Origin of the sequence: Psychrobacter sp. Pi2-51 (assembly GCF_904846665.1) — a bacterium.
In the GTDB taxonomy this organism is placed as follows: domain Bacteria; phylum Pseudomonadota; class Gammaproteobacteria; order Pseudomonadales; family Moraxellaceae; genus Psychrobacter; species Psychrobacter glaciei.
Window position 1 is genome coordinate 1 of record NZ_CAJHBP010000013.1, and the last position, 57,671, is coordinate 57,671.

At 43.7% G+C, this 57,671-nt stretch carries 44 protein-coding genes (1 of these 44 running past the window's edge); 20 read left to right on the forward strand and 24 right to left on the reverse strand.

Going from position 1 to position 57,671, the window contains the following annotated elements; all coding sequences use genetic code 11:
- Positions 1-220 precede the first annotated feature (220 nt).
- Positions 221-1,069: a ribonuclease HII gene (locus JMY08_RS08375; RefSeq protein WP_201592840.1), complete on the reverse strand. Its 849-nt coding sequence runs from the start codon at positions 1,067-1,069 to the stop codon at positions 221-223.
- Between the two features lie 212 nt (positions 1,070-1,281).
- Complete coding sequence (gene lpxB, locus JMY08_RS08380) at positions 1,282-2,601, reverse strand: lipid-A-disaccharide synthase (RefSeq protein ID WP_201592841.1); 1,320 nt, start codon at positions 2,599-2,601, stop codon at positions 1,282-1,284.
- A 420-nt stretch (positions 2,602-3,021) separates the two neighbouring features.
- Here lpxB and JMY08_RS08385 point away from each other — a divergent pair, with 420 nt between their 5' ends.
- On the forward strand, positions 3,022-4,104 hold the full coding sequence (locus JMY08_RS08385) for a 3-deoxy-7-phosphoheptulonate synthase (RefSeq protein ID WP_010201135.1): 1,083 nt from the start codon (positions 3,022-3,024) through the stop codon (positions 4,102-4,104).
- A gap of 174 nt (positions 4,105-4,278) precedes the next feature.
- On the opposite strand, the gene pepN is transcribed toward JMY08_RS08385, so the two are convergent.
- Positions 4,279-6,879: an aminopeptidase N gene (pepN, locus tag JMY08_RS08390; protein WP_201592903.1), complete on the reverse strand. Its 2,601-nt coding sequence runs from the start codon at positions 6,877-6,879 to the stop codon at positions 4,279-4,281.
- Between the two features lie 480 nt (positions 6,880-7,359).
- Between pepN and JMY08_RS08395 the strand changes: the two genes are divergently transcribed.
- From JMY08_RS08395 to JMY08_RS08405, 3 genes are all read left to right on the forward strand, one after another.
- Positions 7,360-8,001, forward strand: a complete 642-nt coding sequence (locus JMY08_RS08395) for a DUF6231 family protein (RefSeq protein ID WP_201592842.1) — start codon at positions 7,360-7,362, stop codon at positions 7,999-8,001.
- A gap of 170 nt (positions 8,002-8,171) precedes the next feature.
- Positions 8,172-8,690: a peptidoglycan-associated lipoprotein Pal gene (gene pal, locus JMY08_RS08400; protein WP_201592843.1), complete on the forward strand. Its 519-nt coding sequence runs from the start codon at positions 8,172-8,174 to the stop codon at positions 8,688-8,690.
- 172 nt (positions 8,691-8,862) lie between these two features.
- Positions 8,863-9,657, forward strand: a complete 795-nt coding sequence (locus JMY08_RS08405; protein ID WP_201592844.1) for a 4'-phosphopantetheinyl transferase family protein — start codon at positions 8,863-8,865, stop codon at positions 9,655-9,657.
- A gap of 120 nt (positions 9,658-9,777) precedes the next feature.
- On the opposite strand, the gene JMY08_RS08410 is transcribed toward JMY08_RS08405, so the two are convergent.
- Positions 9,778-10,659: a hypothetical protein gene (locus tag JMY08_RS08410; protein ID WP_201592845.1), complete on the reverse strand. Its 882-nt coding sequence runs from the start codon at positions 10,657-10,659 to the stop codon at positions 9,778-9,780.
- 590 nt (positions 10,660-11,249) lie between these two features.
- Between JMY08_RS08410 and JMY08_RS08415 the strand changes: the two genes are divergently transcribed.
- Positions 11,250-12,008, forward strand: a complete 759-nt coding sequence (locus JMY08_RS08415; protein WP_194619914.1) for an IclR family transcriptional regulator — start codon at positions 11,250-11,252, stop codon at positions 12,006-12,008.
- Between the two features lie 88 nt (positions 12,009-12,096).
- Here the strand turns inward: JMY08_RS08415 and mmsB are convergent, their stop codons facing one another.
- The 9 genes from mmsB to JMY08_RS08460 all read right to left on the reverse strand — a co-directional run bounded on the left by mmsB (position 12,097) and on the right by JMY08_RS08460 (position 25,832).
- Positions 12,097-13,032 (reverse strand): 3-hydroxyisobutyrate dehydrogenase, encoded by a 936-nt coding sequence (gene mmsB / locus JMY08_RS08420; protein ID WP_201592846.1) that lies wholly within the window; start codon positions 13,030-13,032, stop codon positions 12,097-12,099.
- A 128-nt stretch (positions 13,033-13,160) separates the two neighbouring features.
- Positions 13,161-14,393, reverse strand: a complete 1,233-nt coding sequence (locus tag JMY08_RS08425) for an enoyl-CoA hydratase/isomerase family protein (protein WP_201592847.1) — start codon at positions 14,391-14,393, stop codon at positions 13,161-13,163.
- A 57-nt stretch (positions 14,394-14,450) separates the two neighbouring features.
- Positions 14,451-15,233, reverse strand: coding sequence for an enoyl-CoA hydratase (locus JMY08_RS08430; protein ID WP_201592849.1), 783 nt, complete (start codon positions 15,231-15,233; stop codon positions 14,451-14,453).
- Between the two features lie 277 nt (positions 15,234-15,510).
- Positions 15,511-16,671 carry an acyl-CoA dehydrogenase family protein gene (locus tag JMY08_RS08435; RefSeq protein WP_010201119.1) on the reverse strand — a complete coding sequence of 387 codons (1,161 nt, stop codon included), beginning with the start codon at positions 16,669-16,671 and terminating at the stop codon, positions 15,511-15,513.
- 162 nt (positions 16,672-16,833) lie between these two features.
- Complete coding sequence (locus JMY08_RS08440) at positions 16,834-18,318, reverse strand: CoA-acylating methylmalonate-semialdehyde dehydrogenase (protein WP_189584786.1); 1,485 nt, start codon at positions 18,316-18,318, stop codon at positions 16,834-16,836.
- Between the two features lie 638 nt (positions 18,319-18,956).
- Positions 18,957-20,345: a GntP family permease gene (locus JMY08_RS08445; RefSeq protein ID WP_201592850.1), complete on the reverse strand. Its 1,389-nt coding sequence runs from the start codon at positions 20,343-20,345 to the stop codon at positions 18,957-18,959.
- 161 nt (positions 20,346-20,506) lie between these two features.
- Positions 20,507-22,552 carry a propionate--CoA ligase gene (locus tag JMY08_RS08450; RefSeq protein ID WP_201592851.1) on the reverse strand — a complete coding sequence of 682 codons (2,046 nt, stop codon included), beginning with the start codon at positions 22,550-22,552 and terminating at the stop codon, positions 20,507-20,509.
- A 245-nt stretch (positions 22,553-22,797) separates the two neighbouring features.
- Positions 22,798-24,468: a fatty acid--CoA ligase gene (locus JMY08_RS08455; protein ID WP_194619924.1), complete on the reverse strand. Its 1,671-nt coding sequence runs from the start codon at positions 24,466-24,468 to the stop codon at positions 22,798-22,800.
- Positions 24,469-24,677: 209 nt separating this feature from the next.
- Positions 24,678-25,832: an MFS transporter gene (locus JMY08_RS08460; protein ID WP_201574497.1), complete on the reverse strand. Its 1,155-nt coding sequence runs from the start codon at positions 25,830-25,832 to the stop codon at positions 24,678-24,680.
- A 580-nt stretch (positions 25,833-26,412) separates the two neighbouring features.
- Here JMY08_RS08460 and JMY08_RS08465 point away from each other — a divergent pair.
- The 3 genes from JMY08_RS08465 (at position 26,413) to JMY08_RS08475 (ending at position 29,349) form a co-directional block, all read left to right on the forward strand.
- Entirely contained in the window at positions 26,413-27,354 is a 942-nt protein-coding gene (locus JMY08_RS08465; protein ID WP_201592852.1) for a dienelactone hydrolase family protein, read from the forward strand.
- A 146-nt stretch (positions 27,355-27,500) separates the two neighbouring features.
- Positions 27,501-28,247 carry a hypothetical protein gene (locus JMY08_RS08470; RefSeq protein WP_201592853.1) on the forward strand — a complete coding sequence of 249 codons (747 nt, stop codon included), beginning with the start codon at positions 27,501-27,503 and terminating at the stop codon, positions 28,245-28,247.
- Between the two features lie 355 nt (positions 28,248-28,602).
- On the forward strand, positions 28,603-29,349 hold the full coding sequence (locus JMY08_RS08475) for a hypothetical protein (protein WP_201592854.1): 747 nt from the start codon (positions 28,603-28,605) through the stop codon (positions 29,347-29,349).
- A gap of 88 nt (positions 29,350-29,437) precedes the next feature.
- Here the strand turns inward: JMY08_RS08475 and JMY08_RS08480 are convergent, their stop codons facing one another.
- From JMY08_RS08480 to JMY08_RS08495, 4 genes are all read right to left on the reverse strand, one after another.
- Complete coding sequence (locus JMY08_RS08480) at positions 29,438-29,950, reverse strand: Rrf2 family transcriptional regulator (RefSeq protein WP_201592855.1); 513 nt, start codon at positions 29,948-29,950, stop codon at positions 29,438-29,440.
- 69 nt (positions 29,951-30,019) lie between these two features.
- Positions 30,020-31,261, reverse strand: a complete 1,242-nt coding sequence (locus JMY08_RS08485; RefSeq protein WP_201592856.1) for an NnrS family protein — start codon at positions 31,259-31,261, stop codon at positions 30,020-30,022.
- A gap of 305 nt (positions 31,262-31,566) precedes the next feature.
- Entirely contained in the window at positions 31,567-31,860 is a 294-nt protein-coding gene (locus JMY08_RS08490) for a DUF3429 domain-containing protein (RefSeq protein ID WP_201592857.1), read from the reverse strand.
- Complete coding sequence (locus JMY08_RS08495) at positions 31,860-33,242, reverse strand: DASH family cryptochrome (protein ID WP_201592859.1); 1,383 nt, start codon at positions 33,240-33,242, stop codon at positions 31,860-31,862. The genes JMY08_RS08490 and JMY08_RS08495 overlap by 1 nt, the downstream gene beginning before the upstream one ends.
- A 480-nt stretch (positions 33,243-33,722) precedes the next feature.
- Here JMY08_RS08495 and JMY08_RS08500 point away from each other — a divergent pair, with 480 nt between their 5' ends.
- Entirely contained in the window at positions 33,723-33,971 is a 249-nt protein-coding gene (locus JMY08_RS08500) for a hypothetical protein (RefSeq protein ID WP_010201084.1), read from the forward strand.
- 124 nt (positions 33,972-34,095) lie between these two features.
- Here JMY08_RS08500 and JMY08_RS08505 read toward each other — a convergent pair whose 3' ends face one another.
- Positions 34,096-35,580 (reverse strand): aldehyde dehydrogenase family protein, encoded by a 1,485-nt coding sequence (locus JMY08_RS08505; protein ID WP_201592861.1) that lies wholly within the window; start codon positions 35,578-35,580, stop codon positions 34,096-34,098.
- 377 nt (positions 35,581-35,957) lie between these two features.
- Between JMY08_RS08505 and JMY08_RS08510 the strand changes: the two genes are divergently transcribed.
- From JMY08_RS08510 to JMY08_RS08540, 7 genes are all read left to right on the forward strand, one after another.
- Positions 35,958-36,560, forward strand: coding sequence for a TetR/AcrR family transcriptional regulator (locus JMY08_RS08510; protein ID WP_201592863.1), 603 nt, complete (start codon positions 35,958-35,960; stop codon positions 36,558-36,560).
- Positions 36,561-36,816: 256 nt separating this feature from the next.
- Positions 36,817-38,028 carry an iron-containing alcohol dehydrogenase gene (locus JMY08_RS08515; RefSeq protein WP_189584749.1) on the forward strand — a complete coding sequence of 404 codons (1,212 nt, stop codon included), beginning with the start codon at positions 36,817-36,819 and terminating at the stop codon, positions 38,026-38,028.
- 309 nt (positions 38,029-38,337) lie between these two features.
- Entirely contained in the window at positions 38,338-39,387 is a 1,050-nt protein-coding gene (locus JMY08_RS08520) for an NADP-dependent oxidoreductase (RefSeq protein WP_201592865.1), read from the forward strand.
- Positions 39,388-39,561: 174 nt separating this feature from the next.
- Positions 39,562-40,239, forward strand: a complete 678-nt coding sequence (locus JMY08_RS08525) for a type 1 glutamine amidotransferase domain-containing protein (protein WP_010201076.1) — start codon at positions 39,562-39,564, stop codon at positions 40,237-40,239.
- Between the two features lie 30 nt (positions 40,240-40,269).
- Positions 40,270-40,905 carry a glutathione S-transferase family protein gene (locus JMY08_RS08530; protein ID WP_201592867.1) on the forward strand — a complete coding sequence of 212 codons (636 nt, stop codon included), beginning with the start codon at positions 40,270-40,272 and terminating at the stop codon, positions 40,903-40,905.
- A gap of 193 nt (positions 40,906-41,098) precedes the next feature.
- Positions 41,099-42,787 (forward strand): MFS transporter, encoded by a 1,689-nt coding sequence (locus JMY08_RS08535; RefSeq protein WP_201592869.1) that lies wholly within the window; start codon positions 41,099-41,101, stop codon positions 42,785-42,787.
- Positions 42,788-42,876: 89 nt separating this feature from the next.
- Positions 42,877-44,145 carry an HlyD family secretion protein gene (locus JMY08_RS08540; RefSeq protein ID WP_201592871.1) on the forward strand — a complete coding sequence of 423 codons (1,269 nt, stop codon included), beginning with the start codon at positions 42,877-42,879 and terminating at the stop codon, positions 44,143-44,145.
- Between the two features lie 114 nt (positions 44,146-44,259).
- Here JMY08_RS08540 and pdxH read toward each other — a convergent pair whose 3' ends face one another.
- From pdxH to cysS, 5 genes are all read right to left on the reverse strand, one after another.
- Entirely contained in the window at positions 44,260-44,931 is a 672-nt protein-coding gene (gene pdxH, locus JMY08_RS08545) for a pyridoxamine 5'-phosphate oxidase (protein ID WP_201592905.1), read from the reverse strand.
- 239 nt (positions 44,932-45,170) lie between these two features.
- Complete coding sequence (glmM, locus tag JMY08_RS08550; protein ID WP_201592873.1) at positions 45,171-46,538, reverse strand: phosphoglucosamine mutase; 1,368 nt, start codon at positions 46,536-46,538, stop codon at positions 45,171-45,173.
- A gap of 230 nt (positions 46,539-46,768) precedes the next feature.
- Positions 46,769-48,241, reverse strand: coding sequence for an IMP dehydrogenase (gene guaB, locus JMY08_RS08555; protein WP_189584734.1), 1,473 nt, complete (start codon positions 48,239-48,241; stop codon positions 46,769-46,771).
- Between the two features lie 407 nt (positions 48,242-48,648).
- Positions 48,649-50,643 carry a mechanosensitive ion channel family protein gene (locus JMY08_RS08560; RefSeq protein WP_201592875.1) on the reverse strand — a complete coding sequence of 665 codons (1,995 nt, stop codon included), beginning with the start codon at positions 50,641-50,643 and terminating at the stop codon, positions 48,649-48,651.
- 313 nt (positions 50,644-50,956) lie between these two features.
- Positions 50,957-52,417 carry a cysteine--tRNA ligase gene (gene cysS, locus JMY08_RS08565; RefSeq protein ID WP_201592877.1) on the reverse strand — a complete coding sequence of 487 codons (1,461 nt, stop codon included), beginning with the start codon at positions 52,415-52,417 and terminating at the stop codon, positions 50,957-50,959.
- A gap of 239 nt (positions 52,418-52,656) precedes the next feature.
- Here cysS and JMY08_RS08570 point away from each other — a divergent pair, with 239 nt between their 5' ends.
- Complete coding sequence (locus JMY08_RS08570; RefSeq protein ID WP_201592879.1) at positions 52,657-53,298, forward strand: cob(I)yrinic acid a,c-diamide adenosyltransferase; 642 nt, start codon at positions 52,657-52,659, stop codon at positions 53,296-53,298.
- A gap of 137 nt (positions 53,299-53,435) precedes the next feature.
- On the opposite strand, the gene JMY08_RS08575 is transcribed toward JMY08_RS08570, so the two are convergent.
- The gene (locus JMY08_RS08575) at positions 53,436-54,416 is read right to left on the reverse strand and encodes a hypothetical protein (RefSeq protein WP_201592881.1); all 981 of its coding nucleotides are present in this window, start codon (positions 54,414-54,416) and stop codon (positions 53,436-53,438) included.
- A gap of 424 nt (positions 54,417-54,840) precedes the next feature.
- Here JMY08_RS08575 and JMY08_RS08580 point away from each other — a divergent pair, with 424 nt between their 5' ends.
- The 3 genes from JMY08_RS08580 to JMY08_RS08590 form a co-directional block, all read left to right on the forward strand.
- Positions 54,841-55,569 carry a glycerophosphodiester phosphodiesterase gene (locus JMY08_RS08580; RefSeq protein ID WP_201592883.1) on the forward strand — a complete coding sequence of 243 codons (729 nt, stop codon included), beginning with the start codon at positions 54,841-54,843 and terminating at the stop codon, positions 55,567-55,569.
- 450 nt (positions 55,570-56,019) lie between these two features.
- Positions 56,020-57,198: an acyl-CoA desaturase gene (locus JMY08_RS08585; protein ID WP_201592907.1), complete on the forward strand. Its 1,179-nt coding sequence runs from the start codon at positions 56,020-56,022 to the stop codon at positions 57,196-57,198.
- Positions 57,199-57,478: 280 nt separating this feature from the next.
- On the forward strand, positions 57,479-57,671 hold the 5' portion of the coding sequence (locus JMY08_RS08590; RefSeq protein ID WP_201592885.1) for a protein adenylyltransferase SelO. The gene runs 1,274 nt beyond the window's last position; only the first 193 of its 1,467 coding nucleotides appear in the window; it begins with the start codon at positions 57,479-57,481; its stop codon lies beyond the right edge, outside the window.

Sequence of the window (57,671 nt, forward strand, 5' to 3'; positions counted from 1 at the left end):
TAACTTACTAGCAAAAATAAAACCCAGAATTAAATATTAGTTATTGATTTAAAAGGATTTTATATTAAAAAAGATATATTGTATTACAATTTATAAACTTTCGCTCGTTATTTTATCAAAAACCCGCCTACTTACTAGCACAGTAAGCAGTTTCTATTTTTATATTCCATTAGTCTTTTACACTTAGACTATTTTAATAACTTGCTATTCTTGATTAATATCAATTGTCTATCGCTTTTCGCACTGGTGCAAAGCTACGTCTATGAGCTGGCAACACACCATATTTTTCAATCGCTTCTATATGCGCTTTGGTCGGATAGCCTTTATGTTTGGCAATACCATATTCTGGGTACTCAGTATCAAGCATATACATGGCAGTATCACGGCTAACTTTTGCCAATATACTGGCTGCAGCAATGCTGGTATGACGTGCGTCTCCTTTTACCCATGCTTGACAGTCAATTGCAGAAGTTTCTATACCTAACTTGGCCAGCATCACATAGTCTATATTAGGGCAGCGATTACCATCAAACAAAACCTCGAATTGCATCATAGAGGTAGCTATATGTTTGGCAACAATTTCCAACAACACTTCCGTGCATAAGCGCATACCGAGCATCGTCGCTTGTAAAATATTAACCTGATCGATGACTGCTGCTGGTATTTCAGCGATGATGAAACCTATGGCATGCTGCTGCACCAACGGATAAAGAATATCGCGTTTTTTTTCGCTTAGCTGCTTAGAATCCGTCAATATAGATAAAGGCGTGTCTTTTAACGGTTGTGCCTCAATCAGTCCTGCCCAAGTCATAGGCAGTATTGCCGCCGCAACATTGACACTACTCAGCAGTGGACCACGCCCTGCTTCATCCACACCAATTTGCAACACTGATTGTTCTATGGGCTGTTGGGTATTTATTGCATATTCGGTCAGCAGATTAGCAATATTGACTTGGCCAGATAAGTGGATGGGCGCGGCTAAATCAATGTACTGAGATTTTATATCAATCTGTTGAATTTTTCTGTCAATCAGGATAATAAAATCTTTAACTTCGTTCTGAATGCTCATGATTTTTTGCTGTCTTATTGATTAGGGCGTGTCTTCATTTCAAAAATGGTGATAAAAATGAGATAAATTGCCGTCAAACAAGAAAAATAGCGCAGATAATATCGGGATATTAACCAGCTATTTGACGGTGTTTGGCAAGATTTAGCCCATTTAGATGACTATCGAGTTAATTGAAGACACGCACTAGAGTAGTGAAGATAGATGATGAACAATTATCCCTTACTGCTTATGCTGGTCTTTTCTCGCACAAACCATTGCTCAATTACGCTATCAGCAGGGTAATGATTGCTTTGCTGCTGTAATAGCTGTTTGGTTGCGACAAGCGCTTTCAATTGCTCTGCGTAAGCACGCGGTTGCAAGAGACGCATGACGGTACGACAGATATTATCGCCACTCGCCTGCTCTTGTATCAGCTCAGGTACGATGGCGGTGTCGGCTAGGATATTGGGTAGCGCCACATAAGGAACTTTGACCAGACGCTTGGCGATCTGATAGGTCAGCTGATTTAATTGATACACCACCACCATTGGACGCTCAAGCAGCATCGCCTCTAACGTTGCCGTACCTGACGCCAGCATCACGATATCCGATGCAGCCATGGCCTGCTGACTGAATGCTGGTTGACTGTCATCATAGACCACAACGATCGCGGCACGCAGCTGCTCTGAGCGCTGGTCAATGACGTCTTGGACAATATATTGATGATTTTGATCGACCGTCGGAATGATAAAGCACAGCTTTGGATCTAACAATATGAGCTTTTGAATACCATCCAGCATGAGAGGCAAAATAGCCGTTATCTCGCCGCGCCGAGAGCCTGGCATCACACAAATAAGCTGGCTAACGTCATCAAACCGTTCAATAAAAAACTGCTGCAAACCATCGTTGTGCCAGACCAACTCACTGCGCCTCTGATTGATGGGCGTCTCTATCAATGCCTTATCAATAGTACGTAATAAAGGATGACCCACACATATCGCTGGATGATTATGGCGCTCATATACTGGCAGCTCAAACGGAAATAGGCAGAGCACAAGGTCGGTCGCTGCTTTAATATTATGAATACGTGACTCGCGCCACGCCCAAATAGAAGGGCTCACATACTGTACACAGAAGACGCCTTTTGGTTTTAGCTTTTTAGAGACTCGTAGATTAAAATCAGGCGCATCAATGCCGATAAACCAGTCAATATTGGCCGTCTTAAATGCGCTCAATAGCTCGCGACGCGCTTTCAGCAAATCTGGCAGCTGTGCTATGACTTCCACCAAGCCCATCACTGCTAGACGTTCTAATGGAAAAATACTTTGCAATCCTTGCGCTTGCATTTTTGTACCACCTACACCTACCCAGACGATATCATCACGCAGGTTGTTCATCTGCTGCATAAAATCTGCACCCAAACTGTCACCAGATACCTCACCTGCAACGATGGCTATCACCAGCGGTGCAGCATTTATATTAGGTACCTGAGAATCCGTCTCTGTTTGATGAATAAGGTCAGTCTGGTGATGAGACGTAGCAGAATCTGTCATGACAAGCTCTCAATATTAGAAATATACAAATAAAATAAATGAACCGTTATTATAAAATATAACGTAGCAAATCAGCGATAGTGCCTTATGACCGATACACATTATTAGCCTGCATGGCTTTAAGCTTCTATCGTTGATGTTGCTATCATACGTGACGATGATACAAATAGCTAAATTCACGCATAAAAGCTGAGCGTTAAGCTTCCAAAAATCTAACTGACCGTTATTAATAGACGGAAAAACGAAAGGCTAAACGTGCATTTGGAAATTCAAATATAACGCTAAGTGTATACAAGTATAACTAAGTTTTGGTTTGGACATTCCAGTTATCAGTCAATTAACTGCACGACTGCCCTTGTCAACCAGCACTTTTGTCCTCATAATGATTATTCCTATAAATCAGCTAGACGATATATAATCATGACAACTACAGCTACCCATAATGCAGATATTGACGACGTGAATATTGAAAAATTTATTCCCTTGATCACTCCCGACGAGCTAAAAACTGAGCTGCCTTTATCAGAAGAAGCCTACAAAACCGTTTTAAAAGGTCGTAACACTATCCAAGATATTTTGGACGGTAAAGACAAGCGTCTGTTTGTGGTCATTGGTCCTTGCTCTATCCACGATATCAAAGCCGCTCACGAATATGCCGATCGCTTAGCTATATTGGCAAAAGAGATCGAAGACAGCATATTTGTTGTGATGCGCGTGTATTTTGAAAAACCACGTACCACGGTCGGCTGGAAGGGTATGATCAACGACCCTGACATGAATGACAGCTTTGATATCGAAAAGGGTCTGCGTACCGCTCGTAAGTTACTGCTTGATTTGAATGAAAAAGGCTTACCTTGCGCGACTGAAGCATTGGATCCAAACACCCCGCAGTACATGCAAGATTTGATCAGCTGGTCAGCAATTGGCGCTCGTACCACTGAAAGCCAAACGCATCGCGAAATGAGCTCTGGCTTGTCGTGCCCAGTTGGCTTCAAAAACGGTACAGACGGCGGTATGACAGTCGCAGTTAACGCCATGCAAGCGGTTAAAGAAGGCCATAGCTTCTTAGGGCTATCATCAGATGGCAAAGTCTCTATCATCAAATCTAAAGGCAACCCTTACGCTCACGTGGTACTTCGCGGTGGTAATGGCAAGCCCAACTATGATGAGACAGCCGTTGCGCAAGTTGAAAACGAGCTGGCAAAAGGCAAAACCAATAGCAAGATTATGATTGATTCAAGCCATGCCAACTCGGGTAAAGACCCGTACTTGCAGCCGATGGTTATTAATAACGTCGCCGAGCAAATTCAAAATGGCAACAAATCCATTATCGGTATGATGATTGAGAGTCACCTAAAAGGCGGCAGTCAAAAGCTTACTGCTGATTTGAGCCAGCTTGAGTATGGTAAATCTATCACCGATGGTTGCTTAGATTGGGATAGCACAGTCACTGCGTTATACAGTCTACGTGACATGGTAAAAGATGTATTGCCTAACCGTTAATGGCGATTGGCCATAATGAATCATTATTAAGCCACTCAGCAAAAAGCCCGTTTGACATAATTAGTGTCAAACGGGCTTTTTTTATGCTTTAACTTATAAAATCATGTGCTTTTTTAGGGCGTGTCCTCACTTTGAAAACGAGATAAATTGAGGATATGCCCTAAGCTAGCCACCCTACTTATTCGCGGCACCTAGTACGCTCGTTAAGCTTTCAAGCACATGTTTAGAAGACACGGCTTGCTGTAAATCTAACAGCTTATCATGCGCCATCTGACGACGTGGCTCAGCCAAGGTATTCCAGCGTGCCAGCACTTGCAACAAACGCGATGCTAAGACCGGGTTGGCATCATCCAACTTTTTAATCACAGCAATATAGATATCTAAACCCTCTGCCGTCCATAAGACGGTCGGCTGCGAGGTAAAGGCACTGATGACTGAGCGCACACGATTAGGCGTATTCCAATCAAAATCAGTATGAGTGAGCAGCGATTGGATAGCTTCAGTAGTGACCGTATCAGCTGATGCTTGCACGCTAAACCATAAATCGATGACCAAATCATTATTTTGGAAGCGATTATAAAAGTCTGCCAAATAGGCATTTGCATCTGCCAATTGATGATTGACCATCACCTTTAACGCGCCGAAACGCTCTGTCATACAGCTGGCATTATCATACTGCTGCTGTGCCCATTCATTGGCACCATCAACGTTAGCCGTCAATGCCATGTCTAATACCACATTGCGCAAGGCACGGGTGCCACGAGCCTCGGCACTATCTTCATAAGACTGCATGGGCAGCTGTTTATAAAGTGTTGCCCATTGATTTTTTAAAGCATCTGCTAGCTGTTGATATAAGCCTTCGCGCTGTTGTTTAACCAATTCTGGGTCGTAATCTGTATGAATAGCAGATGCCAGCTCTTGCGCGGATGGGATATCGAGCAAACGCGCTGCCAACATTGCATCGTCAGTAGCCAATGTAGGTAATGTCTTGGCGACTGCTTGTAGATAGACGTCAGGACTGCTTTTCGAGCCTCGTCCCTGTAGTAAAATGCGATTTACCAGCATTTGTGTCACTTGCCAGCGGTTAAAACCATTGGTTTCATGCTTAAGCAAAAATGCCAAATCTTCATCTTGATAATCATAATTAAGCTGGACTGGCGCACTGAAATCACGTAGCAGCGATACGACCGGCTCACTAGCCACATTTTCAAAGACAAAGGTTTGCTTTGCTTGATCGAGCAGCAGCATACGCTCGGTAATGATGTCACCAGAATCTTTGTCAAATAACGCGGTCGCTACGGGAATAGGTAAAGGTTTAGGCGCATCAAAACCACTAACATGACGGGTTTGCTGACTTAAAGTAATGGTTAACGTTTGCGTGGTGCTATCGTAATCTTGATGACCAGACACCACTGGTGTACCGGGCTGACGATACCAATCAATAAAGTCTTCAATTTTATCATCAGTAATACTGAGCGCAGACAAGAAGTCCTCAACGGTAACCGCTTGCCCATCGTAACGACGGAAATACTCATCCGTACCTTTACGGAAGTTATCTGCCCCCAAGGTATTGGCAATCATACGGACGATTTCAGCGCCTTTTTCATAGACGGTCGTCGTATAAAAGTTATTAATCTCGACGAAACTTTCAGGGCGTACAGGATGTGCAAGCGGCCCTGCGTCCTCAGCAAACTGATGCGCACGCAAAGTCGCGACATCATCAATACGCTGTACGGCACTTGACTGTTGATCGGCTGAAAAAGATTGATCACGGTAGACGGTAAGGCCTTCCTTCAAGCACAACTGGAACCAATCACGGCATGTGATGCGATTGCCCGTCCAGTTATGAAAGTACTCATGCGCGATGATGGCTTTCACACTAAAGCTACGCGAGTCCGTCGTGGTCTCAGGGCTAGACAACACACAAGCGGTGTTAAAAATATTGAGACCCTTGTTTTCCATCGCGCCCATATTAAACTGACTAACGGCGACAATCATATAGCGGTCTAAATCATAGGCTCGACCATAATTGACCTCATCCCATTTCATAGAATCTTTTAGGGCTTGCATACCGACATCACACTTATCGATATCGGCAGACTTGGCGTATATTTCCAGCAAAACTTCTCGACCTTCGCTGGTAGTATAAGAATCCGTCAATACATCCAAATCAGCGACGACACAGGCAAACAGGTAGCTTGGTTTATTGGTCGGATCGTGCCAGATCGCATAATGACGATCTGGTGCATCGGCCACCTCACCTGCTTCAACTAAGTTCCCATTGGCTAGTAGTGTCGGATAGCGCTTATCCGCCTCAAGACGGGTGGTGAATATCGCGAGCACATCAGGGCGATCTGGATAAAAAGTAATCTTGCGAAAGCCTTCTGGCTCGCATTGAGTCACAAACATGGTGTCGTCGCCGCTACCCGCCATATAAAGTCCTTCTAGGGCGGTATTGGTCTGCGGGCAGATGCGTACTTGAATCTCTAAAACAAGCTCATCAGGTACATTCGCAATCGTCAACGTGCCTGCTTGCTGTTGATAATCTTCAACCGTTAATGGCTTACCATTCATCGTAACGGCGATTAGATCCAACTCCTCACCGAATAATACGAGATCTCCTGCTGTTTGACGTACCATCTTTAGGGTGCTGTCTACCTGCGCATGATCTTCGAACAGCTTAATATCTAAATCAACCGTTTCCACATCAAAGCTTGGTTTTTTATAATCTTTTAAGTTGATTTTACTTGGTGCATGCGGCGGCACATCTGGCATGTCAGGATTGATAATTTGAGCATTAGTTTCAGCAGTAGACATAGGGATTCCTATTATTATTTATGGTAAAAAGCATGATAAATTACGTTGTAACGGGTAATCAATTAGCACAATTTTTATGATTGTTAGAATGATAGCGACATTTAGGGCCTATCATCAATTAGCACATTGATACATTTAGTGGTCTTAAAATGGCTAAATTTTGCCAAACATCGTCAACAATCTTGTCAATATATTCATATTTACGGCAATTCCTGTCTTGTTTGACTGCAATTTTCCTCATTTTAAGCCTCACAATCTAAATGATGACATGCCCTAGCTACATTGACCTAAACAGCCAAATTTCAAGAGCCACCCTTCAGGTTATTACGCCTATCATCCAAAACAAAGATCAAAAACGTCAATCATCAATTGGATAGTATCAATGAAAATGATTTAATAGAGGCACTGATCACCAACAATCGATAAACGGCCTATTTTATGACAACGCAACCTACTAGTCGCGCAACCATTACCTTACCACTTTTAATGGATTACATTGATGTACTATTGCCATCGTTAGCAATACAGGTAGGCACACCAGAAACACCTGAGCAAACTGCTATTAGACAGACTAGTGATAGCTCTGATGGTAGCTCCAATGACAGCTCCGAGCTGTTATGGGTTGTGCAAGATAAAACTGAACGTTTGGCACTACAAACATCCCTAAAAAATCTCGATAATAAAAAAGGGAAAACACATTTATCAACGTTGTCAGAACTCACCCAGCAGCAACTCCCTGAACGTTATGAGCTCGCTTGCTTTTGGCTACCAACCTTATCAGCAGAGCTACTGCCCCAATATATCCCATTGCTCATGCGCTATCGTGATCTTTATGCCGCGCACCTACTGATTGCACTCGATAGCACCCTAGACTTAAAAGCTTATGGTTTTACACCATTTGATATTTTAAGCGAACCTTCTTTGAAAGACGCTGGTAGCCATGCTATTCATGCCTCTTCGTCAACTGACTCATTACCAACACTATGGCAGTTTAATTTGTACGACTATAAGCAATTACCCAACTGGCTGAACGCTGACTACTGGGCCAATCCTGAAAACTGGGGCAAGCATCGCTGGTAGAAGTCGAAAGGTTATTTGAATACTGTAGAGCCGGTTATGTAATTTATAGATTGTTTACAGTAATACTACTTACATAAAGTAACATTTAGTATATGATAGATGATAATTGCCTAATTTTTATCATTAGCAGTTCAGAACAACAAATTTTATTAAAATTTCAGGAGCTCATCATGTCAATCAGTTTTTCTAAGATCGCTGTCCTCGCTGTACTATCAAGCGCCGTTGCAATAACCACTGGTTGTGCGACTAAACGTACTACCTCTGAAGTCGTGGTTGCGCCATTAGGCATCCCAGGTGGTCAAGTCGGCTACAACGGTGCCGTGATTGTAGACAATTCAAGCGCGGTTATTACTGGTGCTGAGAATCTGCAAGCGGTTGTTTACTTTGGCTTTGACAGCAGTGAAATCACCTCACAAGCGGCAAGCGTCTTGAACCAACACGCAGGCTTGTTGAGCTCAAACCCAGCCGCTGGTGTTGTTATCGCTGGTCATACCGATGAGCGCGGTAGCCGTGAATACAATATCGCCCTTGGTGAACGTCGTGCCCAAGCAGCACGTAACTACCTTGCTGCTCAAGGTGTTGCTGTTAACAATATCCGTGTCATCAGTTATGGTGAAGAGCGTCCTGCTGCTACCGGCAATACTGAAGACGCCTATGCACAGAATCGCCGTGCTGAATTGTCTTACTAAAACCGGTACAACTGATAACAATCAATAAAGCGTCATTCGCTTTATAAAAGCCCAGTAATATTAATATTGCTGGGCTTTTGAGTTTTTATTGCGCTAAGATAACGGAATCCCTCATTTCCAAGCTTTTTATGCTAAAAATAGCTAACCCATTAATGATTATTAAATATAAACAATGCCAACCTTACCGTTAACTCATATTCAGTACACCCAGCTCGATCCGATGACATGGTGCGCAACCGCACAGGTGAGCGAACCGCTGTATGTAAACACTAAAGCTATATGGGGTAAATCGACACGCTTATCAGTTTCCCATACCTTAGATACGGATTTTCATAAGATACCTCGTATTAACTGGTATTACTATCCCTTGCAAAGCCAGTTATCCGTAAAAGAAGTTGCTCACAACCAACGTCAACGGCAGCGTAAAGGCGTTCGGTTACTGCTAAAAGGCTTACTCAATAAGTTAGAAATCACTGATATCTTAAATGAATCAAGCTTCCCCTATCGACTGGTTGAGAGTCAACATTATGTATGTTTCAGTCATACAGATATGGGTCATCGAAGTGATATCGGTAAAGATTCTGAGCATAACAATAATATAACCCCAAGCAATTATATCGCAGTAGTCATCAGTCGTCGTCATGCCGTGGGGATCGATATAGAGACCAATGAGGTTGCATGGCATGTGGCGCAGCGTTTTTATCATCCTCATGAAACTGCTGCCTTACAAGCATTACCCACAAGTGAGCGTAATGCTCTCACTAAACTGCTATGGCAAATAAAAGAAAGTTTTATCAAGGTTTATCAGTATAAGTTGGCACAAGGCTTAGGAATAGATTATTCCTACTTAATACCTAGCCTGATCAACATCATCAATGAAAATACTGCTTTATCTGTCATCAGCGATAATAAGGCTAACTATCACATTGTCGTTTTGCCCTCTCAGCAAACTGTTATTGTTTTTTAAATAATATTTGCAACAATCTCCACAGATAAGACTTCCTCTTTATTTTAAACGAAAAAAAGCGACCCGAAGGTCGCCTTTTTTTACGCTTAATCTAAATACAGTGCTTAGACTGTGATTAGATTAGAAACGGTAAGTTGCACCAAGTTTAACAATTGGTAACCACTCTAGGTAGTTTTCTTCTTCAAGTTCTTGCTCTGCTGATGCTGCTAAATCTTTACCAGTAAGTCCTACAATAGGAGTACCGTTAGAATCTTCTGCAAGAAGAGCTTGATTAGGATTTAAGCTAGTGATAGTAGCATCAGTTTTACCCATATATGCTGCACCGATCTCACCGAACACACCCCAGTTCTTGCTAATGTTAGGGCGGAAGCCGATAGTAGCATAAGGTGCCAACTTGTTACGGTGCTCTAGTGTACCTTCAAGGGTGACATTGTTTGCATCATATTTAATGTCATCCACTTCATAAAAACCGCTTATGCCACCATCCGCATTAGCAGTCACGTCGATATCGTTGTCAGGTACGATGATACCAGCACCCATAGTAAACCAGTTAGCAGCAGGACGTAGTTGTACGCCTAGGTATGGGTTGCTGAAATCAGAATCAACGTCGTAGTTTACGCCGTTAGCATCGAAGTCACCGCCGAAAAGGTCAGCTACATCACCACCTGCCCAACCGGCTTGTAGTTCAGTTTTGTCATTCATTGCCCAAGCAACGTTAGCACCATAACCTAGTGTACCAACTTCAGCGCTAACAGCGGCTGGATTAACAGCTGTTTGAAAGAAAGTTTTAGTACCACCAACAACTGCACCAGTCGTGTTACGTACCATACCAGCATCAGCATTGTATGCATAAGCAGGCTCAGCTTGGTAAGCAACAGCTACAGGCTCAGCTTCGTATACGACGGCATCAGCACTGTCAACAACGATAACAGGTTGAGCAGCTAAAGCTGCAGTTGATGCTAAGATAGCAGCAGAGATTGCAGATAATTTAATAAGTTTCATAATTACTCTCCTAAAGTGTGAAATAACTCGCCCGTAAAAAATGATAATTTAGCTTTTTTTAAACCACCATTTTGTTGAGCAGATTAAAACAATTTTGACTCAAAAAGTCACCCCTATTGACGCGCTTTTTATTTGCCATTATGTAAAGATTGCATAGAAATTGTAATAATTACTACACTAACCCGCAAAACTTCATGTTCCTGTTACACAACGCTCTCAAAGTAACTCAAGAGCACAGACATGAATATCAGCTGGCTTAATATTCATGTGATGGTATTACAAAATATGTCATTATGATGAATGAGCCGCTGAACCAACTCAATAGTAGTTAGTTAGCTTATTACTACCATTTGTTGTGATTTGTGAGTTGACGTATCTTTTATTACTTATATAAAAATTCACGCTAACAAATAAAACGATATAAATGATCTCATATAACGAGACTAACGCTTGCCTCAACCGAATATTATGCTAAATTAGTTGTTATGATAGATTTGTTATAGAACGTCAGTAATGTCACTATTTATCTTATTTATGAAAATCTTGTGATGCTGTCTGCTTTATTTCTTTACTCCTACTGAGCCATACATATGCCTAAAGTATCGTCGATTACCCGTGTACTAGAAATTATAGAAGCGGTGTCCTATGCTTCAAAACCGCTTTCTCCACTTGAGCTCTCACAGGAACTAGACATTCCTAAACCGACCATCCATAGATTAATTCAAAACTTAGTTGATGATGGTTTTTTGACCGTTGATATTGGTGGCGGTATTATTCCTGGTAAGCGGGTACGTAATCTGAGTGTTGAGCTCTGGCAACAACGACTGTTCTTTAATGAAAGGCAGATGATCCTGCAAAAGCTGGTTAACGAAATTAAAGAAAGTTGCGGGATTGGTATTCCCTATCATATGGATATGATTTATACCAACCGTGCACAAACGACCTTACCATTGCAGATTTACCTCCCTGTAGGGGCAAAATCACCCATGTGGTGTACAGCGACAGGTAAGCTATATTTGAGCCAGTTGTCTCATACTAGCCGTCATAAAATATTGCAAGGTTTGCCACTAGATAAGTTCACCAAAAACACTATCACCGATATTGATGCATTGAATGCTGAGCTTGATCGTATCGCTGATACTGGTATCGGCATCGACAACGAGGAGTTTATCTCTGAGATGGTGGCAGTCGCTGTGCCTATATTGGACAAGAAGTCACGCTATCTGGCTTCTCTCTATTTGCATGCACCAACCATACGCGTGTCGCTAGACGAGCTGTTGACCCATGTACCACGACTGCGAAAGGCCGCGCAGGACGTACAGACGCTAGTATATGACCTGCAAAGTTAACAACATTGACAATCAAAACCAGACTCAAAAAAAGGTCTGCGCTAGTATTATAGCGCAGACCTTTTTTTATCTATAAGTCTTGGTATTTCTAAGACAGCAACGATGCGTCATGACGACCCATGATGCTAGAAAAATCCCTATCACCATTCTCTACTGTGTGAGCTTCATACAGCTCTGTCGCCTTGGCACCCATTGGTGTCTCAACATTGGTGTCCTGAGCGGTTTGCATCGCAAGATTCAGATCTTTTTGCATCAGCTTACTCATAAAGCCGCCTTTATAACCATTACTGGATGGCACATTTTCCATCACTTGCGGATAAGGGTTGTAGACTTCTAGTGTCCAGTTACGACCTGAGCTTTGTAGCATAATATCTGACAGCACTTTTGGATCTAAGCCGTTTTTGACACCCAAATTGATCGCCTCTGCCGTCCCTGCCATGAGAATACCTAACAGCATGTTATTACAGATTTTTGCGACTTGTCCGGCACCGTGGTCACCTGCATGAAAGATGTTTTTGCCCATAACGGCTAGTATTGGCTCTGCTTTGGCAAACGCATCAGCACTGCCGCCTACGATGAAAGTCAAACTGCCTGCAATAGCGCCGCCCGTACCGCCTGAGACTGGCGCATCTAGGAAGTCGATGCCAAGCTCACTTGCCGCCTCTGCCACTGTCCTTGCATCAGCTGCAGCTATCGTACTGCTATCGATGACCAAGGTGCCTTTTGGTAAATTCGCCAGCAGACCACTATCTCCAAGATAGACAGAATGGACGTGCTTGCCAGCTGGTAACATACTAATGACGACTTGGGCATTGTTTGCAGCATCTTTCGGGCTATCAGCCACGCTGGCACCCGCTTGCTGTAAGCGCTGAGTCGCGTCCTCAGACAAATCATAGACAGATAACGCATAACCTGCTTTTAACAAGTTTTCTGCCATCGGTGCGCCCATATTACCAAGCCCAATAAAAGCGATATTTGGCTTAGTAGTATCGCTACCAGTGGCATTTACATCCTTTGTATTCATCTCATCATTCCTTGATGGTTAAGTATTGATCATACGTGCAGGCATTGCTTGCTACATATATAGTTGTACGCTGTTCATTTGAGTTTAATTTATATTTAATATTTATATTGAATTGACACATCCAGTCTTTAACGCACCAGCTGATTGCCTGCTGCCTCATCACCCAACCAATTGCCCAAGGGATGCTCGCCTTTAGAATAAGGGTTCACAAAGTGCTGATGAATGTAATTCTGACCTTCGGTACTGAGACAGTCGGCTAATGAACGCGACCATTGCGGATTGCGATCTTTATCAATCAATAGCGCACGTACGCCTTCTCTAAAGTCAGGATTGGCCGCACAATGCACCGCCACATTGGTTTCTAAATATAGAACCTGCTCTATCGATAAATCTGTGACTTTATGATAAAGCGCATAGGTCAAAGCAACAGTAACTGGGCAACCTTGGCGATAAGTAGTCACTGCTCGCTGCGTCCAGCTATCTTCAGCAAAGTTTGCATCTAGATTTGCCAATGCCTCGTCGCTTTGTAGGAGCGCATCAATATCGCCTAGACCGCCGCTATTCATCAACTGCTGGATAGGCTGCCAGTATGTTGCTAGCTTACTAGCAGTCAACTCGGCAACAGGCTGTGATGCCAGTGCGCGGCTAACGATACTGTAGGCGCTATTGTTATCGCATTTATCCGTACTACTAGCTGCAACCTGCCAATCGCTCTGTCTTAAACGTTGTATGACGACATCATAATCACTACTGGCGACAGCATACTCTGCAAGGTTAGCCAACATTGCGTCGTTGCCGTTACACATCGCACCCGTTAGCCCTAAGAACAAACCTGCTTTGGCTGGCATACGCTGCAAAAACCAACTGCCAGAAGCATCGGGGAACAGTCCAATGGTCACTTCTGGCATCGCAAAGCGAGTACGCTCGGTGACCAGACGATGGCTGCAACCTGACATCAATCCCATACCACCGCCCATAATAATGCCGTCACCCCATAGTATTAATGGCTTAGTATAAAAGTGCATTTGGCGGTATAGACGATATTCATGGCTGAAAAACTCAGTCGCATAAGGGTTTGGCATTGGCGCAGTTTCCGACATACTGTCATAAAGCTTGCGGATATCCCCGCCAGCACAAAACGCCTTATCGCCTGCTCCTTTTAATAGTATCGCCACTACTTGCTCATCACTTTTCCATTGCTCTAACTGTTGTGATAACAATTGACACATCTCAACACTTAAGGCATTGAGTGATTTTGGGGTATTTAACGTCATGATACCAATGAGATGGCCACACTCTGTCGGCTCAGTATCAAACAATACAGGCGCTGCTTGTTCTGTGTTTTCTGTTGCTGCTGTCATAAAAGAGACCTACCAAAATTAAAATGAGTAAAGTAAATATCAGGACATGCCTACAGACTATTTATTTTGCCAAGTAGGTTTGCGCTTCTCTAAGAATGCTTGTACGCCTTCGCGCTGATCGTTGGTATCAAACAATTTAACAAAAGCTTCGCGCTCATGGATAAGGTTTTGCGCAGGCGGGGTATTTCTAGCAGCTTGAATAAGTGTTTTAGAATAACTAACGGCAACGGGTGATTGCTTAGCGACTTTTTTCGCCAATGCTTGTGCTGCTTGTAGCCCTTCTCCTTTAGCAGCGACTTCTTCAACCAAGCCGATACGTAACGCTGTCTCTGCATCGATACGCTCGCCGCACAATATCATGCGCTTTGCCCAGCCTTCACCCACTAAAGCTGTTAGATTCTGTGTGCCACCCGCGCATGGCAATAAACCAACACCAGCTTCTGGTAAGGCCATCTGTGCATGTGCTTCTGCGATACGGATATCGCATGCCAACGCACACTCAAGTCCGCCGCCCATGGCATAGCCGTTGATAACCGCAATACTGACACCGCGATAAGCCGACAATGCTTCAAACGCGTCGCCAAAAGCGATGGCCATGCTAATTGCTCGACCCTTGTCACCATCCGAGAAATTATTTAAATCTGCACCCGCTGAAAAGAACTTCTCACCATCGCCATGAATGATTAAGGCATAAACATCATCATTGGCGTTAAGATCAGTCACCAGCTGCTTTAGCGCTGGCAGACTATCCATTGTCCATGTATGGGCTGGCGGGTTATTCAATGTCACAGTAGCAGTATGACCGTCAATCGATAACTTGAGATTGGTATAATCCGTCATAAATAATCCTTTATTTTATCTGAATTTGGTATGGTTTATTGGTTAGGCGCTAGGTACAAAAGCTGCAGCTAATCATAGCTAAGCCAGATTAGCTGACTAGGGCGTGTCTTCATTTCAAAAATGGTGATAAAAATGAGATAAATTGCCGTCAAACAAGAAAAATAGTGCAGATAATATCGGGATATTAACCAGCTATTTGACGATGTTTGGCAAGATTTAGCCATTTTTAGCCCATTTAGATGACTATCGATTGAATTGAAGACACGCCCTAATGCAGTTAACGTAATTGATCCAACGCATCGTCCTGCAATAGCTGACGCGAGACAATCACTCGCATGATCTCATTAGTGCCTTCCAAAATCTGATGCACACGCAAATCTCGTACATGGCGCTCAAGTGGATATTCATTTAGATAGCCATAACCACCGTGTAGCTGTAGTGCTTCATTGGCGACATCAAAACAAAGGTCAGTCGAGAGACGCTTTGCCATGGCGCAGTAGGTAGACGCTTGTCCATCATTGTTATCGACTTTACTAGCCGCCAAATACAGCATTTGCCGTGCAGTAATGGTTTGCGTCAGCATGTCAGCAAGCTTAAACTGTACTGATTGCAAGCTGGCAATCTGGCTACCAAATTGACTACGCTCCTGCACATAATTGGTTGCGGTCTCTAGCGCTGACTGTGCCGTACCAACTGCACAGATACCGATATTGATACGTCCACCATCTAAGCCTTTCATAGCGATACGAAAGCCTTGACCTTCCTCGCCTATTAAGTTTTCTGCTGGCACTTTGACGTCTTTAAAGCTAATAGTTCGCGTTGGCTGCGCTTTCCAGCCCATCTTATGCTCATTTTTGCCATATTCAATACCTGCGCTATGCGCATCGATAACGAATGCTGAGATGCCCTTTGGCCCTGCACCACCTGTCCGTGCCATCACTACCAAGACATCAGTCTCACCAGCACCGGAGATAAAGGCTTTTTCCCCATTAAGCACATAATGGTCGCCTTGCTTATCAGCCTTGGTACGCAATGAGGCCGCATCAGAACCGGCATTCGCCTCCGTTAAGCAGTAGCTGCCAAGCCATTCACCGCTGACCATCTTCGGCAAATATTTTTTGCATAGGACATCACTACCATATTCACCGATCATCCAGCCTGCCATATTATGAATGCTCATATAAGCCGCCACGGACGTATCACCCCATGCCAACTCTTCAAAAACCATAGCAGAATCTAAGCGCGGTAATCCTAAACCGTCATAGTCTGGATTGGTATACAGCCCCAAAAACCCAAGCTCACCTGATTTTTTGATAACATCGACTGGGAAATGTGAGGTGCGATCCCACTCAGCGGCATTTGGCTTTAGCTCTTTTTGCGCAAACTGTCTGGCAGTTTGGCGAAAGGCAATTTGGTCGTCTGTCAATGAGAAATCCATAAGATCATCCTTGTGCTTGCAAAGCAAATATGGTGAGTCATTCGTTTAATATCGTTTATACAGTATAGCAGTGGCATAACGACCATCACAAAATTATGCTTTGATATTAAAAAACATATTAAACATGATTGGCGCTATACCACACGTATAGTGGATTAACGATTAAATTGAAATAGTGGTATTGACGCCGCGGCTCGCCTCATCATCAAACCAACGTGCAGTTACCGTCTTGGTCTGAGTATAAAACTGAACGGCTTGCTTACCATAAGGACCGAGATCACCGAGCTTACTGGCACGTGAGCCTGAGAATGAGAACATCGGTAGCGGCACAGGAATCGGCAAGTTGATACCGATTTGACCGACCTGAATGTCTTGCTGGAATTTATGTGCAGCAGCGCCTGACTGGGTAAAGATAGCCGTACCATTACCATGTGGATTGGCATTAAGCAGCTCAATCGCTTCATCAAGGCTGGCGGCACGCATAATACAAAGCACTGGACCAAAAATTTCTTCTTTATAAATCTGCATATCACTTGTGACATTATCAAAGATAGTTGGCCCGACGAAGTTGCCTTTTTCATAGCCCTCGACGGTGATACCGCGACCATCAAGCAACAGACTAGCGCCTTCTTCTACACCCGTACCAATCAAATGCTCAACACGAGCCTTGGCGGCAGGAGAAATAAGTGGGCCTAAGTCTTTATCATGCTTACCAGCTGAGACGATTAAGCCTTCTGCTTTGGCTTTAATGTCATCAATCCACTCACCAGCAGCACCGACTAACACCACGACTGACAGCGCCATACAACGTTGACCAGCAGCACCAAAGGCGGCACCCGCTAGTTGATTGAGCGTTTGCTCTTTATTGGCATCAGGTAAGATAACGCCATGGTTTTTGGCACCCATCATACACTGGGCACGCTTGCCTGATTTGCTGGCACGCTCGTAGACGTGTTTGCCAACGTTGGTTGATCCAACAAAAGAAACCGCCTTGATATCGGGATGGTCACAAATAGCATCAACGGTCGCTTTGCCGCCATGTACCACGTTTAGTACGCCTTCGGGTACGCCCGCTTCGACTGCCAGCTCCACCAAACGCATGGTGACCATTGGATCTTGCTCAGAAGGCTTTAAAATAAAAGTATTGCCCGTAGCAATCGCCATCGGGAACATCCAAAGCGGAATCATCGCTGGGAAGTTAAAGGGTGTAATGCCTGCACAAACGCCAAGTGGCTGCCAAATACTGTAGGTATCCACATCTGAGGCCACGTTTTCAACGAAATCGCCAACCTGTAAATTTGCAATACCTGCGGCATGCTCGACCACTTCTAGGCCACGGAATACATCACCACGGGCATCTGCAATCGTTTTGCCTTGTTCAGCGGTCAAGATTGCTGCCAGTTCATCCATATGCTCACGGATCAACGCTTGGTATCTTAAAAAGATACGAGCACGAGTGGTAATCGGTGTTTTGCGCCAAGTCTGAAAAGCCGCTTGGGCAGCAGCAACGGCTTGATTGATTTCATCATCTGTGGTCTGCGGGACTTTAGCGATGACTTCTTGGGTGGCAGGATCGGTGATATCAATCCACTCGCTGGTATTAGAATCAACAAACTGGCCATTGATGAGCTGCTGAACGTGGTGCATAAGATATCCTTATCTTGTTTGCGAGACTACCGCGTAACGGTGTCTTTATAGTTATGAGGAGGATTAAAAATTCATAGGTTGCTACAAATCACGTTAATTATAAAATGATTTATTACGTATCGTTATTGACTATAACAATAAAACAATTTTAGGGTCAAGGGCTTTGTTGAAGTTTTAGTAAAGGAGTTCCTTCTAAAGAAAAATATCCTTGTTAGTATGGGCGCTGGTAAAAGCCTATTAGCCTCCCGAGTCGTATTTTTGACGGTAAATATCGACGCTAGACCTGAATGTCAAATCTGAACTTTAAACCTGAACGTTAAACATAGACATCATAAATTTATATCAGCCATTATCTATTGATATAGTCAAGGCACTGTTAAACCGCTACGGTGTTACCCGTCCTAAATGCGCTCAGTGTACTAGCTGCGGTCGGTCGCCTTGTAGCGATTCTAAAATTCTTTGACTATAGCTGAAACACCAAGAGTAAAATTTAAGAACAAAAAAAGCCCATGAGAGTCCATGAGCTCAAAGGTGAAATATGAGTAAAAAACAACATAAGTAGCAATATAAACAAGTTTTTTATATAAATTAAAGCGTTTACCTTGTTTCTAGGTAACAAACTATCATTCTACAAAGGATTAAAACGACCCAAACATTGTTCCTAAGGTAATCACTGTGATTAGTGCTATCAATGGGACTAGGACAGCCGTCACAAAGATATCTCTATAGGACTCTTTATGGGTGAGCCCACAAATAGCGAGCATGGTTATGATGGCCCCGTTATGTGGTAATGAGTCCAGCCCACCTGCTGCTAAAGAAGCAATACGATGCATCAGTTCAGGGTCAATATTATACTGCTCTGCTAATTGCATATAACTTGCGCCCATAATCTCTAAGGCAATACCCAACCCACCAGACGCTGATCCTGTGATACCCGCTAAAACATTAATCATGATCGCTTCAGATATCAATGGATTACCTGGCGCAAACCCCATAAGGTACTGTTTGATAATGGCAAAGCCTGCAAGCGTCGCAATAACAGACCCATAGCCTACCTCTGATGCCGTATTAAAAATTGGCAGTAAAGATCCCATAGCGCCTTTGTTTAAACTTTCTTTTACACTGTCCATTCTTCTAAAATTAAATGCCATAACAAAAATACAAGCCAAAACCAACGATAGAATTATGGACCAAATACCAATGACCGAGCTTAGTTCTACCCCTCCAAATTTTTCATCAGCTAAGTAGCTGTTGCTCCACAAAGGTATTATGATCTTTGAAAAGACATAATTGCCTGATATGACGATGACAATGGGCAATAGTGCTAGCCAGAAATTGGGTATATCATTGTTCGAAGGGCTGTCTTGTTCATTTAAAGTATGATTGCCATACCCTTCATTATTCACACGGGCAATACGAAGTTGGCGACTCATCCATAACATACCGCCACCCAGCATAATTATTGCGGCAATAATGCCTAATCCAGGCGCTGCAAACGCATCTGTCTCAAAGTAAGGCATGGGAATAGCGTTATGAATTGAAGGGGTACCCGGTAATGCGGTCATGGTCAGTGTTAAGGCACCAATACAAATCGCACCCGGTATCAATCTTTTGGGAATATTGACGTGTCTGAACAAAGCAGCGGCAATCGGGTATATGGCAAAAGTAACCACAAAAGCGGATACCCCGCCATAAGTAAGAATAGCGCAAGCCAATACCACCGATAGCATGGCATGCTTGTCTCCTAATCTTGTCACTAAAGTTTTGGCAATGGCATAAGCATAGCCTGAGTCTTGCATCAGCTTGCCAAAAATAGCCCCGAGTAAAAATAAGGGAAAGTACTTAACCGCAAAGCTGCCCATCCCCTCCATAAATATCTGGGTATACATTCCCATGCTTTGACTGCCAACGCCGCTTAGAACAACAGCTAGAATGGCAAGAACAGGGGCTAGTATTAAAACACTCACTCCTCGATAAGCAAAATACATTAACAAGACCAAAGACAATACGATGGCAAAAATATCCATAACAGCAACTTCCTTTAACGCAAACGAATAAGTCGTAGAAATGCACTAGGTAAAATTGGGTATTCTCTTAAAATGTGCCAGATATTCGACCATAGCTCCGACAGAGACTATTTTTGAATATCTAGCACACTTTAACCAATAAGACCTAGGCTGATTATTTTCTAATAATCTTTCATAGACTGCTTAATTGCATCAATCGCTGCTGGATTGTCGAGTGTTGACATATCTCCTGTGGGCTTGTTTTCGGCCAGCGCACGTATGGCGCGGCGTAGTATTTTACCAGAACGGGTCTTTGGTACTGATTGCGGAAAATAAACCGCTGCTGGACGCGCAATGCCGCCAAGCGACTTGACGACTGCGCCAATGATTTGTTGCTCAAGGCGAAAGCGGTTTTCGGTTGTGGCCACTTGGGTGTGGTCTCTTAGCACACAAAACGCGATGGGTAACTCGCCTTTGAGCTCATCATGAATGCCCACAACGGCACACTCAGCCATCTCAGGATGGGTGCTAATCGCCTCCTCAATCTCTTGAGTACCAATCCGATGACCAGCGACATTGATGACATCATCGGTACGGCCGAGGATATAAAAGCAACCATCCTCATCAGTTACGGCATAGTCTGATGTAGAGTACTCATTGCCATCAGCTAAACTAAAGTAGCTGCTAATAAAGCGCTCATCATTACGCCATACGGTTGTCAGGCAGCCAGGTGGTAGTGGCGCAGTAATTGCCAGCAAGCCTTTTTCGCCCGCAGCACAACGCTCGCCTGTTTTTTCATTGATCACATGCGCATCATAGCCATACATCGGATAACCAGGTGAGCCTTGTTTGTGCGGTTTATCATCAAATTTTGGGGTATTGCTTAGGATTGGCCAGCCGGACTCAGTCTGCCAGTAATGATCTAAAATAGGCACACCCAGATGTTTCTTTAACCAATCTGCTGTGGACTGATCAAGCGGCTCACCGGCTAAAAAGAAAGATTTAAGACTAGAGACATCATAGCGTGTCATCCAAGTTTCATCTTGCTTTTTGAGCATACGCACACCTGTAGGCGCGGTGAAAAGAATATTCACCTTGTTGGCCTCAACGATACGCCACCAGATGCCCGGATTGGGACGATGCGGTAGACCTTCGTACATAACGCTGGTCATACCTGCCAGCAATGGCGCATAAATAGTATAAGAGTGACCCACTGCCCAGCCAATATCGGATATTGCCCAAAAGGTCTCACCAGCTTTACCATCATAAATATAGTCCATCGAGGTCGTTAACGCCACGGCATGACCGCCCGTGTCACGCTGCACTCCTTTTGGCGTACCAGTCGTACCAGAAGTATAAAGTAAATACGATGGGGTGTTGGACTCTAACCATACGGGATCAACGATGGCATTGGCCTCGCAGCTGATGCGGCGCTCAGTCGCATAATCGATATCTATCGCTTGCGCTGCAAAAGGTAAAATACCACGATCAACGACCAATACATGCTCAGGCTTGGCTGTCGCTTGCTCTACCCCTTGATTGACAAGGTTTTTGTAATTGATAACTTTACCACCGCGCAGACCAGCATCGACCGTGATGACCATTTTTGCCTCGGCATCATCCATACGAATGGCTAAATTGTGCGCGGCAAACCCACCAAATACCACCGAATGAATGGCACCGATACGTGCACAAGCCAACATGGCATAAGCGGCTTCCAAAATCATCGGCATATAAATAATGACTCGATCGCCCTCTCCAACACCATGACGTTGCAGCACATCCGCGAAGTAGTTGACCTCTTTATACAAGTCATTATAGGTTAGGCGACGCTTGGTATAGTCTGTATAGAACTCAACGTTATTGCCCAAATCGCTAAAAGCATCAGCCACGGTGGAAAAGGTTTCTATTAGCTCTTGATTGATCTCTGAGGACAGCCAAATAAAAGCATCTTGCTCAGCACGATCAGGCAGGTGGCGATCGACGCAGTTATAGCAGAGATTGGTCTCACCGCCGACGAACCATTTAGCAAACGGCAAATTACTGTCATCAAGGATTTGTTCCGGCTCTTTATGCCAGTAGATACGTTTCGCTTGCTCTGCCCAGAATTGCTCGCGATCGTTGATAGAGCTGTGGTAAATATCAGCAAAGCTCGGGGTCTGAGTGGCTTGAGTTTGGCCATTTTCAGAAAGTTCGGTTGCCACTTGGTTGTTGATTGGGTCGCTCATAATAGCTGTCCTTAGCGTAAACAAGATATGATGCAATATAGTTTTGAATATAGTTGTGATAAACAATATCGTAATGAGGTACTGGTCATCCGTGCCAGAACTGAAAAACCGATACATAATGTATCGGTTTAAAATGTAGCAGAGCTAACAATAAAGGTCAACTGTTAAGCGTTTAATCTGTTCGATCATAATGAACATTTAAACACTTTAACAGCTGACGACTTTAGATAATAAGACACGTAAAGTTATACTTCGGTCTGATCGGCATACATCTCACGCATGACTTTTTTGTCGTGCTTGCCTACAGAAGTTTTGGGCAATTCATCAACGAACTTGAACTGACTGGGCACACCATACTTAGGAATGATACCGCGCTCTACCGCTTTCTCAGCAATGGCTTTGATATCTTCGACTTTGGTCTCTTGAGCATTAGGCTTGAGCACCACTAACGCCAATGGACGCTCGCCCCACTGTTTATCACGAACGCCAATGACCGACACATCAGCCACTGATGGATGTAGCGACAAAATCGTCTCAATCTCTAATGATGAAATCCACTCGCCACCTGATTTAATCACATCTTTTAGACGGTCCGTGATTCTAATGTAGCCATCAGGGCGTACATAGGCGATATCTTGAGTATGCATATAGCCGTTTTCCCACAGCTCTTTGCCAGCATCGTCATTTTTTAGATAGCTTTGGGTCAACCACGGTGCGCGCAGTACCAGCTCGCCCGTATTTTCTTCACCTGTACCAACTGGCTCATTATTCGTACTCCATATCTGGGCGTCCACCATAACTACTGGCTTACCAGTCATACAACGGCGAGCGATGTCTTCTTCTTCCGTCATTTCTGGCTCGTTGAGGCTAAATTCTGTCAGGCTAATGAGCGGCGCTGTCTCCGACATACCGTAGCCCGTATAGACTTCGATATCTTGCGCCAATGCAGATTTTGCTAACCCTTCGGTCAATCTTGAACCACCAATGATCATTTTTAGACCATTAAAACTGGCACCTCGATCTTGCGCTTCTTTGAGTACCATTTGCAAAATCGTCGGCACACAATGGGTGATGCTAACTTTTTCGTTGATGATTAAATCGAGCAAAGTATCAGGCGCATAACGTCCTGGATAGACTTGCTTTAGACCAACCATGGTCGCGGTAAAAGGAAAACCCCATGCATGCACATGGAACATCGGCGTCATCGGCATATAAACATCGCCGTTACTCACGCCTTGTTTGTTCGGTAACATACCCAGCGTGGCGGCTTCTGCCATACTATGTAGTACCAACTGACGATGACTAAAAAACACGCCTTTTGGATCGCCTGTGGTGCCTGAAGTATAAAAAGTCGTCGCAATCGTGTTTTCATCAAAATCTGGAAACTCAAAAGTGTCATCAGCGGCTTCTAGCAATGCCTCATACTCACCCGTTACGCGACTTTGGTTATCACCAAAAACGCCTTCTACCGTCATACCATTGTCATCTAGCCAAATGATATGCTCGATACTGGAGTTTTCAAACTGATAATCCTTCACCAGTGCGGCAAACTCAGAGTTCAGCATTAGCACTTTTGGTTTTGCATGATTGATGGTGTACAGCACCTTTTCTGGTGATAGACGGATATTGACGGTCTGCAAAATATACTGCGACATCGGCACCGCAAAGTAGGATTCTAAATAGCGATGGCTATCCCAATCCATGACGGCAACCACATCACCAGTATCAAGATTTAGGTCGGCTAAAACATTAGCCAAGCGATTGATACGATTAAACAGATCTTTATAAGTGAAGCGCTTTTTATCTGCATAAACGATTTCTTGATCTTGTGAGACGGTTTTGGCACGGTTTAACAACTGCTTAATCAGTAATGGGAACTCATAAGCAGCTGGCGCACTGTGATAGATATTTGACATAAATCTGACGTCCTTGTTAATTATTTACAGTAATTTTAATGGTTATTAAAGGGTTTGAGGCGAACTGAAATTATTATTTTAATAAAAAATATGCTCGACAAACCTTGTAATGATAGTAAGAAAAAACCTCAACCATGTAAAGGCTGCTTACGTAAGTATTAAGATAGTAGCTGTGATTTTTATGTCATATTTGACGGGCTATATATAGGTTAAGTGGTTCGGGGTTTGGTTTTTATCATGCCAAAACTGGCGACCGATAATGCCAATACTTGCACGAATAATAACAGCCATACGGTAAGTGACCATTGACCGCGCGCGTACGCTATCCCGCACAGCCATGCCCCTAGGGTGCCACCTGCATAATAGCCCATATAATATAAGCCAGAAGCCAGTGAGCGACCTTTTTTGACATTGACCGCGATATAGCTAATCGTTGCCGCCTGAGTGACGAACACGCCAGAGGACATAATCGCCAGTCCTACGACAATACCCCAAAGTGGCGTCACCAGCGTCAATAACATCCCAAATATCGACACAATAACGGCCACCCGAACGGTTCGTGCTGAACCGAATCGACGTAGCAATGTAGAGGACAATGGCGTAATGACTACCCCAATTAAGTACACCGCAAAAATATTGGCCAGCGCACCCGTACCGAGCTCATATGGCGTGCCTGTTAGGTGCAAATTAATAAAGGTAAAACAGCCAACTAATGAGAATAATACACAAGCACCAAGCAAACAGGCGGTCACAACGTAACGATTGGTCAAATGCTCACCCAGCGTCTGTATCGCTGAGTGAAAGTTCGGATTGGCCTCAAAGTGACGCGATGAGGGCAGCATTTTACCGACCCAGAGCGCACCTATCAGCGTCATCGCTGCCATCACATAATAGCCGGCACGCCAGCCGATAAGCTCGTGTAAATGCCCGAGCAAAAACCGCCCCATAAAGCCGCCAAATACCGAACCTGAGACATAAAATGACATCAACTCAGTGACAGCCCGACCCTCAAACTCTTCTCCGATATAGGCAATGGTCACCACGGTAATACCGGGCACAGAGAGTCCTTGTATGAAGCGCCATATACCCATCCAACCAATGCTAGGGCTTTGCGCAATGAGCGCCGTCGGTATCGCTAAAAATAGCAAAGCACCAACGATAAATGACTTACGCCCGACCGCATCAGAGAGCATGCCCAAAAACGGTGACATGATGGCGATTGCCAACACGGTTGCCCCAACGATCATACCGGCTTGCACTTCAGTCGCCGCAAAATCTACCATCAGGACGGGTAGCACCGCTTGAATAGAATACACTTGTAAAAAAGCGAACATACCAATCAAGCCAAAGGTGAGCTTTAACACCCATGACGTTGAATGATTTGGTGAGACAGAAGGCTGTGGAACGGTATTTTGAGTCTGGTCGTTAGAATGATTCACAAGAAGGCTGACTTTATTGGTTATGCCACGACAGTGATACACACCTGTTATTGGCTTGGATGAGAGACGGGTGACAGAGCTATGTTCTAAACACGCTGCACAATAAATCTAGTTGCACGATAAATCCAGAAGGTAAGACAGTCTCTTTAAATGATACATTCATATCGTAAAGACAAGCGGTTTATGTTATCACATCAAGCCATATACTCAGTTCTAGATGTGTTATTGGCACTACATTAGCTTTGTTATTTAACCATTAATTACCAACGATTTTATGTCTATGATGCCCACGTCATCTATAGAAATTCACTTCTTTAAAGCAGCCTCGCTTTACCTTTTAAATTTGCACTGCCACCTAGTCGCATTCGATACCGTGCAGACAGCGCACAGCTTTGACAATGACAAGATTAATGTCTACTATTGTTTTGCCTTAAGTATAAGATAAAACAATATAACTAAGCCGCTCAGCACAAGTACACGACTTTCACTTAAAAGAATATTTATCATGATAAAAAATGCTTGGCTTAAAAAAGCCACTATCGCCATGGGCGCACTGATTTTTTCTGTGCCAACTTTGGCTGAAGTCAGCTTATCAGAAACCACGACTATTTCAGCAAACGAAGCATTACCAACATTACCAACATTACCAACATTACCATCAGACTGTATTGCTGACAGCGCAATCACGGCAGCTGCTCTGTCAGATACTCGTGATAACGGCCCCTTCTCTGTCAGTACCAAACACGTTGCGCGCCAATCAGCAAAGGGCTTCGGTGGTGGCACGATTCACTACCCAACCGATGCTATCGGTTGCGGCTTGTTAGGTGCTATCGCTGTGGTTCCAGGTTACGTGTCTTACGAGGCTGCTATCAAATGGTGGGGACCGCGTTTGGCTTCTTGGGGATTCGTCGTTATCACTATCGATACCAACTCTATCTATGACGATCCGAATAGTAGAGCTACTCAATTGAATGCCGCACTAGACCACATAATCGCTGATGATACCGTTGGCAATAAGATAGATCCTAAGCGATTGGGCGCTATCGGCTGGTCTATGGGCGGTGGCGGTGCGCTTAAGCTAGCAAAGGAGCGCAGCACAGTACGAGCCATTATGCCACTCGCACCCTATCATGACAAAAGCTATGGCGAGGTAAAGACACCAACTTTAGTCATCGCCTGCGAGCGTGACCGTATTGCCACTAATGAGAAATATACCAATGTTTTTTATCATAATGCCACCGGCCCCAAGATGAAAATTGAGGTGGACAATGGCAGTCATTTTTGTCCAACCTACCGCTTTAACGAGATACTGCTGAGTAAACCTGGTATCGCCTGGATGCAGCGCTATGTCAATAATGACACACGCTTCGATAAATTTTTATGTGCCAACGAAAACTACAGCAAAAACCCTCGTATCTCTACTTATGCTTATAAAGACTGTTCGTAAAGCGGTGTATAGGAATGGTGACATTTGCTTTAATTACTCCTTTATTTGCGTACTATTATGACTTAACAAAACTTAATATGGCTTAAGAAAATTTAAATTTAGCGATGACTTTTAAATTGGCTATGACTTAAAGGAGACTGTCTACAATGAAAGACCAGATACATGATTTGGGTGCAGGTTTTTGGAATATTCGCGGCTCGTTCGTGAGACAAGGCATGATTGATATAGGCAATCAATCAGCATTGGTAAAATTATCCTCTGGAAAGTTTGTGCTGCTGGACAGTTATACGCTCACTGGAGAGGTCCGCGCGCAAGTGATGGCGCTGACCAATAATGGGCAGGACATAGAAGCGGTACTCAATGTGCATCCTTTTCATACGGTGCACTGTGCGCGAGTAGCAAAAGACTTTCCACATGCTCTATTTTATGGCAGTGCACGTCACCATAAGGAAGTGCCAGAAGTGAATTGGAGTGCAGATTACGTTGAAAGTGCAGCGGTCGCCGAGCGTTATCCTGAGCTTAAATTTTCACTGCCAAAAGGCATTTACTATATTGCTCCTGATGACTCTGTACATTCGAGCTCGCTCTTGGTATTTCATCCTGCCAGCCAAAGTCTATATGTCGACGATACCATCGAGACGCCACCTTCGAAGCGATTTAATGCGGTACAAGCGGGTATAAACTTACATGCCACGACCATAGAAGCACTCAAAGATGAGCCAAATGCTAGCAAAGATTATTGTGATTGGGCCATCAACTTGGCGCATGACTGGCGTGACGTGCGCAATTTTTGTAGTGCGCATTCAGGTTTGGTAGTGTTTGAAGAAGGTGAATTTGAAGCAGCGCTATTAGCAACTATTGACAGCGCCCGTCCTGAGCTTAAAAAGGCTTGAATGACTTAAACAAATCCAAGAAACCATAATAAATAACAAGCGTAAAAAAGCTATCAACATCAAAAAACGCTGAAAAATATGGGTGGTTCATCACAATTTCTATTGAACTCATGGTGTCGATGGGATATTGCCGTCTTTGACATCTTTTTTATAACAGACTTTACGCCTGTCATACGTCATTATCCATATCTTGGTATTTATAGTTGCTTATATTTAGTGACTTATATTTAGTGACCTAAACTTAGTGACTTATATTTAATTGCTTATATTTAGTGATTTACTATTTTTATAGTCACCCATAACTACCCTATTAAATTGCTACACCTCATTATTGATCAATTAAGGAACAATATTTATGACAGATAAAATTATAGATTTAGGCTCAGGATTTTGGAACATACGCGGAAGCTTTCGCATAGGTGGCGTGCTAAATATCGGCACTCAATGCTCGCTGGTCAAGCTGGCATCGGGACGCTTTATATTTTTGGACAGTTACGCCTTGACGGGTGACGTTCGAGATGAAGTCATGACACTAACCAATAATGGTCAAGATGTCGAAGCGGTACTTAACGTTCATCCTTTCCACACGGTGAGCTGTGCACAAATGGCAAAAGACTTTCCGCAAGCAACATTCTATGGCAGCAGCCGTCATCACAAAAAAATGCCAGAAATTAAGTGGGCAGAGGATTTGGTTGAGAGCGAAGCGGTGGCACAGCGCTACCCTGAATTAAAATTTTCGTTATCTGAAGGTGTCCACTATATCTCGCCTAACGAGATGATCCATGCAGGTTCTTTATTGGCTTATCACCCAGCCAGCCAGAGCTTACACGTTGATGACACTCTTATGAGTCCACCAATGAAATTACTAGAGGCTGTATTGCCTGAGCTAATACTGCATCCTACGACCAAAAAAGCACTGAAAAACGAGCCAAACGCTGGCGCGCAATATTGCGACTGGGCGACCAACTTGGCACACGAATGGCGCGACGTCCGTAATTTCTGCGCAGCGCATTCTTATCTGGTTCGATTTAAAGAAGGTGAGTTTGAAAAAGCACTGCTAAAAGCCATTGATAAAGCACGTCCAAAGCTAGAAAAAGCATAGCCTGTACCGTATTTTGACCGACGTATTTTGTGAAAAAAAGGGCTGCCATTTTGGTAGCCCTTTTTTATGTCTTGAGGTGGCTACAACCTTATCTAAATAACAAGGTCGCCAGCTCATCCTCATTATTGATGATATCTGCCAACGTATAACGCTCAAGCACGGTAATAAAAGCAGTGAGCGCTTCAAAAAACACCCCTTTTAATTGGCAGACTGGACTAATTACACAGCCCACAGTAGGCGTCGGTGCTGATTCCGCTATCAAGGTGATGGGTAAGCCTGTTGAATGAGGTTTTGTCTCGGTATTGGGCAACTGCGCGGTAAAACATTCTACCAACGCAAAATCTGGTTCGATTTGTTTAATCAGTACGCCTAAGTTGATATCTTTTGGGGCGTAAGCCAACCGAATACCGCCATTTTTGCCACGGACGCTATCAATGTACCCGAGCTGACCGAGCTGATGAATAATCTTGGTTAAGTGGCTCTTAGAAATATGATAGCTGTCTGCAATGTCACTGATATTAGACAGTGAGTGTGGGTCTGGCTTCACTGCTAAGTAAATTAATGAGCGCAGTGCGTAGTCACTATAATTGGTTAATCGCATTGATTCACGCTCCTGTCTGATTTGAGAGTATTAAATTTTACGGTTTCAACATTGATGAGCTAAAGCACATTACCCAAATAAGCCGTCTGGTCTCGGTCGTGTCAGCATCGGCAAATAACTGATGCAAAATAATACAAAGCAAGCAATCCACGCGCTTTGAGCCACCATAATCCATGCTAGATAATGACTCATATCGACCAGCGGTAATAGCACTCGGCTGATAAATACCAATACCATCAAACCGTACATAACGTTTACCGTTTTTGGTGGTTGATGAATACTGCGACCCGTGTGTCCAAGCGATACCCGCGTCATCATCGCCACGGTCATCATACCAACCCCTGCAATTGCCAGTCCATGCATAGCGATGCTGTGCGGATAACCTAGCCAAGGCTGTAATGCATACAATAAGAAACTCAGACACATTCCTAAAAACGCAATATACAATGACCACAACAATGGCTTTTGCCAAATACCGCGATTATACCATCCTAGCAAACGAATGATATTAATCACTGCTACACCGAGCGCGGTAACCGTCAGCAAATATTTATTTGGATAAAATACATCACTAATAAAGAAAGCGAAGAAAAAAGCCAAGCTGGCAATATCTTGAATTTTACTATTTCGTAGCATTACATTGTCTGTACCACCCCCACTTAATCCGCGCTCAATAAAGAAAGGAACGACCCGTCGCCCGATGGTTAATACCAGACCAATAATTAAGTAAAAGCCTAGATATATACCTACTCTGGTAATGGCCATATCAGCACTGATAATGCCCCAGTAGCACAGACCGTTGCCCAGTGTTAATAGCGCCAGCTTTGCCAAAATTCCCATTTGTTTATATTGCTTAACTTGTAGCACTGCACGACATACGACAAAGGCCATCGCTCCGATGAACAACATATCAAATAGTGCCGCTGCATATAGTAACCACACACTACTCCCCGCAATAGCGACACCAAGCCCAAAAGCCAACCATCCTAAACGCGCCAGCAACCAACAAGTAAAGATTGCCAGTAGCGAATAACCATGCGGCATCATCACCCCTGTCCAAGTCTTCACCGCTGTTAGCAAAAATCCAGCAATCACTGCGAGTGCATAACCATAAATCATCTCGTGACCATGCCAATACAACGGATTCAATACCTGTGCATCGATATTTGTATGACCAGTAAACACAAAAGCCCATAGCAGCATCGTTGCCACAGCAAATAGCGCAGCAGCGCTGAAAAATAGGCGAAAGCTCAAATTAAGGATAGGATGCGGAGAGCTTGGTGGTTTGCTAGGTAACTTGATAGAGTGCATAGCCATCTTCTTAGAGGAATATAGATGACTTTAACTATAACATTCATTTTAAATGAATGTTATAGTTATTTAGTCTGATTATTGAAATATTCTATCCATTAAAGTGCAGCGCCTACGGAAATCTATAGAAGCAAAATCTCAAGTATAGTTGAATTCAAATAATCTCGATACAAGGAAACCGAGCGCAAGTTATACATTAGTATGCTTAGCGAGGATGACGATGTAGCGGATTTATATGGATTTGACTATATAAAAATAGAGAAAGCCAACTGACTATTATTTGGACATGACTTAGTCAATACCACTTACAACTGTAATCCCGCGATGACTAACGATATGACCACTATCGTCGTGACATACTTCCTCACTTGAAAGTATGTATGACTGATAATCTGCGCTCGATGCAGACTATAATCGATAACTAGCAGGCTTATAAAACCAATCACTAATAGCCAAATAAAACTACTGGCGGATAAGCTCAAAAAACCAAGCCAAAGGCCAAGCGCAATGACATTGCTATACAGTGGAAGCCTAACTGCCCACTTATTGTCATCAGCCAAGCTCAAATGATTACCCCAATGCGCGCCTGCCATATACATTAATCGCTCTTTTGAGTGTTGCTTTGCCACTGACGGATAAACTCACCATTTGGATCGTATTGCTGGGTTTGTTTGTCGAGATTAAACTGTCTGCATCCTCTTGGATCAGCACCCACGCCTGCCAGATATTGCCAATTACCCCAATTGCTGCCAACATCGTAATCAACAAGATGTTGCTCAAAGTAAGCTGCCCCGTAACGCCAATCAAGCCCTAGCTCATGGATAAAGCAGCTAGCAACCAGTTGTCGCCCGCGATTTGACATATAGCCTGTCGTACTCAATTGATTCATGCAAGCGTTGACGATAGGATACGGTGTTGTACCGTTTTTCCATTGTGCTAACAGATTTTCGTCCAATTGGGTTGAAGGCGCGTGCTGAGCGATGCCTTTAAACCAAAATAACTTTTGCTGATGGGTAACAGCATACCAGTAGAAATACTCACGCCACAGCAGCTCAAACCATATCCAGTAGGTAGAATCATTTGCGATGATATCGCACTCATAACGACGTAGACGATTTAATACTGTGTTTACAGATAGTGAGCCGTTTGCAAGCCATGCGGAAAACTTCGTAGAACGTATCCAGTCATCTAGCGCGTTTCGTGTGGTTTTATAAGTGCTCGGTGCATCAGAATCAAAATAGGTATGTAAGTGCTTGAGGCCATTTAACTCACCACCTGTAAAACTGGATGGCTGCTGTGATGGCTTGGCACGCCCTGCCTGATCAGACAACTGAGATTCAAAAAAGTACTCGTCCCTACTCATCATACTTTCGGGTAATGGAGCAAGTGATTCTGGCATTGGATAAATCACTATATCTTTTTCTGCATGCAGCAAATCATAATCGGTTTCGACTTGTTTACGAAATTGCGTAAAGCTTTTGGGTAAGTTCTCTAGCGGTAACTCGTCAAACAAAGTTGCCGTTGTCTGGATATGCCAATGTATCTCTGGATATTTCGCCTGTATAAGGTCATATACTTTGTTTTGATTATAATCTGCCGTTTGACTGATGCAGATATCCGTCACTTGTTGCTGCTCTATTAGATCACTCAACTGAGTAAAGAAGTCCAATGCTTCTTCGCCTTTCTGTAAATACAGCAACCTATTACCAAGCGGCTCTAGTGACGCATTTAAATCAGCCAAGCTCTCATGCAAAAACTGCTGGCGAGCTTGCCCCATAGCCTCATAGCGATAGGCATCGTAATGGTCTTTATTATCTAATATATCTGTCAACAATGACGCATAAACCAATAGCAGCTTTCCATCAGTGGATATCTTAGATGCTTTCAATAAAGTGGCATTGTCCGCCACTCTCAAGTCATTATGAAATAGTACTAATGTGACATTGTTGTTCTCTGAGTTGTTCGCTGCTTGATTTGACATACCCTATCCTTCTGGCTACTTAGCACTGATTTATTATTTTTAATCTTAAAGTATCATATACGGTATAACACATACTTAGGGCGTGTTGAACATTCGACCATGGCTCTGACAGAGACTATTTTTTAGACAGTTCGACGTTAAAAATAGTAAGTTTAGTCATTCTAAGCGTGTATTTTTAACAATGAAATGGCAAAAAATAGTTCTGTCTCTTCGAGCCGATGCTAAAACTGCCCCCCAGATCTATATAAGCAGTGCGTTGTAAACCTAGTTAAGGCATGAGCATTACCGTCGTTTTACGCCTTGTCTGAAACAGTTTTAGCGATCAGCAGTGCCTATTTGTGAATGTTCAACACGCCCTAGCATTCAACTTTGATGCTAGCCTAATACTTGTAAGGCAATGCGCTCAGCCCCAGAAACCACTTATAAGCATTGACTCTCATGTGTCTGACTGCTTAAATGGCTTACCTCTAGGAGAACATCATGACTCAAAATAATACTACGACTGAAGAAAATAAATCAGATGAAAAGCGTAAACTTATTAATCGATTTTTGATGAGACTGACAAAAGAGCAGCCTCAAATGTATTACGCGACCACCTCTGAGATATCGCGGAGTATTCATACGATGATAAAAGAACATACCAATCGCTTGTCAGTAGAAGAACAAGCACTGGTGAGACGTATGACTATTGAAGAGATTGAAGGATTACTGGGCTTTCATGCCAGATGAGTTATTGACTAACTTTCAAATACATCATTCTCAGTAAGTTGCCAAATATCACACAAAAAAAAGACCGCTATCAAAGCGGTCTTTTTTATTAACTGTTATTTTAGTTTAAAATCATTTAAGACAATTAGAACGGATATTCACGTGGCTCATTTTGCATTGAGATCCAATGTGTTCTAGTGAATTCTTCTAATACCCACTCACCGTTGAAGCGACCGATACCTGAGTTTTTCTCACCACCGAATGGCGTATTGCTCTCATCATTGACTGAGATGTCATTGATGTGGGTCATGCCAGCTCTGATACCGCGAGCGAAGCGCAGGCCTTTTTGCATATCAGCAGTGAACACGGCACTAGACAGACCATACATAGAATCATTGGCGATCGATAGTGCATCGTCTTCGTCTTTAGCACGGATGATACCGACCAGTGGTCCAAACACTTCATTACGTGATAGATCCATTTCGCGAGTGACTTCGGTAAAGATATGCGGCGGTACGACTTGGCCTTGAATCTCGCCACTTAGTATCATTTTTGCACCTTCTTCCTGAGCTTTAGCGATTTTTTCTTTGAGCGATTTAACTTGTTTTTCGTTGATGATTGGACCAACAGCGGTATCTTGCTTATTAGGATCACCGACGTTCAATGTTTTGACATGCGCTAAGAAACGCTCTACGAAATCATCATATATCTCGTCTTCTACGATAACTCTGTTAATCGCGATACAGATTTGACCTTGATGCAAGAATTTACCGAAGGCAGCCGCTTTTACTGCTTGCTCGATATCAGCATCTTTTAGTACGACAAATGGGCTGTTACCGCCAAGCTCAAGCGCCACTTGTTTGATGTACTCACCGCCGTTCGCTAACTCACCGATATGTTTGCCCACTGAGGTCGAACCTGTGAACGACACTAGGCTTGGCGCTTTGTGTTCAACGATTGCATCGCCTATCTCACTACCTGAGCCAACTACGACGTTTAGTAAACCTTTTGGCAGACCCGCTTCTTCAAACACTTTGGCCAATAGCAAACCACCTGTCACTGGCGTATCGCTAGCAGGCTTAAGTACCACCGCGTTACCAAGCGCTAGGGCTGGAGCGATAGAGCGCTGAGTCAAATGTAGCGGAAAGTTCCATGGGCTAATAACTGCTACGACACCGATAGGCTCACGATAAATAAAGTTTTCTTTACCAGGCGTGTTCGATGGGCGAATCTCACCATGTACACGGTTAGGGAACGTCGCTGCTTCAAGGGTAATCGCACGCGTCGCACTGAATTCGACCATCGCTTTGATACGGGTGCTGCCCGACTCTTTGATTAGCCAATCAACGATTTCTTCTTGGCGCTGATCTAGTATGTTGACCACTTTATATAACACTGCGGCTCGCGTTGCAGGCGTTTGCTTAGCCCATGCTTCTTGAGTTTGGCTCGCAGCATCGTATGCTTCATTAAGCTGATCCTTGGTCGCTTGCTGAATTTCTACGAGCGTATCACCATTATAGGGATTGGTATTAGTATTGCTGCTATCGTCCTTACCTGTTTGCCATTCACCAGCGATGAACTGCAAATGGAAGTCAGTATATGCACTGGTAGTTGTATTATTGGTTGACATAATTAGCCTTATTTTTGGTTTGTTGTGCTGAATGTTTATTTTCGATTATTTGAATAAAATTATTAAGTCGGAGATATCTCAATTAAAAGCATATCTTATAAGTAGTAAGTCTGAAGTTATGGTTAAACTATTAATTAAAAGCCATCATTTAAAATAGAGACGCTGTGATAACGGATAACAACAAAACCTACCTTGCTAGACGACTGGTCTAATGCTACCATAGCTATCAATAAAACAAGACTACTTTGTCAGTAAATATTGTTGATAAAACGTAACACCTATAAATATATCCTATTACAATACGCTATCAACATGACGTTCAAATGAACGCTGACTATCTTATATAAATACTTCTACTAAAGGAGAACATCCTACCTATGTCTAACATAACAGACACTACTACACCCGATACCAAAGCTCATTTACTTGCGACTGGCTACCAATTAATAGCCAAAAAAGGCTTTACCGCTGTTGGTATCAAGCAAATATTGGATACTGCAGGGGTACCCAAAGGCTCGTTTTATCATTATTTTGCCTCAAAGGAAGCCTTTGGCGAGTCGATTATCAGTCACTATTTTGTCAATTATAAGCATCGTCTAGAAGCGATCGGTGGACAAGATGTGAGTGCGCAGCAAAAACTGTATAACTATTTTCAAAACTGGTACGACACCCAGCAGAATGGCTGTGACCACGAGAAATGCTTGGTCGTCAAGCTCAGCGCCGAAGTGGCAGACATGTCAGAGACGATGCGTGAGGCGTTAAATGCTGGCTATCAGCAGACCGTCACTTGGCTAGCCACACAAATAAAAGCGGGCTGGGTTGATGGTTCTGTACCACAGCCTGACAATATCGCTGCCGAGAGTATGGCTAAGCGCTGGTATTTTGCATGGCTCGGAGCCAGCTTAATCGCTAAGACCAGTCAAACCAATACGCCGCTTTCGGAAGTTTGGCAAATGACGACTTCGCAAATGGGGCGCTAACGGTCTTTACTTATTCTCAGTCGTTAGTCTAAATCACCACTCTCAATTACTAGGTGTTTTCAATAAAAAGCACCTTAATAGTAAATAACGGTTCGTTGGATTCATATCATTTGGTTTATGATACTTTTGTAATTATTTACAGAAAACACTAGACGACCGGTCTAATTAATGTACAATGCCTGCAGATGTTTAAAACAAGCATCACGAATTTTAGCTTTTAATTTCAGACATACACTCTACAAATTTTAGGAAAATTATGAATAACTTTCAATATTACAATCCAGTACGTATCGTTTTTGGTGAAGGTCAAATCGAGCAATTATCAGATCTAGTTCCTACTGATGCCCGTGTTCTTATTACTTACGGTGGCGGTTCAGCACAGCGCACTGGTACATTAGACGAAGTAAAAGACGCTTTGTCTGCGAGCGGAAACCGTACTGTCTTTGAGTTTGGTGGTATTGAGCCAAATCCAGAATTCGTCACACTATTAAAAGCTGCTGACATGGTTAACGAGCACAACATTGATTTCTTATTAGCAGTCGGTGGCGGTTCGGTCATTGATGGCAGTAAGTTTGTGGCGCTTGTGGCTTCATTAACAGAAGAAGACGGTACTGTCTCACGCGATCAAGCATGGGATGCCTTGACAAGCTATTGCAGAAATATCGACTCTGCCGTTGATCTAGGTGCAGTCTTAACGATTCCAGCGACTGGTTCAGAGATGAACTCTGGCGGCGTTGTCAACTATAGCGAACGCCAAGCAAAACTACCGTTTGGTAACCCACTTGCCTTCCCTAAGTTCTCAATCTTAGATCCTACTAAGACATTGACTTTGCCTGAGCGTCAGGTAATGAACGGCGTTGCCGATGCCTTCGTCCATGTGATGGAGCAATACTTAACGTATCCAGTCAATGCAAAAGTGCAAGATGCCTTTGCTGAGAGCTTGTTGAAAATTCTGATTGAAGAAGGTCCAGCAGTCAAAAAAGACCCAGAAAACATGGAAACGCGTAAAAATATTATGTGGACAGCGACCATGGCACTGAACGGTCTGATTGGTACTGGTGTGCCACAGGATTGGACGACGCATATGGTTGGTCATGAATTGACTTCATTGCACGCTATCGATCATGCACGTACATTAACCATCGTTTTACCATCAGTAATGCGCGAGCTAAAAGAAAGCAAAAAAGAGAAATTGCTTCAGTATGCACGTAACGTATGGAACCTCACCGATACTGACCAAGATGATGACACCATCATTGAGACAGCGATTGTCAACACTGAAAACTTCTTCCGCGAGCTTGGCTTGCCAGTAAGTTTAGAAGATGTTGATTTAGACAATGCTGCCATTGATCCTATTATCAAACAACTTGAAGCTCATAACATGGTCAAGCTGGGTGAGCACGGCAAAAATGATCTTGACGTATCACGTCGTATCTTGGACCGTGCGGTTACTAGCAAGGCTTCGTAACCAACGAATACAGCAAACAAATGCGATGTTAGGTTAAATAGTATTTGTTTGTGACTGTCTTCCTTTAAATGACACTATCCGAAATGATATTGTCGTGAAAATGAAAGTATCGTCAAAATAACAGTAACTATTCAACAGTGAGTAGTTACTGCCCTCTTAATCAGTAATTAGTTTTCAATCAGTAACTAGCCAATAACTATTAAAAAACGGCTATGCAATACCCAATGATTAAACAGTTAACTCTCTAAGTATTAGTCATTAACTGACAATCAACATCTAACACTCAATAAATAAAAAAGGGGCTTTACTATGAGCTTTGAAAAACAACAAAACCAACAAAAAAATCGTCAAATCAAACTGGCCAGTCGTCCTACTGGTGAGCCAAAAGCTGAAAATTTTGACATGGCTACTAGCGACATCCCAACACCCAATAACAGTGAGATGCTACTGCGTACGGTCTATCTATCATTAGACCCGTATATGCGCGGACGTATGAGCGATGCCAAAAGCTACGCTGATCCCTTAGAAGTTGGTGATGTCATTATGGGCGGCACAGTCGCTCAAGTCGTTGAATCCAATGTCGATGGTTTCTCCAAAGGCGATTTAGTAGTCTCAAATTCAGGCTGGCAGGACTACAGCGTCAGCGATGGCGAAGGTGTTCTTAAGCTTGATAAAAATATGTCAAACCCGTCTTACGGCTTAGGCGTGTTAGGTATGCCAGGCTTTACTGGTTATATGGGTTTGACCGATATCGGCAAACCACAAAAAGGCGAAACTTTAGTTGTCGCGGCTGCCACTGGACCTGTCGGTGCAACTGTCGGTCAAGTGGGTAATCAATATGGTCTGCGCACTGTCGGTGTCGCAGGCGGCAAAGAAAAATGTGATTTTGCGGTCAACGAGCTTGGCTTTGATGTCTGTATCGATCACAAAGCCGATGACTTCGCTGAGCAATTAAAAGCAGCGTGCCCAGATGGTATCGACATCTATTACGAAAACGTTGGCGGTAAAGTGTTCGATGCAGTATTACCGCTATTGAACGCGCATGCCCGTATCCCAGTATGTGGTCTAGTATCACAATATAACGCCACTGACTTACCTGACGGCAAAGACCGCTTGGGTATGCTAATGGGTCAAGTATTGGCCAACCGTTTAACCGTCAAAGGCTTCATCATCTTTGAAGAGTATGGCGATCACTTCCCAGAATTTTTAGAAACCATGAGCAAATGGGTAGAATCAGGTGATGTCAAAACCAAAGAATACATTGCAGATGGCTTGGATGACGCACCGAACGCCTTCGTTGACATGCTCAATGGTGATAACTTTGGTAAGACCGTCGTAAAAGTATCTGATGTTGAATAAATCGGTTGGATAACGAGTTAACAACATAATTTGTTAAGACAACCACTGAAAATGACATCTTAACCATGAATACTATTGGCAGTCATCGCTATTATTGACTAAGTACGATTGGTTAAAGATGGCTGCTAACAATAAATCATTTAAAAACAACGTTAATAATAAATAAGGACAATCATGAATATTTTAATGGTACTAACTTCACACGATAAATTGGGCGATACTGGTAAGAAAACAGGTTTTTGGCTAGAAGAATTTGCCGCACCTTACTATGCTTTTCTTGATGCTGGCGCCAATGTCACGATCGCCTCTCCTGCTGGTGGTCAGCCACCGCTAGATCCTAGTAGCGACACACCAGATGCGCAAACAAAAGATACCACCCGTTTTAAAGATGATAAAGACGCTCAAGAGCATTTAGCCAACACCAAAAAACTGGCTGATATGAAAGCAGAAGACTTTGATTCAGTCTTTTACCCTGGTGGTCACGGCCCATTGTGGGATTTGGCAGTTGATGAAAACTCTATCAATCTGATCGAGACCTTTGTAAAACAAGATAAGCCTGTTGCTTTTGTTTGTCACTCTCCTGCCGCGCTTAAAAACGTCAAAGTTGATGGTGAGTACCTAGTGAAAGGTAAAACTGTTACTGGTTTTACCAATTCAGAAGAAGACGCAGTTGGCCTTACAGATGTAGTGCCTTTCTTAGTAGAAGATGCGCTTAAAGCCAATGGCGGTAATTACGAAAAAGCAGCTGATTGGGAATCGTTTGTGGTAGAAGACGGCTTGTTAATCACAGGTCAAAACCCAGCATCGTCAGAAGAAGCAGCTAAGCGTCTAATGGCAAAGCTTAACGGTTGATCCAATTAACAAAGTAAAAAGGCTACTATTATGATTCGTTTACACCATCTCAACCAATCACGGTCGCTACGTACTTTATGGCTTTTAGAAGAGCTTGGCGTCCCTTACGAGATCGTCAGTCATCAGCGTGATGCTAAAACGCATCTGGCACCTGATAGCTTAAAAGCTGTGCATCCTCTTGGTAAATCACCGGTCATTGAAATGGATGGTGAAATATACTCGGAGTCAGGGGCCATTACTGAGCTATTGATCGAACGCTTTGCGCCAGATCGTCTACGCCCTGCTCCTGATAGCACCGATTATGGGCATTATTTACAGTGGATTGACTTTGCCGAAAGCTCGCTGATGTTGCCATTGATGCTTGAATTGTTTACCAAAAAAGCAGGTATCAACGACAATGAGTTTTTGAACGGTTATATAGAGATAGAAAAAACCAGACTGTTCAAATATTTAGACACCTCAGTTGAGGGTAAGTCGTTTATTGTGGGTGATAAATTGAGTGGTGCTGATTTTATGCTGTCGTTTGACTTGATCATTCTTGCTCAACGTCAAAAACTAGACGCTTATCCACATATTAAACAATATGCTGAAAAGCTGGCCAGTCTTGATAGCTATCAACGTGCGATGAATCTTGAAGCTGAGCATGACGAGTCAAAGCAAGCGTAAACAAGCTTCATAATAAATGCTCAATAAAAAATATGATAAAATAGCCCAAGTCTATCTTGGGCTATTTTTGTTGTTTTATTCCATTAATAACTGTACTAAGATCAGTTACTGACACGCGCAGCTAACGCCGCCAATCATAGGGGAGCTGTACCATGTCCTTACTCTATTCATTCACACAAATCATCATACGACCATGAGTACTGAATACCAGTTTAAGCCCCACGAACAACCAATGATGGTGGGCTCTCCAGCCAATCCTGACCACCCAGTGCGCCGTAAAGTATTTTATTTACTGATTGGAATTTTCGTTGGTCTCACAGCCAGCTTTCAAAATGGTCTACTTGTCGCAAATCTTACTCAAATTCAAGGCCAATTGGGATTAACGCCCGCCGAAGGGGGTTGGATATCTGTCAGCTACAATATGACCAATGCCTGTATCACCGTTCTACTGTACAAAATTCGCCAACAATTTGGCATGTCACTGTTTAGTAAAATCACCCTGTTTTTTCTGTTAGCCGCCACGAGTCTACAGTGGCTGATCAGTAGTCACTTATTAGATACGCCCAACATTGGCATCGAGCCCTATTACCTAGAGATTGTCGCAAGGGGACTTAGCGGTATGGTGGCCAGTGGCATGACCATATTGGGCTTATTTTATTGCTTGCAAGGTATGCCAACTGTCAAACGTACTAGTGGCCTAATATTGGGCTTTGGCTTGGTACAGTTCGGTATTCCATTATCCCGCATCATCTCGCCCTACCTCACCATCGATGGTCAGCTTGAAAACTTATTTCTATTCCAATTTGGTTTAGCACTGATTTGCTTTGGATTGATTAATATCTTAGAGCTACCACCAGGTAATACAGAAAAAGTATTTGAGAAACTCGATTTTCTCAGCTTTGGGTTTTTTGCGAGCGGTCTGGCTGCATTAGCGGTCATTTTGGTGCAAGGTAGGATTTTATGGTGGACGACGCCTTGGCTTGTCTATCCACTGATGATTGCCATTGTTGGAATCAGCATCGCCTTATGGATCGAAACGCATCGAAAAAACCCAATGCTACAAGTTCGCTGGATGCGTAGCCGCAATATTATCGCTTTTATGATTACGGGCGCTGTCATGCGAATTTTGCTATCTGAGCAAAATGTCGGTGCGGCAGGATTACTTGCCAACTTAGGCTATGGTAACGATCAGCTCATTACTTTTTATGCGGTCATATTGGCTGCCAGTGTGTTGGCTTTAGTGATTAGTATTTTTAGCACCAATCCGATGGATTTACGTCGACCCGTTATTTTTGCAGTGGCATTGATTGCATTAGGCTCTTGGATGGATGTGGGTGTGTCTATTAATTCTGCACCCTATATGTTTTATTTCAGCCAATTTTTGATTGCATTTGCTGCCGTGTATTTCATGGGGCCTCTGGTTTTTGAAGGATTTTTGCGTGCGATTGCCAGTGGTCCTGCCTATATTATTAGTTTTTCCGTTATTTTTGGTATTTCACAAACGGTGGGCGGCTTGGCAGGTGCGGCGGCAATTCAGGCATTTACAACCATTCGTACACAGGTACATTATGCAGATATGGTCAGCTCACTGAATTTGGGGGATCCTGCGTTCAGTGCTCAAATTGCCGGTACTCGTAGTGTATTGTCAAACCAAACGACGGATGCAGCGCAAGCGAATGTTGGTGCAATGAGCCAAGTATTACAAGGTATTCAGCGCCAAGCAACAGTCTCCGCTTATGGTGATTTGTTTTTTATCATGGCTATTCTATCAACTGTGGCTACTGCTATGTTATTACTCAATTATTTTTACTATCGTTATCACAAACGCAATCCTCTGGCCAAAGAGCTTGCTGTTATTGCAAAAATGCGTGAACCAAAATAACGTCTTTTATTGCATGAGTGATTTTTCACTTTATTGATTTATCGCCACACCGTTTAAGTATTTGCTAATTAAACATTTAGGAGCGCGTCATGAGCCAAAAGAAACCCAGTGAACTGAATCAAACACCTCAGACGTCAACTGATGCTCCCATAACGGACGCACGTATTGCGTCAAATACCGATACCAATCAGGCCGAAAATCCTACAATAGAGCAAACGGATACCTCTGAGACAAATCCAGCTACTGACATACAAAAAGGCTCACGTGATGAGACGCCTATGCCACCAAAAGAACCTATCGCAGCGGCTACTGGCTGGTCGCCAAAGAAAAAATCCTATCTGAATTTAGGATTACTGGTTGTAATGATTGTCATTGGTGTGGCATTAATTTTATATGCATGGAAGCTGCCACCCTTCACGCCTACTGTGCAGCAAACCAATAACGCCTTTGTAAAAGGACAAACCACCATTATTAGCCCGCAAGTATCCGGCTACATCACCGAAGTAGCCGTACAGGATTTTGCCAACGTAAAAGCGGGTGACTTACTAGTAAAAATTGATGATCGTAGCTTCCGTCAACAGCTTGAGCAAGCGCAGGCCAATATAGAAGTGGCCGTTACCAACCGCTCTAGCAACACTCAAGATACTCAATCAAGCCAAGCACAAATTGAAGCACGTGAAGCTGACTTATACAGTGCCAAAGTGAGTGTCGAAAGTGCTCGTGAAGATGTCAATCGATATCAAGGTTTGGATGCTATCGGCGCAGTATCAAAGGCAGAAGTTGCTCATACAAAAGCACAACTTGCGCAAGCACAGGCAGGCGTCCAGCAAGCTGAAGCTAATTTACAAGCAGCTCGCGAAAACCGCAAAAAAACCAGTGGCAGCCGCTCCTCTTTGGACGCGAACATAAAAAATGCTGAAGCAGGTCTCAAGCAAGCACAAATTAATGTAGACAATACCATCATCACCGCACCTGAAGCGGGACAGTTGAGTCAGGTCAGTGTCAAAGAAGGTCAATACGTTAGTGCTGGCACCCAGCTGATGTATGTCGTTCCTAAAGGCGTTTGGATTATCGCGAATTTTAAGGAAACGCAAGTCGCTAATATGGCAATTGGTGAACCTGCAACCATCCATGTTGACGCGCTTGGTGGTGCCAAATTCCACGGGCGTGTCAGCAATATCTCACCAGCGACTGGTAGTGAATTTAGCGCAGGCGCGGCAAACCCTGCGACTGGCAACTATATTAAAATTGCCCAGCGTATCCCCGTGCGCATTGACTTAGACCAAAATCAGGCTGAGCTTGCTCAATTACGTCCTGGTATGTCGGTCTCAGTGGATGTCGATACCGAGATTAAGTAAAAAGATAAAGCAAATGAATGACATAAAAAAAGCCACTCTAAAACCAGAAAAACTGGATGTAGAGTGGCTTTTTTATACTTTCAAATACTCTAGGATTTCAAAATAAGACAAACACTATGGTAACAGACGCTTGGTTGTCCAACTGACGCTGTCTTCATTACCTTCACTGTTGTCGCCGCTACTCTGCGTATACACAATTCGATCATGCATACGATTGGCCCGACCTTGCCAAAATTCAATCTTTTCAATAGTAATCTCATACCCACCCCAAAACTCTGGCGTTGGCACAGTGCTATTGTCTGGATGCTCTGCTTGGAGCTGGTCAAAGGTCTGTTCCATAACTTCTCGGTTAGCGACTTCACCGCTTTGTGGTTGGCTGACCCATGCGCCTACTTGACTATCGTGTGGACGCTTTTGGAAGTACGTAGCTGACTTGTTGGCATCTATTTTAGCAATGCTACCGCTGATACGGACTTGCCGCTCAAGCTCATGCCAAAAGAACAGCACTTCTGCATTAGGGTTCTCAGCGATATCTTGACCTTTAGCACTTTCATAGTTGGTATAAAACACCACACCAGTCTCAGTAATCTCACGCATTAATACAATACGCACACTGGGTTTATTATCTGCCCCGCAAGTAGCAAGGCTCATCGCATAGGGCTCTTGCACTTTTTGCTCGGTCGCATCGCTAATCCAACCTTTTAATAGCTCAAATGGTGATGTAGGAATCGACTGCTGGTCAAGAGCGCCTTTTTCGTACGATAAACGTTGATCGGTAAAGTCCATGCTCATAACTATTCCTTGATTGCGTTATATTATTAAGCCCTTTTTAATGACGTATTTATCGAGATTATTAAGGCTTGTCTTCATTTCAAAAATGGTGATAAAAATGAGATAAATTGCAGTCAAACAAGAAAAATAGTGCAGATAATATCAGGATATTAACCAGCTATTTGACGATGTTTGGCAAGATTTAGCCATTTTCAGCCCATTCAGATGACTATCGAGTGAATTGAAGACACGCCCTAGCCCAATACTGCCTTAATCTGCTCAGCCAAATCATTGGCCATCACATCACACTCTATCTCATCATCTGACTCGACCATCACTCGAATCATCGGCTCAGTGCCCGATTGACGAATCAACAGACGACCACGACCCTCTAGAGTAGCACGTGCTTTATCAAAAGCGGCGACTAACTCTTTATGCTCAAAAGGATCTTGCATGGTAGATAAGCGTACATTGACCAGCTTCTGTGGCAGTACTTCAAAGCCTTCTGTAAGGTCACTTAGGGCTTTATTTTGCGCTTGCATAACGGCCAATACTTGTAAGCTCGCAATGATCGCATCGCCCGTACGGCTCTTGTCTAAGCATAATATATGCCCAGATGGTTCGCCGCCTAGTATCCAGTCGTGAGCGGCAAGCTCTTGCATGACATAACGATCGCCTACTTTTGCACGAGTAAAGGCAATACCTGCCTCCTTCAATGCCAACTCTAGACCCATGTTAGTCATGAGCGTACCAACCACTCCTACCGCAGGCGTTTTGCCTTGGGTGGCAAGCACATATAAAATGCCGTCGCCATCGACCAGTTTACCCATCTCATCGACCATCACGATACGATCACCGTCACCATCTAAGGCAATACCGACATCCGCTTCGTGCTCGAGTACGGCTTTTTGCAAGCTCTCTGGATGGGTCGAGCCGCAGTCAGCGTTTATATTGATACCATCTGGCGTATTATTAATAGCAATCACGTTGGCACCAAGCTCACGCATGACTCTTGGGGCAACGCTATAGCCTGCGCCATTGGCACAATCGACAACAATAGTTAGATGAGCTAAGTCGTACTGATAAGGGAAGCTGCCTTTACAGAATTCAATATAGCGACCTTTAGCATCATTAATTCGGTTATTTTTACCCAATTGTGCTGGATCAAGAATAGGCATGAGCACATCGCTGCCATTAGAGTCGCTCATAATGGCTTTTAATTTGTCATTAATCGCCGTTTGCATCTCATCGGTCAACTTTTTACCGTCAGCTGAAAAAAACTTAATGCCGTTATCATAGTATGGATTATGAGATGCTGAGATAACGACGCCTGCATCTGCATGAAAGCTGCGAGTTAAGTGAGCGATAGCTGGCGTTGGTAATGGGCCAAGCATGTTTACATCGACCCCTGCTGCGTTAAAACCGGCCTGTAGCGCCCCTTCGATCACATAGCCTGAGAGACGAGTATCTTTGCCGATGACCACGCTCGGCTTACGGCTAGGATTGTCATTGTTTTCTATGAGCACCAGTCCAGTCACATAACCTAACTTTAGAATAAAATCAGGGGTGATCGGTAACTCACCAAATTTTCCGCGAATACCATCAGTGCCAAAGTAGCTCATTACAAATGTTCCTCAAGTCTAAAAATGAAACGCCAGACGTACGCGCAGGCAAGGCAATAGTTATTATAATCTATTGGTGTATTTTACAAAAAAAACAGCCAACAATGACGGGGCATTGTTGACTGTTTGTATCCTGATGTCACTGTCATGCTGTCTGTCAGTGACTATCGACGTTCTTAGGACTAAAAAGTTATTAGGATTAAGAAGTTATTAGTCCTAAAGTGTTTTAATTAATCCACTCGATAGTTCGGTGCTTCTTTGGTGATTTGCACATCATGCACATGCGACTCTTTCATGCCCGCAGACGTCACCTTGATGAACTGTGGTTTGGTACGCATATCTTCGATAGTCGCACAGCCAGTATAGCCCATTGATGAACGTAAACCGCCTACCAATTGATTGACAATACCTGCTACTGGTCCTTTATAAGGAACGCGACCTTCGATGCCTTCTGGAACCAGTTTTTCTACACCATCTTTGGCATCTTGGAAATAACGGTCTGATGAGCCATTCTGACCTGACATCGCACCTAAGCTACCCATACCGCGATATGCTTTATAATAACGACCTTGGAACAGCTCAACTTCGCCTGGGGCTTCTTCAGTACCGGCCATTAATGAGCCGACCATGATACAAGAAGCACCAGCTGCGATGGCTTTTGCCATGTCACCTGAGAAGCGAATACCACCATCAGCAATCAATGGGATACTGTCTTTTAGGGCGCTGGCCACATTATCAATGGCTGAGATTTGTGGTACACCAATACCCGCGATGATACGTGTGGTACAAATAGAGCCAGGACCGATACCAACTTTTACCGCATCAGCGCCCGCATCACGTAACGCTAGAGCTGCATCACCGGTAGCGATGTTGCCACCAATAACTTGTACATGAGGGAAATTTTTCTTGATCCAAGAGACTTTTTCAATCACGCCCTTTGAATGACCATGTGCCGTATCGACCACGATAATATCGACGTCAGCTGCAATCAATGCTTCAACGCGCGCTTGCGTATCTGCACCCGTACCGACAGCAGCGCCGACACGTAAGCGGCCTTGCTCATCTTTACAAGCATTTGGGTTGTTTTCAGCTTTGGCAAAGTCATTGACCGTAATCAGACCGCGCAGACGAAAGTCTTCATCAATCACGATCACTTTTTCGATACGGTGCTCATGCAGCAATTTTTTGATATTTTCATTGCTTTCACCTTCTTGCACGGTGACCAGCTGCTCTTTTGGCGTCATGATATAGCTAACTGGTAACGACAGATTGGTCTCAAAACGCCAGTCACGATGTGTGACGATACCGACGACTTTATCCGTGCCCTTTTCTACCACAGGTACACCTGAGATATTGTTGTTTTGGGTCAGTCTTAATAATTCACCAATCGTCATTTCAGGATGCACAGTGATAGGATCGACTACCGTTCCTGCTTCGAATTTTTTGACGCGGCGTACTTGTGTGGCCTGCTTATCGATATCCATGCTCTTATGCAAGATACCCAAACCACCCAGCTGTGCCATGGTGATAGCCATTTCAGATTCGGTGACGGTATCCATAGCAGCCGAGATTAGCGGCAGATTCAGTGTGATACTTTTGGTCAAGCGTGTGGACAGATCGGCAGATTTTGGCAAGATTTCAGAGTAGGCTGGTAACAATAAAACGTCATCAAAGGTGAAGGCTTCATCGACAATTCGTAACATACAGACCCCTAGTGGTGGTTATTTTGATGGGTGGGATTTTCGCATTAAGACAATCAATCAAGATCACCATTATGACTTTACGACGTTCAACCCTTATTTGTTAAAGGCTTTGAATCATAGAGCTTTAGATAATAAGCAATGTACCAGTCGTTATTTATAATCAAACATTATTTGTCATCAAATAATGACACTAGAAAACTGCTATTGATTTATCAGTGGTAAGAAAACGCAAATACTGCGCAGCCTTATCTTTAATCGCTCAGTTATCCCTTAAAAATAACGCCATATTATAACAAATAAGCAAGCAAATCGCATGCTATATTTGTCAGTGGGTTTTACCCAAAGTTGTCTATCGATAGTGAGGCTGTACATTCAATTTTTTTAAGCGTCAAACCAATAGACATTGACTACTTTTGTCTCAATACAAGGTGCTCAGCTGGTAAATAATGCTTTTGTTCACGGTACAAATAATCAAGCATCTGCTCACGTATCTCACAGGCCAATGTCCATGCTTCTACAGGGCCTACCGCTGAAACAGCGCCGCGCAGTTGAATGGTCTTTTCAGTCACCTCAACGACAAATATTTCAGGCTCAGTTTTGTTGTCCCAAAGCTTGTTGTCTTTCACCACCGAGATAAACTGCTGGCGAATGGCATCAATATCTGCGCCGTAATCGATATATAAGAACACAGGACAGGTCTGATGCACTTCTGTATGCGACCAATTCTCTACCATTTCGGTGATCAATTCGCGCATCGGCACGATTAATCGACGTTCATCCCATGTTTTTAGTACCGCATAAGTATAACGCAGGTCTTCAACGGTACTAAAGTTGCCATCCATTATTACGCTGTCGCCAATTCGTACGGGCTGGGTCACTGCTACCTGTACTCCAGCAATGATGTTACCCAGTATTGGTTGAGCGGCGATACCAATGACCACGCCAGCAATGCCAGCCGAAGTCACTAAGGTTTTGCCAAAGCCTTCCATGTTGGCAAACTCACTCAGACCTATCCAAATACTGCCCAACACCATGACAAATACGAAGACGCGGCGAAATATCGATACGTAAGTTCGACGACGGCGCACTTTGTCAAACTGCTCCTCTCCTAGGTTTTCAATCTGCATATCTTGATAGCGGTTGGCAAAAAAGTTGATAACACGTATACCGAGCCACATGGCGCTAAAGACCAATCCAATCCAAATAATCGGACGTATAGAGGAAGCGACTGCATCCAGGTAAGGAAAGCCACCCGATACCAAGGTAAATACCGATGAGAAGCTGATGGTAAAGGTTAGCGGTACTGTCAGCTTATTGACCAAATCTTCCACGCTATTGTGGTGGAGCGTACTCAGCCGATTACCGGCTTTATCTTTGACATACCAATTGAGAAGCTTGCCAGCACCTTTACTGAGTAACCAGCCCACTCCCATGGTAAAAGAGAAGAAAATAAGTAATGCTAAAAACTCCCAGATGGCGATACTAAATAACTGTAATGTTGTCCACGCCGGTAAATAACGCTCAAACTTTGCAGGATGGTATTGCTCATAGAGGTTATCGATATTACCAACCGTTTGGGCAGAAAATATCCAAAAAGGCGCACTATCATCAATGCGCACACGCTCTAAATGTATGGGTACACGGCGCTCACGATAATCAATGTAACCAAGCTGAATAGAGCGTCTAGGAATGCCTTGAATACTGTTCGTGCTACCAAGCGGTGGCTCAATCAAACCGTCAGGGCGATCTGGCAATTCATCAAAAACATAGAGCTTTTTTTCAATCAACAAAAAATCAAGTTGTTTGGCCAGATCTATCGCCCGACTACGCTGCAACTTACCATCAATCAAATTCATATTGAGCGCATAAGCAGCCAAATCATACTGCTGCTTCATGACGGCTGACTGAAAAAACTCCAAGGTGGCAAGCGGCGTGGATAAATTTGGTGGTTCAGCGAGCGGTGGCAATCCTGCATTTAGTTTGTTTAAAGAATAATAGCTTTCGTTATAATCACCAGTGAGACCCGTATCTCCTTGCAGTACGCCTGCTTGCTGCACTGCATCCTTGTCTAAGGGATTGACAACTTCATCTGCAATCTCCGAGACACTAATGCCTTCTTTTTTGATCTGTTCAATTTTCTGTGCCGTGTAATCCGCCAAGTTTTCTGGCTTCGCAAGCACAGTATTCAGTGCATTACTTTGATTTTCGACGGCCGTATCGTGGTTGGTAGCCGCTGTCGCAGGAAGATAAAACACACTGCATACCATGACCAGCATGCTGAGTAAAAGTGTCAGTCTACTATGGTGGCGCACAGCACTGCCACCAACATCATAAATAGCGTTAGGTTTATCATTGACGTTTTTAACGTGTGTAGTGTCTAGAGAATGTAGGAAATTTTGCATAAGAGAAATCTTGGCCTCAGTATATTCTTAACCTAATGCAGTCTACAAAAAAAAGCCAGCGCAATGCTGACTTAATTTATTAGGGCGTGTCCTCATTTTAAAAATGAGGATAAAAGTGAGGTAAATGGCAGTCAAACAAGGAAAATAGCGCAGATAATATCGAGATATTACCTAGCTAATTGACGATGTTTGGCAAAATTTAACCACTTTTAGCCCATTTAGATCGCTCTCGGTTGAATTGAGGACATGCCCTAGTTGACGTATTTTATGGTTGATACCATCTATATTGAGCAAAGCATTATTAAGCACAGCATTAGGCACGGCGCCAAGTCGTACCAGCACGGCTGTCTTCAAGCTCAATGCCCGCCGCTTTTAATTGCTCACGCACCTCATCGGCACGCGCAAAATCTTTATTGGCTTTAGCCTCTGCTCGCTCAATGATTAGACCATCAATAACCGCATCAGTTAACCCGTCATCTGCTTGATCACCGACGACTGCTTGTAAGAACTGTGACACTGGTTGCTGTAGTACATTTAATACTTGTGCCAAGGCTTTGAGCTGCTGCGCCCATTGCCAAACACTCGCCACGTCTTCAGCTTTGATGGCTTTATTGATATCACGGGCCAGCCCAAACAATACGCTAATTGCCGTCGAGCTATTAAAGTCATCATTCATAGCTTTGATAAAATCTTGCCCAGCAGTGCTACTGTAAGCGTCATTTATTAACGCCTCATTGATTACCAATTCTTCACCCTTTTGCTGTTCAGCCAGCTTTAAGGTATTGTATAATCTGCTTAGGCTATTATGTGCTTCTTCCAAGGCACTATCAGAGAAATTCACCTGACTGCGGTAGTGGCTTGATAATAAGAAAAAGCGCAACGTTTCAGGATGGAAGTGCGCAATGACATCACGAATGGTGGAAAAGTTATCCAATGACTTAGACATTTTTTCGCCATCGACATTAATAAAACCAACATGCATCCAATTACGTGCATACTCACAGCCAGTCGCTGCTTCAGACTGCGCAATCTCGTTTTCATGATGCGGGAACTGTAAGTCATGACCACCGCCATGAATGTCAAAAGTATTGCCCAAGCACTTGGTCGACATCGCCGAACATTCAATATGCCAGCCTGGACGCCCTTGACCCCATGGTGACGCCCATTGCGGCTCATCAGGTTTTGCAGCTTTCCATAATACAAAGTCAAACGGATTGCGCTTATCGTTCTCGACATCAACGCGCGAGCCTGCCTGCATATCATCAAGATTGCGCTTGGACAATTTGCCATAGTCAGCAAAACTATCGACGGCATAATAAACATCGCCATTGTCGCCAGCATACGCATAGTCACCAGTGACCAACGTCTCAATCATTTGCTGCATCTCGTCGATGTGGTCAGTTGCCCGCGGCTCGGCATCAGGCGTCAAGCAGCCAAGCGCAGAGAAGTCTTCGTGCATCGCTTTAATAAAACGCTCAGTCAATACACCAATCTCTTCGCCATTTTCGGCAGCGCGCGTGATAATTTTGTCGTCGATATCGGTGATATTACGCACATAATTGACGTCATAGCCCAGTTGCGTCAGCCAGCGTACTGCCATATCAAAGCCAATCATCATGCGTGCATGACCAATATGACAATAATCATAAACAGTCATGCCACACACATACATACCTACTTGCCCGGCTTTGAGTGGTACAAACTGACGCTTACCGCCAGTCAGTGAATCATAAATGGCAAGCTGAGACATTGCATCGGCAAGAGGTGTGGTCATGGTATAAAAGCCTTTTAATTAGAACAAGATAGATAAATTGAGATGACGATAAAATATGAGTACCGTGCTATTAGCCACTAACCGCGACTAATGAGATGATAAATTTAAAAGTTACCGCTTTATAAAAAATAATCACTTTATAAAACTTAACCCATTATCTTAGCGAAATCAGCCGGAAAATACTACAATGAGCGCACAACTAACCCTATTCAATGATAAAAACCGCTAAGGATGTAGAAATGGCCAATCGCTTGAGCAAAATATATACACGCACCGGAGATGATGGCAGCACCGGTATGGCAGATGGCAGCCGCGTGAGTAAAGCCGACAACCTATTTAGCGTGATGGGTGATATCGATGAGCTCAACTCACACATCGGTCTGGTACGCGCGCACTTGGCACAAGCTGCCCATAATAATGAAAACGCAAACCAACAGCAGTTGCCTGAACGCTTACAGCAGCAAAAAGAACTAGACTTTGCTCAAGCCTTAGTCATTATTCAGCACTTATTATTTAATATCGGTGGCGAGTTGGCCATGCCAGAATATGAAGGTGTCAATGCCACTCATATCGAATGGTTGGAGCAACAGATTGACGCGATGAACACGACCTTACCACCGTTAAAAGACTTTATTCTACCGACAGGCTCACTATTGGTCAGTCAATTGCATATAGCGCGTACCGTTTGTCGCCGTGCTGAGCGCCAAGCGGTACTCTTACAGCAACAACGTCCACCAGCCATTCGCGGTACTGCGATTAGCTTTATAAATCGCTTGTCTGATTGGTTATTCGTCGCGGCGCGTTTTTGCACCGATCCTGCCCAAGTCTCTGAAGTGCTGTGGGACAGTCAAGTCTTGCAAAATTTCACCAGTGATAAATAATCACTTATAGCACAGCACAGCGATATGAGGCTATATGCCAGCCTATCGATAAGCCAATAGCTCATACAGAAAAGCCCGCAGCGTAAAAGTTGCGGGCTTTTTTAAGATGCTATTAGCAACTGCTTCGTCTTGACGACTTAATATGTAGCGCTATCATCTTCGACGATGACCATATCAATGCTCTCATCATTAGGCACTAACTTTGGCGTTGTTTGTGTTGCTGGCTTTTTGGCGTCAGCACTTGGCGCGGCGGCTTGGTTGTTTTCTGTAGCGCTACTCTGACTGTTGCTTTGGCTACTGCTTGGATTATTAATGGTCGGCGGCGTAGCAGGCTCTACTGGACGAACAGGGGCGGTTGGCGTCACTATTCTTGGCTGACGGGTTGGCGCTGATTGATCGTTGTTATTGTTCTGTGCAGCATCACGGCGACTTTCAGCCTGTTGAGCGGCACGTTGGGCGCGCTGCTCATCAACCGCTGACTTAAACACCGAGCCTGCCATCACATCTGCCACAACAGTCAATAGTGCCGGTTGTCCAGCAATACGGGTACGAACTTGACCACCTTGAGTACCGACGACATACGTAAAAGCGTCGTCAACGAGCATATTATTATTGATACGAATATTGTTTTGCGCTAATCGAGACTGCAAGCTTGGTTGGTTACCAGCCGCTTGTACTTGACTTGCTTGATATAAATCTTCGCTTGGCAAAGTCATACTAACGCTTGCCTGACAAGTCGTCATACCATTGTTATTGGCTTCTTGTAAGATTGCAGCATTTTGCACATCGATAATAATGCCATTGATTTTGTCAGTGACAGCACCACCGTTTAGACTGATTTCTGCCTCATTGGCATAATTGGCAGCCAACGTTTGGGCTTGCTGATTGAGCGTGTTTTTCAGCGTGGATTTCAAGCGGTCTTGTACCAGCGGATCATCACAACTGACGGCAGGAGCGATTACGTTATCGTCAGTCACTGGTTGATCTGCCGTTGCTGCTGTCGTTTCAGCGCTATCGTCCTTATCTGAGCGATCACAACCTGTCACGGCCAAACCACATATCAGACTAATACCCGCAACGTGCTGCCATTTGATCCACTTGCTTTTTGCTACGCTCATACTCAATTTACTCCCAATTTACTAATGCTTACCGCCTGCGATGGACGGTATTTGACATTCAGATCGCAACATTTGCCGCGATAGATTTGAAAATCAGATTATTATACGGTGTTTGAATAGGATGGTCATTAGTGTAACTCCCTACTGTACAAATAATGTCCAACATTGTACCCAAAAGCCGCGTTTGGTTGCAAAAACATAACAAATACATACTTATATAATCAATACAGAATTTTGATGATAATTAAGCAGTAGCAAAGATGATTAAAAACCTTCTTTGCAGTATCTATTAGACACATACTTATTTTTTATATTGCTACTCTCTAAGGCAACGCCTGAGCAAAAACTATTTTGCAAATTTCGTTAGATTCTGTTGGTTGGACGCTATATCATTACTCGTAAAAATAGCCGACAGTTCCTCATTATGATAAATCTTAACAACACGCTTTTGCTCGGTCATCGCGGTGCACGCGGTGAAGCAGTCGAAAACACCTTGGCAGGTTTTGAGCATGCACAGCATTTACAAGCACGGGGTTTAGCGGGGGTTGAGTTTGATGTTCAGCTAAGTGCTGATGGACAACTGGTTGTGTTCCATGACGATAACTTAGAACGCATGTGTGGTCAGCAATCGCATATCGACCAGTTAACGCTCGCTGAGATTAAACGCTATCGGCAGTATGGATATCCAGTCATGACTTTAGCGTGCGCTTATGATGTACTGACCAATTTTCGCTATATAGAGCTTGAGATAAAAACCCATGAGCGTACCAATTATAGGCAGTTGGTTAACGCGCTAGCACACAACCTCATTGACACGCCACTTGCCAGCTTACCTATTGTCCTTACTAGCTTTGATGTCGAGCTGCATGCTCGCTTGCAACGTCATCCGCTATTGATGCATACCCCACGCGGCTTGCTTATTCGCACACCTGACGCCTTGGCAACGGCGCCCAATACCGCATTGCAACTGGGCTGTAGTCGACTGGGTATCCACTACCCGCTCCTAACCCAGTCCGTCATTAAAAACAGCCATCGTTATGGTTTACCTGTTAGTGCGTGGACGGTCAACGACATCGATACCATTAAATCACTAATAATGTGGCAGGTTGATGTAATTATTACGGATTTTCCAACCCACCTATTGGTACACTAACGGCCCGACACCCCTCTTGAAAAAACCTCACACCCCCTACATATCTGTCGTGCTACTTACACTTTTACGCTATGCCTGATAAGTCACCGGTTATTTACAGCAATGAATACCATAATCGATACAAGTTATTGTTATTTAGCAATATTTTTATAGTGTATAAGTGTTCACTTTACTTAGTTTTTAAGGTACTATGGTGTCTTAAATTAATACCGTTAGGGATATTATATGATTGCAAAAAAAGCACTTGGCTTACCGCTTAAAGGCTTACGTTTCGCTATCAAATCTGGCGACACGCTTGTAAAAACTGCCAGCACTCAAGTAACGCGTTTTAAAACTCGTTTTGACGAAAAAAAGGCGCAAGCTGCTTTTGATGAGCAACCTGTAGCAAAACGCAACTATGCGACAGATTCTGCACAAACTGACGTTTCTACAGAAGAGCAAAGCATTGATATGCGTGAGTTTGAGTTCACAAAAGCGCCGATCAACTGGATTCCAGCGACTATCTTGGTAGCCACACCAATTGCTGCCGCCATTATTACGCCATGGTATTTATTTACGCATGACGTGAGCGCGCCTGTTTGGGGCGTATTTGGTGCCTTTATGGTATGGACGGGTATGAGCATCACAACCGGTTACCATCGTCTATTGGCGCATCGTGCTTATAAAGCGCATCCAATTGTCAAAAATTTCTTGTTGCTTGGCTCAACCCTAGCGGTGCAAGGCTCTGCGTTTGACTGGGTGTCTGGCCATCGTACTCACCATCGCCATGTAGACGATCGTTTGGATGATCCATATTCAGCAAAGCGCGGGTTTTGGTTCAGCCATATTGGTTGGATGCTACGCAACTACCCTAGCGGCAAGTTTGACTATAAGAACATCCCTGACTTGACCAAAGACAGAACGTTACAGATTCAGCATAAATACTACGGTCTATGGGTCGTTGCCTTGAACGTTGGTATGGTCGCTGCTATTGGTTGGTTATTGGGTGATGTCTGGGGTACGCTGGTTATAGCTGGTTTACTGCGGTTGGTATTGACGCATCACTTTACGTTCTTTATCAACTCGCTATGCCATATGTTTGGTAGCCGTCCTTATACGGATACTAATACGGCTCGTGATAACTTCTTCTTGGCCATCTTTACATGGGGTGAGGGTTATCATAACTATCATCACTTCTTCCAATACGATTATCGTAATGGCGTGAAATGGTGGCAGTATGATCCAACCAAATGGTTGATTGTAGGTTTATCGAAGCTGGGTCTGACAACAGATCTACGTACAGTAGATGACACGACCATCAAGCATGCTGAAGTGCAAATGCAGTTTAAGGCAGCACAACAGAAAATTGATACAGCAACCGTTGGTGGCATTGATCTACCTCATGCAATGAAAAGCTTCCAAGATCGTATTAAGTTTGAATTTGATGCGTTCACCCAGACAGTAGAAGAATGGCAGGTACTAAAAGCCAAGACTATTGAGATGAAAAAGACAGAGTTTGCGGATCGCTTGCATGAAGCTGAAGATATACTGAAAAATGACTATGCCAAGATTGAACAAAAAATCCTTGAGCATAATAGCAATTTAAAGACGGCATTTCGCTCTATTGGTCATAACGCCAAAGCGGCTTAAACGTTAACAGTAATCTGACTTTTCTATTTTGACTTTTTTCCTTCCCTTTATCTGTAATAGATAGAGGGATTTTTTTATCTAACGTTTATTCACAGCACTTATTTATTTATGAGATTTATAAAATCCGACAGGATTCATTAGACAGTCTTGAGAGGCGCAGATTACAAGAGATGGACAGAGTGAAACGCTGCAATGGTAAGGCTATGCTATAGTAAGCAAGTCACTAAAATAAGTCACTTAATTTATAATTCGATTATATCATTCGATGGGAAAGCCTTGCATGCGCTATCAAAACACCTACGTCAATCTAGACACACGTCTTTATCATAAACAACCCCCTACACCACTAGACAATCCACGGATTGGTCACTTCAATATGCAGGTGGCACAGCAATTGGGCTGGGCAGACGATGAAGACCTAATGGCACGCTGGGTTGAGATACTCGGTGGTCAATACCTGCCAGCAGATTTTG

Excerpts from the sequence above, each read along its gene's own strand:
- JMY08_RS08375 (WP_201592840.1), bottom strand. The coding sequence starts at position 1,069 with ATGAGCATTCAGAACGAAGTTAAAGATTTTATTATCCTGATTGACAGA.
- lpxB (WP_201592841.1), bottom strand. The coding sequence starts at position 2,601 with ATGACAGATTCTGCTACGTCTCATCACCAGACTGACCTTATTCATCAA.
- JMY08_RS08385 (WP_010201135.1), top strand. The coding sequence starts at position 3,022 with ATGACAACTACAGCTACCCATAATGCAGATATTGACGACGTGAATATT.
- pepN (WP_201592903.1), bottom strand. The coding sequence starts at position 6,879 with ATGCCAGATGTGCCGCCGCATGCACCAAGTAAAATCAACTTAAAAGAT.
- JMY08_RS08395 (WP_201592842.1), top strand. The coding sequence starts at position 7,360 with ATGACAACGCAACCTACTAGTCGCGCAACCATTACCTTACCACTTTTA.
- pal (WP_201592843.1), top strand. The coding sequence starts at position 8,172 with ATGTCAATCAGTTTTTCTAAGATCGCTGTCCTCGCTGTACTATCAAGC.
- JMY08_RS08405 (WP_201592844.1), top strand. The coding sequence starts at position 8,863 with ATGCCAACCTTACCGTTAACTCATATTCAGTACACCCAGCTCGATCCG.
- JMY08_RS08410 (WP_201592845.1), bottom strand. The coding sequence starts at position 10,659 with ATGAAACTTATTAAATTATCTGCAATCTCTGCTGCTATCTTAGCATCA.
- JMY08_RS08415 (WP_194619914.1), top strand. The coding sequence starts at position 11,250 with ATGCCTAAAGTATCGTCGATTACCCGTGTACTAGAAATTATAGAAGCG.
- mmsB (WP_201592846.1), bottom strand. The coding sequence starts at position 13,032 with ATGAATACAAAGGATGTAAATGCCACTGGTAGCGATACTACTAAGCCA.
- JMY08_RS08425 (WP_201592847.1), bottom strand. The coding sequence starts at position 14,393 with ATGACAGCAGCAACAGAAAACACAGAACAAGCAGCGCCTGTATTGTTT.
- JMY08_RS08430 (WP_201592849.1), bottom strand. The coding sequence starts at position 15,233 with ATGACGGATTATACCAATCTCAAGTTATCGATTGACGGTCATACTGCT.
- JMY08_RS08435 (WP_010201119.1), bottom strand. The coding sequence starts at position 16,671 with ATGGATTTCTCATTGACAGACGACCAAATTGCCTTTCGCCAAACTGCC.
- JMY08_RS08440 (WP_189584786.1), bottom strand. The coding sequence starts at position 18,318 with ATGCACCACGTTCAGCAGCTCATCAATGGCCAGTTTGTTGATTCTAAT.
- JMY08_RS08445 (WP_201592850.1), bottom strand. The coding sequence starts at position 20,345 with ATGGATATTTTTGCCATCGTATTGTCTTTGGTCTTGTTAATGTATTTT.
- JMY08_RS08450 (WP_201592851.1), bottom strand. The coding sequence starts at position 22,552 with ATGAGCGACCCAATCAACAACCAAGTGGCAACCGAACTTTCTGAAAAT.
- JMY08_RS08455 (WP_194619924.1), bottom strand. The coding sequence starts at position 24,468 with ATGTCAAATATCTATCACAGTGCGCCAGCTGCTTATGAGTTCCCATTA.
- JMY08_RS08465 (WP_201592852.1), top strand. The coding sequence starts at position 26,413 with ATGATAAAAAATGCTTGGCTTAAAAAAGCCACTATCGCCATGGGCGCA.
- JMY08_RS08470 (WP_201592853.1), top strand. The coding sequence starts at position 27,501 with ATGAAAGACCAGATACATGATTTGGGTGCAGGTTTTTGGAATATTCGC.
- JMY08_RS08475 (WP_201592854.1), top strand. The coding sequence starts at position 28,603 with ATGACAGATAAAATTATAGATTTAGGCTCAGGATTTTGGAACATACGC.
- JMY08_RS08480 (WP_201592855.1), bottom strand. The coding sequence starts at position 29,950 with ATGCGATTAACCAATTATAGTGACTACGCACTGCGCTCATTAATTTAC.
- JMY08_RS08485 (WP_201592856.1), bottom strand. The coding sequence starts at position 31,261 with ATGCACTCTATCAAGTTACCTAGCAAACCACCAAGCTCTCCGCATCCT.
- JMY08_RS08490 (WP_201592857.1), bottom strand. The coding sequence starts at position 31,860 with ATGTATATGGCAGGCGCGCATTGGGGTAATCATTTGAGCTTGGCTGAT.
- JMY08_RS08495 (WP_201592859.1), bottom strand. The coding sequence starts at position 33,242 with ATGTCAAATCAAGCAGCGAACAACTCAGAGAACAACAATGTCACATTA.
- JMY08_RS08500 (WP_010201084.1), top strand. The coding sequence starts at position 33,723 with ATGACTCAAAATAATACTACGACTGAAGAAAATAAATCAGATGAAAAG.
- JMY08_RS08505 (WP_201592861.1), bottom strand. The coding sequence starts at position 35,580 with ATGTCAACCAATAATACAACTACCAGTGCATATACTGACTTCCATTTG.
- JMY08_RS08510 (WP_201592863.1), top strand. The coding sequence starts at position 35,958 with ATGTCTAACATAACAGACACTACTACACCCGATACCAAAGCTCATTTA.
- JMY08_RS08515 (WP_189584749.1), top strand. The coding sequence starts at position 36,817 with ATGAATAACTTTCAATATTACAATCCAGTACGTATCGTTTTTGGTGAA.
- JMY08_RS08520 (WP_201592865.1), top strand. The coding sequence starts at position 38,338 with ATGAGCTTTGAAAAACAACAAAACCAACAAAAAAATCGTCAAATCAAA.
- JMY08_RS08525 (WP_010201076.1), top strand. The coding sequence starts at position 39,562 with ATGAATATTTTAATGGTACTAACTTCACACGATAAATTGGGCGATACT.
- JMY08_RS08530 (WP_201592867.1), top strand. The coding sequence starts at position 40,270 with ATGATTCGTTTACACCATCTCAACCAATCACGGTCGCTACGTACTTTA.
- JMY08_RS08535 (WP_201592869.1), top strand. The coding sequence starts at position 41,099 with ATGAGTACTGAATACCAGTTTAAGCCCCACGAACAACCAATGATGGTG.
- JMY08_RS08540 (WP_201592871.1), top strand. The coding sequence starts at position 42,877 with ATGAGCCAAAAGAAACCCAGTGAACTGAATCAAACACCTCAGACGTCA.
- pdxH (WP_201592905.1), bottom strand. The coding sequence starts at position 44,931 with ATGGACTTTACCGATCAACGTTTATCGTACGAAAAAGGCGCTCTTGAC.
- glmM (WP_201592873.1), bottom strand. The coding sequence starts at position 46,538 with ATGAGCTACTTTGGCACTGATGGTATTCGCGGAAAATTTGGTGAGTTA.
- guaB (WP_189584734.1), bottom strand. The coding sequence starts at position 48,241 with ATGTTACGAATTGTCGATGAAGCCTTCACCTTTGATGACGTTTTATTG.
- JMY08_RS08560 (WP_201592875.1), bottom strand. The coding sequence starts at position 50,643 with ATGCAAAATTTCCTACATTCTCTAGACACTACACACGTTAAAAACGTC.
- cysS (WP_201592877.1), bottom strand. The coding sequence starts at position 52,417 with ATGACCACACCTCTTGCCGATGCAATGTCTCAGCTTGCCATTTATGAT.
- JMY08_RS08570 (WP_201592879.1), top strand. The coding sequence starts at position 52,657 with ATGGCCAATCGCTTGAGCAAAATATATACACGCACCGGAGATGATGGC.
- JMY08_RS08575 (WP_201592881.1), bottom strand. The coding sequence starts at position 54,416 with ATGAGCGTAGCAAAAAGCAAGTGGATCAAATGGCAGCACGTTGCGGGT.
- JMY08_RS08580 (WP_201592883.1), top strand. The coding sequence starts at position 54,841 with ATGATAAATCTTAACAACACGCTTTTGCTCGGTCATCGCGGTGCACGC.
- JMY08_RS08585 (WP_201592907.1), top strand. The coding sequence starts at position 56,020 with ATGCGTGAGTTTGAGTTCACAAAAGCGCCGATCAACTGGATTCCAGCG.